Origin of the sequence: Sphingopyxis sp. NFH-91 (assembly GCF_021401285.1) — a bacterium.
GTDB classification, from domain to species: Bacteria; Pseudomonadota; Alphaproteobacteria; order Sphingomonadales; family Sphingomonadaceae; genus Sphingopyxis; species Sphingopyxis terrae_A.
On sequence record NZ_JACBGA010000005.1, the window covers coordinates 114,937 to 171,205 of the forward strand.

Here is a 56,269-nt window from a genome sequence, read left to right on the forward strand (position 1 = left end):
CCTCGGACTGTTTGTCCCGAATTTTGCGGTTTTGGAACTCGCGGAAATTGAAATACCGATGCTTGATCATGGAACGATCGCGTTCGGACCGGCATTCGTTTCTAGCGAAGTACCATGCATCACCAGCGACGGGAGCCCGAATCTTTTGGCTCGGCTGTCAGAGCCATCGGACATCGCATTGCTGGTGATTTTTGACACTTGGATCCGGAACCTCGATCGTTGTCCACCCCCAGATTATCTTGATCCTGAACCACGCCGCGACAACCTCTGTTTCACGCGGGACGGAGCAAAATTGAAGCTTATGGTGATTGACCACAGTCATTGCTTTGTGGAGGGAGCCATTGAAGATGAGATAGGGAGCCCACATTTTGTGGATGACGCGCGCATATATGGACGCTTCCCAGAGTTCGAAGCGTATCTTAAGGAAGCCCCGCTAAGGCGAGCCGTCGCCAAGATGACATCGATTGACGCGGCGACGATTGCAGAGATAGTGAATTCGATTCCCAGTGCGTGGGGACCTTCGCAGCAGACTCGGGATATGTGGATTGCGCAATTAATGGCTCGCCAGCTGCATATTGCAACGTCGGCGATCGACACGTTGGTGCCACAAGGGCAAATGGATGTTTAGGAGCAACGCGATGGAACGGAAAGCAGGCAAATACGCGCTGGTGCAATTCTGTCCGGTGCCCGAGCGTATGGAATTCCTGAATATCGGGATTGTCTTGATCGTACCGGAGCTAGATTTCGTCGGGGTGAAGCTGTCCCGAAGCAACGCTCGGATCGATCGGGTATTCGGTCGGCAGCCGAAATCCTATCTGGACGCGCTGAAGGAATCGTTTGAATATCGGCTCAGGTCGGAATTCTCAGGTCAGTTTGATGAGGAGCACATCGCATCATTTGCGCGCAAGCGTGCGAATGACATCCGTATTTCCGCCATCCAGCCTGTGATGGTGGATGATCCTGACGCAGTTTTGGAAGCCTTGTTTTTGGAGCTCGTGGGTAGGGAGGCTGAAGTGTCTCGCGAACCCCGAATTAGACGCAAGCTCAAAGAGGCTTTCGCGAGGCACGGGGTCGAACACTATCTTGAGAAGCCTGATGAAATCGAACTTCCCGAATATGGCCTCAAGATCAATGCGCCGTATGGCTATCAAAACGGTTGTTATAACCTTGTAGATGGTATGCGGATTTCTGAAAGCGTTGCCGATGGCCTGCGAGAAGTGGGTAAAAAGGCGATCGAAGGCAATCTTTTGTGGAAGCATTTCGAAGGCAACCAATCAGACTGCAAGCGCCTAATCGTCGTGGGCGATTTTTCGCAGCAGTCGAACGCGTTTTATCATGCGGTGGACGAGCAATTTCGCGACGCGAATATGAAACTATTTCGTCTAGATGACCTCCTTCCGCTCGTGCATGACATCGAGAGCAACGCGGCGCTCCACTCATAGATGGAGTGACGCCGAGGGCTTTGACAGGACGGCTGCTTTCGCGTGACTGGCGGTGGTGGAATTGGCGGCCGGCGGCATGATCGCTGTTTGAACAATCCCAGCCCGCTCGGATATCGCCGCCGCGAGTTTGCCGCGATCGTTCGTCAGCACGGTTGCGCTCATCTTTGCACGGGAAATCCCGACATAGAAGGATTTCTGGTCGATCAGATTTGAAGCGCGGCTGTCGGCGTGGATAATCACATGGTCGGCTGTCCGGCCTTGGGCAGCGAAGGCTGTTTCGACATAGGCGTGGGCGATGTGCCGGTCGCGGGCTGCATCAAAATGGAGGGTCTCGATCTTACCCCGCGCGCTGCGAACGGTGGCGGTGCGAGATCGCTCATCAATCGCGGTTACTATCGCACGCGCGCCGTTGATCCGGCCCTTTGCGCGATCGTTGCGCGTAAACCGTATGCGGTCGCCGGTTCTGAGTTCGATCGACTGTGGTGAAAATGCCTGAACCTTGCCTGCGCCCCATTGGCGAAGTCGCCAATCGACCTCGCGCCCGTCCTCTGATTTCAGGGCGATGGCGGATTTGGCGCGGTCGATGTTTTCGACGCGATAGGCGTCGCCGCGCGTCACACCCTTGTCGACATAGTCGCGAGTAAAGCGGACGACATCACCCTCATCGTAGCTCATGGGATCGCGTGCCTCGGCGCGGCTGAGACCCTTGTTGGCAAGTGCCGTCACGGTGGCGGCGGGACCGGTAAGCGCGCCCGATCTGGCGAGCGCCGCGCGAATATCGGCTGTCAGGGCGTCGCGACCTTCGCGCGATGGCTCGATGACGAGCGTGCGAGCGCGTTCAGCGGGGTCCAGCCCCGCATAGTGTTCGGCAATCGCCGCAAAGCGATCGGCGCGATCGGCTTGTTCGATAATCGCGCCACCGCCTCCGTCGAGCGCCGCGAGCGCCTTCTTGGCATCGCCCTCGATCGACGCCAGCACCGCTTCCTTGGTCGCGACATTGGTTTGCCGCACGATCTCGCCAAGCTTTGCGGTTTCCATTCCCGTATCCTGCAACTGCGCGAAAGCCGCGCCCGCCTCGACCGATCCTAGCTGCTTTATATCGCCGACGAAGATGACGCGGGCATTATGCTTCTCCGCCAGGTCGCACAGGCGCGCGGTGTCCCGGGCTGAAAGCAAGGACGCCTCGTCCACAATCCAAGCGGCGGGTTGGCCATGTGCCGAACGCTCGGGAGACAATAAATGCCGCGCGACCGTATCGCCCCGCACGTCCAGCGCTTCCCCCAACGCCATCGCGGCTGACGCGGTCGGTGCTAGCGCGACGACAGGCACGCCGCGCGCGTCGGCTTCGCGGGCGAATGTCGCAAGGACGGTGGTGGTTTTGGCTGTGCCGGCATAGCCTTGCACCGCTGTGATGCGGTTACGGCTGGTCAGAAGTTGTTGTGTGGCTGCTCTCTGATCTGCGTTCCATGAAAAGCCGGACTGCTCGGATTGCGCGGCGGCGCGTGCGACCGCCTTCGCGGCAACCATTGGCGAGGCAATAGGAGCCATTGCGCCGCGCCCGCGTCCCTCGATCCCGAGCAGCGTCCTTTCAGCTTCGACATTCTGGGGGGTTGTGAAACCTGCAAACGCAGCGCCACGGCGATCCAGAAATGAGCGGTCGATCAGTTCGCCCTGTTTTGTCACCGCGTCCACGGCTGCCGCAAGCTGCGCATAGCTGGCCTTACCCAATGCAAAGCGCCCGGCTTCTTCCTGCAAGGCGGCGGCAGAAAACACCGACTGCCGTTCGCCTAGCTTGTCGGCGGCGAAGGCGACGGCGCGATCGGCGATGACCGCTTGTGATGATGGTTCCGAAAGCGCAGCGCGGCTGGTCGCGACGGATTGGGCTTCCTTGACCATCGCAATGCGGGCTTCCGGCCCGAAGCCAGCACGATCGGCAGTTTCGCGCCAATCGGCAACGAGCGAAGCTTGATCGACGGCAACCTTCGCCTGCCGCGTATCGAGTGCTGCGACCTGCTTCTCGGTGGAGCTGGCCGCATCACGCGATGTTCCGCGCTCCTCTAGCGCGGCCTCGATCTCAGCGCTGCGGGTGCTGAACGCCTTCATCACGTCGGCGGAAACGCCTCTGATCTCGAACATCGACTCCTTGCCAGTGTCGATCTCGTAACCGAGCTCTCGCACCTTCAGGGCAAGTTCCTGCCGGTAGATCGCGCCAATCTGTTTCTGAAGCTGGTATATCGCGCGCGGCTCAAGGCTGCGCCATGTGTCATCCTCGCCCCGCGTGGCGTTCATGATGACATTATGGGTATGAAGCTGCGGGTCTTGCGCGCGGCTGGTGCCGTGCTGAAAGCTGGCGACAATAAGATTGCCGGTCGCTTCGCGGGCCACGGTGCCGCCATGCCGAACTCGGGTCGCGGCCATATGTGTTTCGACATGGGCGAGCGCGGTCTTTACCGCCTGCCCATGCGCCTCGATCAACCGCCGGTCTCCCGCCACCTCCGCCATGATCGACACCGATTTCGGCGCGCTCAGGGTCACGTCCCATCCCGGTCGATGTTCAAGCTGGCCCTCACGGATCGTGCCGAGTTGCTGGTCGCCGACTCGGCCGTCCAGCAAGTTGCGAAAGGCATCGCGGTCCACTTCACCCGACAGGCCAAGCTCCTCGGCACCTTTGCCTTGCCAATTGGACGGCGATAGGCCGCCCTCGGCATAATAATCGTCGGCTTCGTAATAGCTGCTGGCCTGTGCTGAGCTGGTCAGTGCCGATACCGACGCGACCATCAAACCGGTCCCTGACGCTTGCGGCGACGAGCGGGCGGTGAAGGCGTGGGCTTGAGCGCATCATCGGCCTGCGGAGACGGCTTCGCCTGCTCCCACAGACTGTTGTTCGGATCGCCCGCGATAAATCCCGGCTGGCCTGCCATGCCGCGGTGCGCGAGATGATCGGCGGCGAGAGCAATCGGCGCGACCGGCAGGCCATCGGGGAACAAGAGAAAGCCCTTATATTTGGGCAGGCGGAATTCGCTTTCCAAAATGGCGGGACGCCTTGTGCGGGTCTTGCTCAAGGTCGTTCGCGGTTTGTCGTCACCTGCGGCTAATGCGTCGGTCATCGTGTGGATTTCGACCTCGCACTCGCCGACCGTCTGACTCGCCCAGCGCCGGGTTTCGCCGTCGCCAAGCTGGAGGAACAGCTTGGTGTTGCAACAGCCGAGCATGGATTCGGCGAGTTGCGACCCGTAGCGATGCTGCATCTGGCCGAGCGCCTGAAAGGTCAGGACGACGGCGGCGCCGAACTTACGCCCTTCGGGAAGCAATCGCGCCAGATTGTCGACGCGCGGCAAATCGGCCAGCTCATCAAGGACGAACCAGATGCGCCGGTCGGAGGATGGGGACAGTCCGAGCACCGCGCTCGCCGCGCATTCGAGCCAACACGCGAGCAAGGGTTTCGACGCATCGAAATAGTCCTCCTTGCGCGGCACGAATATCCATGGTTTCCGATCCTCGCAGGCGTCCAGTTTCTGGATGAAATCGCGGAACGCAAAGGGAGTCTGGTCGCCACCGTCCGTCCGCAGGAACTGGATGAGGTTTGCTGCCTTGGCGAGCATGAACAAGACGCTGCCGGTCGCCCGGTCGGCGTCCTCGGCAAAGGTTCGGGCCGACGAGCTGTTGCCGAGCCATGACTTGAGGTCATCCTTCTCCCGCGTTTGCAGCGCGTGAAGGAGGTCGGGCAGCGTGCCTTTGCCCTCGCGCCACAACGCGCGGATCATGTTGGCGACAAGGATGCGGCTGGTTTCCAGCCAAACATCGCGGTCGTGCTGGCCGGTCTCGGTAATCAACTGGTTCGCAATGCGGTCGGCGTCGGCCGGATGCGCTATCTCGGCAAAGGGCGACCAATAGGCGCAGCGGGCATCGAACGGATTGAGGATGATGTCGCCGCGCTCGGGCTGGTAATAATGGGCGATGAATTCGCCGCTGGTGTCATAGACCAAGGCGGCTTCGCCGCGCGCCTCGATGCCGTCGAGCATCTGTCGTAGCGCGGTGGTCTTGCCGCTACCTGTCGTGCCGATCATCGCCATGTGCCGGGTTTCCAGTCGCGCCGGTATTGGGACCGTGCCGATCGCGAGCGCGTTGGTCCCGGCTTCTGCGCGGGTCAGTTTGGCGAGCTTCTTTTCGGTTGTGACTTGTGTACCGGCGATGACGCGATCCCTGAGGGCGCGTTCCCGGCGCTGCGCCCTAACGCCTCTCAGTAAGATCAGCCCGGACAGCCATCCGGCAAAACCGAGCAAGGCTCCGCTGCGCAGTTGGCTCAGCAAGTTCGAAACGGCACCGCTATAATGTGGACTCGCGACGACATTGCGGGCGGGCACCGCATATTTCGATCCCTTGTAGGTCACGGTGATTTCTGGTTCGGCCTCAGTGCCCGAGGCGATCCAAACCGCGCCTCGGGCATAGGCGTAAACGCCGACCGCCCACCGCTCGTCTTCGGTCTGCATCATGTAGGGCATTGAGAGGGCACCCAGGCCGACCATCGCCATCATAATGGCAACCTGTAGTTTGAAGCGTGCTGCACGATTGATCCGATTGTGACGACGCAAGGCATCGGCGTGAATGCGGCGATCGGGGCGTTCGGTCATCACCGATCCTCCTGCGCGCGCCGTCGCTGTCGATCGTAAGCCGCGTTAATGTCGGCGGTGATGTCCTCGTCGGATTCTTCTGATCCGAGCGCCGCGCTGCGTGCATAGCAATATGCGGCACAGGCGGTGAACAGCGCCCGGTCGAGTAGCCGTTCGACACCGATCATGCGGGTGCTGACCGATGCCAGTTCGGAGACGATCTCGCCGAACTCCACGTCCCTCGCTGGCGGGTTCGCTTGCGCCGTGATCCCGGCTTTTACGCAGCGCTGAAGCGTCGCGTAGGCGCTGATCCCCTCCCGTTCGGCGAGCGTTCGGAGGCTCTTGTCGAGCGCGGCGGGCAGGCGGATGTTATAGCGGGCGAGAGTCATAGTCCGTCTCTCCGGCGATGCCGATCCGCTGCCTCCGAAAGAACCGGAAATGCGCTCTTTGCGGGCCGTCCAAACTGCGCGCCGCCGGAACGCTGCCGCCAGAAATGGCGGAAAAGCTGGATGCACCCGTGCGTGAGGTGTGTATCCAAATTGTCGGCTCGATGCGTAGCATCGCAGCCCCTCCGCCGGTGATGGCGGGCGCTCTCATCGCGAAGCATGAAGGGCCTCGATCTGGCTATTACGGCGGACCCAGGCTTCCATCGACGCGATGGCTTCCGCGTCATCTTTGGCGCGATCGACTGATGGACGTTGGAAGTCGGGAACGTCGGTCAACGCATGTTTGAATAGCCAGCGATTGATGGTGACATCGATCTCGGCCCGAAGGTCGAACAGAAGCTCTTTGGTCTCCACCGGTCCAAGCCGACGCCAGCCGCAAATTCCGCTGATCACTCCGCCCATCGGAAAGCGGTGCTGACCGGCGATCATCTCCGGGCCTTCGACTTGAAGCGCCACGCGGCGACCGGCGAAGGTCTCGATGACCGGACGCTCCGACCAAAGCCAATGACGGATGGCTGAGCGATAAGCACGGCCGTCGGCATCGTCGGCAACAAGGCCCGCGACCAGCGGGCGCATTTCGTCGGCGATATTTTCGGGGGCAGAGAATGTGAGATTGGGGCGAGAGAAAACGCGCATGATTCCTCCTTGCGGCGAAGTGCCTTTGTGAATTGTCGGGTAGGTCAGTAGCGGCGGGGCTGGAGGCTGCTCAGCCAGTCCTCAACGTCGCCCGAGCGCCAGCGAATTTTGCCCGCGCCGATATGGCAGGGGCAGGGGAAGCGACCGTTTCGGGCGCGGCGATAGAGTGTGGTGCGGGACTTGAAGCCGGTAATTTTGAGCACCTCAGCGACGGTGAGGAGCTGGTCTCGATCGGGAGGCATTTGGGCGTCCTTTCATTCGTGGGAATGCAGGACGTGGCGGTGAGGGGCGTTGGAAGCTATTCAGTTCCACATTCACGGAAATTCATGCATCGGCAGGGTGCGCAGGAAGTTGTTGAATGCGGGATATATCCCGGCATGTATTTTCTCGATGCGGCTCTCGCCGAAGCCCTCGCCGCTGAGCAGTTCCTTCTTCCTTTCGAATGTCAGCCCGTCGAACTCGGGACGTCGCAACGCGACGATAATCTGAACCGCCTCACAAAACGAACGGGCTCGGGGAGTGGGTTGCTGGGCGTGCGAGAGCAGCCAGTCGATGCGTCGGTCGAACAGCTCCCGGTCGGGCGTGTCCAGCAAAACGCGGGACGTGACCAAGGCGGGGGCAACCCGTCCGCCCATGCGAACCCATAAGGAACTCATCGGGATCGGTCGGCGCGGGATGCATTGCCAGAGGGTTTGGTCACGGCTCAAGATGAGGAGCGTGCCGTGGTCGGCGGCAAAGGCGCTAAGAGCCGTTGGCGCGACGGGTTTGATGGTGCCATCGGGCAATCGCTCCACGCACGGAATGTCGCCGCTGGCGATCAGATTGCGGAAATCGTCGAGAGCACGCAAATTGCGTTCAAGGGTCGCGTCCGGCTCAGCAACGACTTCGTCGATCTCCGGTTCGTCCCGTATTTTGGACCGGTTGTGCGCTCCGATAAATCCCAGACCACCGATCAGCAACAAGCCGATGCCGATGATCATGGGGTTCACTGCCACACTGACAATCGCGCCAACCGAGGCGACGATGGCCGAAGCGATCCGTAAGACATTGAGCAACCTGCGGCGCTTGCGGCCTCGGCGGGCTGCATCTGTCATCGCCACCAATGCGTGGGGCGGGATCACCGCCTCGATTGCGGTTCCGGCAGGCTGCTTCAGGAACGCGATATAGCCGTCCCAAACTCTGACCAGATCGGACGGGCGGAGAGGCAATTGCTGCTGCATGCCAACCGAATCTTAGGTGTGCGGACGCGCCTCTGCAATTCGGAATGACGCCTCCTCTACGTTCAAAATGGATGCGTTCTGTCGCTTTTGTTCCCAGAAGGTTCTGGCTTGCTTGCACCACCAGTGCACCACCAGATGGCAAAAAGGAGCTCGGCCCCCTATCGACCGGTCCGCAGGTGCCTCGTAAGTATCTGAAAATACTTGGTAAATTGGTCGGGACGAGAGGATTCGAACCTCCGACCCCCACACCCCCAGTGTGATGCGCTACCAGGCTGCGCTACGTCCCGACCGGCCCTTTCGGGCAGGCGAGGCCCCTAGCGCGGCTTTGCTGGCGATGCAAGCGGCGATGGGCATTTGCCGGTGTTTCTTTCGGCGGGCTTGATCGCGCCGTCGTCGACCCCATCTGGCGGGGAGCTTGCCGTGGGGGAGGGGCGCAGCGACGGTTGCGCGGGACGCCCCTGCGTGATAGGCGCCGCGCTTATTTTTGCGCGGTCCTTCCATGGGGAAAGGCCGCGCCACGGTAACGGAAAGTCTTTCATTCATGTCGACCCAATTGCTTCTGACCCAGGCGGCCGGATCGGGGGGCGGGGCAGCCGGCTTCATCATGCTGGTGCCCTATCTTTTGATCTTCGTCGTATTCTGGTTCTTCCTCATCCGTCCGCAACAGGTGCGCATGAAGGAGCATCGCGCCAAGATCGCATCGGTGAAGCCGCGCGATCAGGTCGTCACCGGCGGCGGGATTGTCGGCAAGGTGACGCGCGTCGACGATGATTTCGCCGATGTCGAAATCGCCCAGGGCGTGAAGATCAAGATCGTGAAGTCGACGATCTCCGACGTCCTCCAGCCGGGCGCCAAGCCCGCCAACGACTGACGCGCCGGCGTCGGGGAACCGGCGCCGCTCAGACCATCGGAACCCCGTCATGCTCGATTTCCCGCGCTGGAAAGTCATTGGCATCAGCGTCATCCTGGCGCTTGGTGTCATCTTTTCCATTCCCAGCTTCCTTCCCCAAAAGCAGTTCGAAAGCCTGCCGTCCTTCGCGCAGATGAAGGTCAATCTTGGCCTCGACCTTGCAGGGGGCAGCCACTTGCTGCTCGAGGCCGATCTTGGCGATCTCCAGAAGACGCAGCTTGCCAATATGGAAAAGACCGTGCGCACCGCGATGCGCGGCGAGCGGGGACCCGATGACGATATCGCAATCGGCGAATTGTCGACCGCGGGCGGCAAGATCAGCTTTCTGGTCCGCGATCAGGCGCAGCTCGACGAAGCGCGCGAGCGGCTATTCCGCGAGACGCAGGGTGCGGGGCTGACCGGCCAGCGCGACTGGACGATCGATGTCGTCGATACGACGCGCATCGTGATGACGCCGACCAAGGCGGGTCAGGCGCAGGCCATCAGCCGTGCGATGGATACCGCCCGCGACATTATCGACAAGCGCGTCAACGCGCTCGGCACGCGCGAGCCGACGATCATCCGTCAGGGCGACGACCGGATCGTCGTGCAGGTGCCGGGCCTTCAGGACCCGCAGCAATTGAAGGATCTGATCGGCAAGACCGCGCGGCTCGAATTCCGCATGGTCGATGCCAATGCCGATCCCAACGAAGTCGCCGCGGGGCGCGTCCCGGTCGGCAGCGAGGTCGTTCCCTATTCGCCTGACGCCGGCAATGGCGTGCCGTTCGAAGTATTGCGCCGCCAGGTCATGATCAGCGGCGACCAGCTTATCGACGCCAAGCAGAGCTATGATCCGCAGAGCGGCCTGCCGGTCGTCACCATCCGCTTCGATTCGGGCGGGTCGGCGACCTTCGCCAAGGTGACGGCGCAGAATGTGGGCAAGCGCTTTGCCATGGTGCTCGACGGCCGGGTGCTGTCGGCGCCGTCGATCAACGAGCCGATCCTGGGCGGTAGCGCGCAGATTTCGGGCAATTTCACCGTCGCAAGCGCAAATGCGCTGGCGATTTCGCTGCGATCGGGAGCACTGCCCGTCAAGATGGCCGTCGTCGAAGAGCGGACGGTGACGCCCGAACTCGGCGCCGATTCGATCCGCAAGGGCGCGATCGCCGGGATCATCGCGACGGTCGCGGTGCTGGCGTTCATGATCGTCGTCTATGGCCGCTTCGGCATCTACGCGAACGTCGCGCTCTTCTTTAACATCTTCCTGATCGTCGCGATCATGGCCGCCTTCAACGCGACGCTGACGTTGCCCGGTATCGCGGGTTTCGTACTCACGATCGGCGCCGCGGTCGATGCCAACGTGCTGATCAACGAACGTATCCGCGAAGAATTGAAACGCGGGCGACGCGTTTTTCAGGCGGTCGAGCTGGGCTACAAGGAGGCCAGTCGCGCGATTTTCGACGCCAATATCACCAACGTCATTGCCGCCGCGCTGATGTTCTGGTTCGGCACCGGGCCGATCAAGGGCTTCGCGGTTGTGCTGACCATCGGCATCGTGACCAGCGTTTTCACCGCAGTTACCGTGACCCGCATGTTCGCCGCGCACTGGGTGCACAAGACGCGTCCGGCGTCGCTGAATATTTGATAGAGGGACCGATCCCATGCGTCTGCTGAAACTCGTCCCCGAAGACACCAACATCCATTTCCTCAAGTGGCGCAACATCGCCATGGGGATCAGCTTCCTGATGATCGTCGCATCGATCGCGCTCGTCGCGGTGCGCGGGCTGAACCTTGGCGTCGATTTCGTCGGCGGCCAGTCGGTGCGCGTCGAATTTTCGGGCACCATGCCCAAGATCGACGAGATCCGCGAAAAAGTTAACGACATAGGCCTCGGCGAAGCCACGATTCAGCAATTCGGATCCGATCAGGCGGTGGCGATCCGTACCGCGCTGCCCGAAGGCGACAAGGCGGCCGCCGACCGGGCCGGCAAGCAGCTTGTTGACGGAATTCACAAGGCCTTCCCGACCGCCAAGACCGGATCGGTCGAAACGGTGTCGGGCAAGGTTTCGGGCGAGCTGCTGCGTACCGGCGTGCTCAGTCTCGCGCTCGCGATGATCGCGATTTCGATCTATATCTGGATCCGCTTCGAATGGCAGTTCGGGGTGGGCGCGCTGTTCGCGCTGTTCCACGACGTCATGCTGACCTTCGGTTTCTTCGCGCTGACGCAGATGCAGTTCGACCTCAACATCGTGGCCGCGCTGCTGACGATCATCGGCTATTCGCTCAACGATACGATCGTGGTCTATGACCGCATCCGCGAAAATCTGAAGAAATATCGCAAGATGGAGATCATCCCGCTGCTCGACCTCAGCATCAACGAGACGCTGGCGCGCACGGTGATGACGAGCTTCACGATGCTGATCGCGCTCGCGGTGCTGCTGTGGGTCGGGCCGGACGTGATCTTCGGCTTTACCGCTGCAATGCTGCTCGGCATTTTCGTCGGCACCTATTCGTCGATCTACATGTCGGCGCCGATTCTGGTGTGGCTGAAGGTCGGTCCCGACAGTTTCGTCCCGCGGACCAGCGCCGCGACGCAGGGCGCCGAACGCGTGACCAGCAAAGAGGACGACGACGGCGCGGTCGTCTGATCGCTCAGCGGCCCGCGCAGCGACGGAGATGCTCCGCGAGCTCGCGGCCGTTGCGGTCCCAGTTGAAGCGGTCAGCAAGGCTCGCCGCGACCGCATCCGGCGCGGCGGGCGCCGCCAATAGCGTGCGCACCGCATCGGCGATCGCCGCTGGTGTGCGCTCGACGATTCGCCCTGCCGCTGGCGAGGTCACGAGTTCGGCCGCGCCGCCGGCATCGCTGATGACGATCGGGGTGCCGCAGGCGAGCGCCTCGACCCACGCATTGGCAAGCCCCTCGCTGACCGACGGCATCACCACGGCATCGACCGCGCGATAGAGCTGCGGCAAGTCGGCGTTGGCGACGGGCCCCATCAGGTGAACCCGGTCGGCGACGCCGATCCGCTGCGCCAGTGCGCGATATCGCGCTTCCTCCTCGCCCGCACCCGCCAGCCAGTAATGGACGCCCGGCAGGGCAGGCAGCGCTTCGATGACGAGCGCCTGGCCCTTGCGGGGGATCAGCGCGCCGACGGTCGCGATGGCGGGCGCGTCCCCCATGCCGAGCGCCGCCCGGGCGGCAGGGCGGTCGCCGGGGTGAAAGCGCATGGTGTCGATGCCCGTATAGTGGACTATCGTCTTGCCCGCATCGATGCCGATCGCCGCCATGTCACCGCGCATCGCCTCCGACACGGCAAGCAATCCGGCGGCGCGTTCGGCGGCGGCGAGCAGTTGCGGGCGGGTCGCCGGATCGTGGCCGAAATGGCTGATGTCGGCGCCGCGTGCCTTTACCGAAAAGGGAATACCGAGGGCGTCCGCGATATTCATTGCGGCGGGACCGTCGGGATAGAAGAATTGGGCATCGACGACGTCGAAGCTGCCTTGCTGCGCAATCGGCAGCACGGCGCGCGCGATCGCCGCCGGATTGCGCGCTGCGCCGAATTTCGGAATCAGCGTGAAGCGCGGCCGATGGACGATGAGGCCCCGCCACGCCTCGCGCTGTGGCAATCCGCGCAGCGCCCGATATCGTGGATGGAGCGAAAGCGGGAAGGGCGGAAGGCCGATGGGGGCGACGATGGTCAGCATGACGCCCGGCTGCGCGGCGAGCGCAAGCAGGCTCTTTTCGACGAAAAGGCCGAAATTGGGGCGCGCCGCATCTGGAAAGAGCGTGGCGACCGACAGAATGCGGAGGGGCTTCATGTCCGCCTCATCGCGCCATCAAAGCGTCCGGATGAGGCGGACCGCGACCGCGGCCCATGGCGGGTTGCTTACCACCTGCTGGCGCTGACCGGCTCCAAGCGGCAGCAGGTGCAGCTTTTCGCGATCGACGTTGAGCAGCCGCGCAAAAATGTAACGCCCCGCGGGGCGCGGCACGAGCAGGTCGCGGTTGAGCGCGCTGGTCCAGTCGCCCTCGACCTTGCGGCACCATATCTCGTCGCCCGCGCGATAGTCGCCGATCGATGAGGTGACGCGCATCGCGATCATGTCCTCGGTCGGACGCGCGGTCAGCGCCTGTTCGACGCGCGTCGGCGCGTGGGCGCCATCGGCGCCGAGCAGCGCGGTAATCGCAAGCTGGGTATCCTGCGGCAGCTGGACGAGATCGGCAGCATCGACGCCGAGCGCCTTGGCGATGCGGTTCATCCAGCCGAGCGACAGGGTGCGCGTTCCCGTTTCGAGGCGCCCGATCGTCTGGGCGGTCGTCGGCGGGTCGCAGCGCTGCGCAACCTCTTCGAGCGTTAGTCCCTTGGCGCGGCGCACGGCGCGGATGCTGTTGATCAAGACGAACCTCCGATAACCAAATCGGTTTTTTCTTTCCTGCAAAATATTCCAATGTCAAGCCGGCACTCCCAGCCAGGAGAATCGCATGACGACGCGCCATTTCGTAACCCGCCTGCATCCCGATCGGGTTGATCCCGGCAAGGCGGGGCCGCAGGTGATGCGGCATGTCACCGTCAATGTCGCGGAAAGTCCGCTGACATGGCTCGCGGCGCGCGGGATGGTCTCGGACGCGCAGTATCGCGCCCGCGAGCGGCTGCGGACCGGTTATGAGCGGGCAGGACTGGCGGGACGGGGGACGATGCGCTGGGACGCCGCGCCGCCGTCGAAAAGCCGCGGTGGTGCCCGGGCCACCGATGCCTCGCTGCCGCGCATCGACGCGCATCGGCGCTTCCACGCCGCGGTGGAGCATGTCGGGCCGGGGTTGGCCGACATCTGCTGAGGCGTGATTTGTGCGGGCGAGGGGATCGGCGGCGCCGAAAAGGCGCTGGGGTGGCCATCGCGATCGGGAAAGCTGGTTTTGACGCTGGCGCTCGACCGGCTGGTGCGCTTCTATGGAACCGGCTGAGCGGGGCGGCGCAACTTCTCGCTGGACCCTCGCGCACCGCACCGCCTATAGGCTTCGCCGATGTTTTCGCCCGAACGGGCAGGGGAAGGACAAGAGCATGAGCGTAACGACGGTTCCATTGCGCCCGGTGAGCAAGGGCGGGCTGTGGCTGCTGTGGATCGGCCTGATCGCGCTGCTGGGCATCGGCGTCGCGTTCGCCCTGACGCACACGCCGCGGATCGGCTTCGAGGTCGTCAAGGAAGGCAGCGGCCCGAGCCCGACCAAGGCCGACATCGTCCTCATCAAATATGAAGGCAAGCTCGACGACGGCACCGTGTTCGATTCGAACGAACAGGCGCCGCTCCAGGTATCGCAGGTCGTCCCCGGCTTTGCCGATGCGCTGACCCGCATGAAAAAGGGCGGCAAGTACAAGGTCGTGATTCCGCCGGCGCTGGGCTATGGCGACCGCGCCGCCGGGCCGATCCCCGCGAACAGCACCTTGCACTTCGACATCGAGCTGATCGACTTCCGCAGCGAAGCCGAAGTGCGCGCGATGCAGCAGATGATGCAGCAGCAACAGATGATGCAGGGCGCCCCCGGCGGCGCACCCGGAGCGTCGGGCGCCGCGCCGCAGCCCTGATCGGGATTTTCCGTTTTTAAGACGCGGCGGTGAGCTAGGCGCTCGCCGCCGCGTTTTTCTTGGGGGCGGCTTTCTTGGGGGCGGCGCTCGCGTTCCGCTCGGCCTCGCGCTCCAGTGCGACCTTGATCATCGCGACGATCGGGTCGGCGAGGAACAGCCCCATGATACCGAGCAAGGTGCCGAGCAGGATCTGCGCGCCGAGGACGAGCGCCGGGGCGAGGTCGACGGTCTGCTTCGCGACCATCGGGACGATGAGATAGCCGTCGACGGTCTGCACGAAGAAATAGATGCCGATCGCCCAAAGGCCGGTGTCGGTGCCCGCCGAAAAGCCCACGAGGACGAGCAGCACCCCCGACACGATCGCACCGATGTTGGGGATGAAGGCAAGCAGGCCGGTGAGCAGCCCCATGAGCGCCGCCATCGGTATCCCCACCGCCATGCAAGCAAGCCAGGTGCCGACACCCTCGACCGCCATGCCGAGCAGCCGTCCCGCCATCAGGCGGCGCAGCGTGAAGGCCATGCGCGCGGTCGTCACGTAGAAATCGTCGCGGTTCTTCATCGGCAGCAGCCAGGCGATGCCGCGTTCATAGAGTCGCGGTTCGATCGCAATGAAGATGCCGAGTACGACGACCATGACGAGGCTGGTGAGTGCGCCGAGCACCGACCCGACCGCTGCGGTAACGCGCCCGACGGTGCCTGCGAGATTCTCGGTGATCGTCTTGGTGTCGATGTCGATCGTGCCCATGCCATGCTCGCTCGCCCAATTGGCGGCGCGCTCGACCTGGCTCATGATCACCTTTTGCAGTGTCGCCGCCTGATCGGCGATCTGCGAGCCTGCGAACATCGCGGTCCAGGCAAGAAATGCAACGAGCGACAGGCAGATGATCAGCAGGCGCCAGCCGCGTCCTATCGGCAGCACGCGGCCAAGGAGGCGGGTGCCGCCATCGAGCATCGCCGCCATCACGATCCCGGCAAAGATAAGCAGAATGGGCTGGATCAGGATGACGCAGACGCCGACGAGCAGCGCGACGCCGAGCCAAACGCCGGCCTTGAGCAGTTCGGTACGAACGAGCTGGCTGCGGATCTCGGTCGGGCCGGGGGCTTCGATCCGCGTTTCCTTGTCGGCCATCGCTTCGCTTCCCCGCTATTGCGCCTCAGTTCTCGCTGGCCTGACGCTCCGGCCGGAGATTGGTTCCGGCGCGGCCGGGGCGCAGCGCCTCGAACCAGCTCAGCGGGTTATACCATTCGGCGGTACCGTCGGTCGAAAAGCTGATGATCTCGGCCCGGCCGGCAATCGCGTCGAAAGGCACCGGGCCGCCAAGCCCCTTGCGGTCGACCGGCACGCGGCTGTCGGCACTGCCGTCGCGATTGTCGCCCATCAGGAACAGGTGGTCGGCGGGCACCGTGATCGGCCCGTAATCATCGGTCAGATAGCCCGGCCCCATGTCGATCGTGTCGAAGGTCGCTCCGCCGGGCAGCGTCTCGCGCACGATCGGCAATTCGAGCACCGCCTTGCCGGCCGCGTCGCGGGTGACGAAGCGGCCGAGGCTGCTGTCCGAACCCGGCATATTGGCATCGACAGGCACCGACAGCATCGGCCGCACCTCGCGCTTGATCGGCTTGCCGTTGATGATCAGCGCGCCGCCACGCAGTTCGATCGTGTCGCCGGGCAGGCCGATGACGCGCTTGATATAATCGACGCGCGTCACGGGATGTTCGAGCACGACGATGTCGCCGCGTTCGGGCAGCTTGCCGAACCAGCGCCCCGGCTTCTTGGGTGCGAGGTGAAAGCTGACCGAGGCGTAGGACCAGCCATAGGGATATTTGCTGACGATCAGCCGGTCGCCGTTGCGCAGGATCGGCATCATCGAATCGGACGGGATGTAAAAGGGCTTGGCAACGCAGCTATGGATGCCGAGCACCAGGATCAGGATCACGACGATGTCGCGCAGCAGTTTGAGCATGCTGCCTTCGTCCGCGGCCTTGTTCTTTGCCGTCTTGTTCTTTGCCATGGTCAATCCTTGATGGCTTCGATGATTACGAAGGCCTGCGCCCAGGGATGGTCATCGGTGAGCGTGAGGTGGATGCGCGCGCTATGGCCGTCGGGCAGCATCGCGGCGAGCCGCTCCGCGGCGCCGCCGGTGAGGGCCAGTGTCGGTGCGCCCGAAGGGGCATTGACGACGCCGATGTCCTTCATGAACACGCCGCGTTTGAAGCCGGTGCCGACGGCCTTGGAGAAAGCCTCCTTAGCGGCGAAGCGCTTCGCATAGGTGCCGGCGCGGGTGAAGGGCCGCCGGGCCGCCTTGGCCCGCTCGACTTCGGTGAAAACGCGCAGTTCGAAACGCTCGCCGAAACGGTCGAGCGAAGCCTGAATGCGTTCGATGCTGCAGAGATCGGAGCCCAGGCCGATGATCATGACGACCCCAAAAGGCCGTCATTGCGTGGAGCCGAAGGCGACGCCGCAATCTCGAGCCATCGGCCTCGCGCAAGGCGGAGGGCTGGAGATTGCTTCGCTTCGCTCGCAATGACGAAATTCTTCATCCGCGCGCCTCGTCCATCAGGTCGCGCATGCGGCGCACCGCGGGTTCGAGCCCGGTGAAGATAGCCTCGCCGATCAGATAATGGCCGATGTTGAGCTCGGCGAGTTGCGGGATGGCAGCGACAGGGACGACATTGTCATAAGTCAGGCCATGGCCGGCGTGCGGCTCGATCCCGTTCTTCCACGCCAGTGCGGCGGCGTCGGCGAGGCGGCGGAGTTCGGCGGCGCGTTCCTCGCCGTCCACATGCGCATAGCGGCCGGTGTGGAATTCGACGACGGGGGCCTTCAGCCGCATCGCCGCCTCGATCTGGCGCGCGTCGGGTTCGATGAACAGGCTGACGCGGATTCCCGCGTCGGACAGGCGCGCCACGATCGGGGCAAGATGGTTGTGCTGGCCGGCGGCGTCGAGCCCGCCCTCGGTCGTGCGCTCCTCGCGCTTTTCGGGTACGATGCAGGCGGCGTGCGGCGCATGGCGCAGCGCAATCGCCAGCATCTCGTCGGTCGCCGCCATTTCGAGGTTGAGCGGCAGGTCGGTCGCGGCCTGGATGCGGGCGAGGTCGTCATCGCGGATGTGGCGGCGGTCTTCGCGCAGATGCGCGGTGATGCCGTCGCCGCCGACCGACGCGACGATTTCGGCCGCGCGCACCGGATCGGGATGGTCGCCGCCGCGCGCGTTGCGGATCGTCGCGACATGGTCGATGTTGACGCCCAGGCGTAGCCGCCGAGGGGAGGACGCGCTCAATTCGCGCGGCTCCCCGGCTTCACTGCGGGAGTCGCAGCGAGTTCGGGCGGCAGTTCGTCTTCGGCATAGGTCGGAAAATTGATCGCGACGAGCGGGTAGAAGGGAACGCCGAGGTCGACGCTGCCTGCCGAACGATCGACGAGGGCGGCTTCGGCGATCACGTCGCCACCCGCAGCACGGACCGCCTCCATCGCTTCGCGCGACGACAGGCCGGTGGTTACGACATCCTCGACCATCAGGATTTTGGCGCCGGCCGGGATCGCGAAGCCGCGGCGCAATTCGAAGGTGCCGGTCGGCCGTTCGACGAAGATCGCGGGCTTGCCGAGCGCGCGGCCCATTTCATGGCCGATGATGACGCCGCCCATTGCGGGCGAAACGACCATGTCGATCGCCGCGCGCAGGTCGCGCGGCAGCTTGGCGGCGAGCGCGATCGCCAGCCGTCCGGCGCGTTCGGTGTCCATCAACACCCGTGCGCATTGCAGATAATATTCGCTGTGGCGCCCCGAAGAGAGCAGGAAATGCCCCTGCAGCAGCGCGTCTGCGGCACGGAACTCGGCCAGAATTTCGTCGTCGGTCATGGGAGGTTCGGTCTTTTGTCCATCAAGTCGCCCGCGTCGGATGAGCGGGTTTCGGGCACGAAGATTATCGTGCTGCAAAATAGTGTTAGAGATGCTTGAGGCAAGCGGCAAGCGGGTCTATAGCCCCGGCGAGTTTCAGCCTGTTCGCGGGCTGTCCGGGCCTGTGCCCGGCTGCCGAGACGGAGAGGTTGGGGGATCGAGAACAGCAACAGGCAACGGGCGGCACTATCCTTATGAAGAGCTTGAAAACCCTTGTAATTGCGGCGGCTTTGTCGCTCGGCACCGTGGGCGCGGTGCAGGCGCAGGCCCCGGCGGCAGCTCCCGCTGCGGCGCCGGCCGCGACGACGAACGCGACTCCGGCCGCGGCGACCAGCGATGCGGCGGCTCCCGCCGGCAACAAGGCTGCGGTACCGGCCGGCGATGCGACCTATGTGCCGATGAAGCCGACCGCAGGCATCGGTCAGCCGGTCGAGGGCGGATGGAACTTCCAGGAACAGGAAAGCCCGATCGGCAAGCGCGCTTACTGGTTCAACCATTATATGCTGCTGCCCGTCATCACCTTCATCTCGCTGCTGGTGCTCGGTCTGCTGCTGTGGGTCGTCGTGCGCTACCGCGCGTCGGCCAATCCGGTGCCGTCGAAGACGACGCACAACACGTTCATAGAAATCATCTGGACCGCGATCCCGGTCCTTATCCTTGCGGTGATCGCGGTTCCGTCGATCCGCCTGCTCGCGGCGCAATATGAGCCGCCGAAGAAGGATGCGCTGACGATCAAGGTCACCGGCTATCAATGGTATTGGGGCTATGCCTATCCCGACCAGGGTATCGGCGAATATGTCTCGAAGATGCTGCCCGAAGACAAGGCCGTCGCCGCCGGCGAGCCTTATCACCTCGCGGTGGACAATCGCATGGTCGTCCCCGTCGGCAAGCAGGTGAAGCTGATCATCACCGGCGCGGACGTGATCCACAGCTTCGCGGTTCCCGCGCTGTGGACCAAGATGGACGCGGTTCCGGGCCGCGCCAACGAAACGACGTTCACCGTCGACAAGCCCGGCGTCTATTACGGCCAGTGTTCGGAACTGTGCGGTGTTGACCACGGCTTCATGCCGATCGCGGTCGAAGCGCTGCCGATGGACAAGTGGAAGGCGTGGGTCCGCTCGAAGGGCGGCAATCCCGACGGCGCCCAGGCCGCCGCTGCGGCAGCGCCCGCTGCCGCCGCTCCGGCCCCGACCGGCCCGATTCCGGCGACGACTGTCCCCGCCGCCGACACGACCACAGCGGCTCCGGCTGCGGCGTCCGCCGCCGCACCGGCCGCCAAGAATTAATCAGGGGGTCCGACAGATGACCGATATCGCAGCGACTGCACCGGCGCATGGCCACGACCACGCGCACGACCACGACCATGACACGCCCAGCTTCTTTGTCCGCTGGTTCATGTCGACGAACCACAAGGACATCGGCACGCTCTACCTGATCTTCGCGATCATCGCCGGCATCGTCGGCGGTGCGCTTTCGGGGATGATGCGTCTCGAACTCGCCGAACCCGGCATCCAGTATCTTCCGGGCTGGGCGCATATGCTCGGCGGCGCGGCGGACGCGACCGCGGGCAAGCATTTCTGGAACGTCATGATCACCGCGCACGGCCTGATCATGGTCTTCTTCATGGTCATGCCCGCGATGATCGGCGGCTTCGGCAACTGGTTCGTGCCATTGATGATCGGTGCGCCGGACATGGCCTTCCCGCGCATGAACAACGTGTCCTTCTGGCTGACGGCGGTTGCGTTCGTCATGCTGTGCGGCTCGATGTTCGTTCCCGGCGGCAGCGGCCTCGGCGCTGGCACCGGCTGGACCGTCTATGCCCCGCTGTCGACCAGCGGGTCGGTCGGCCCGGCGGTCGACATGGCGATCTTCTCGCTCCATCTTGCGGGTGCGGCATCGATCCTCGGTGCGATCAACTTCATCACCACGATCTTCAACATGCGTGCACCGGGCATGACCCTGCACAAGATGCCGTTGTTCGTCTGGTCGGTGCTCGTCACCGCCTTCCTGCTGTTGCTCGCGCTTCCGGTCCTCGCCGCCGCGATCACCATGCTGCTGACCGACCGTAACTTCGGCACCACCTTCTATGACGCCACGGGCGGCGGCGATCCGCTGCTCTATCAGCACCTCTTCTGGTTCTTCGGCCACCCCGAAGTATACATTATGATCCTCCCGGGCTTCGGCATCGTCAGCCAGATCATCTCGACCTTCAGCCGCAAGCCGGTGTTCGGCTATCTTGGCATGGCCTACGCCATGGTCGCGATCGGTGTCGTCGGCTTCATCGTGTGGGCGCACCATATGTTCACCGTCGGCATGAGCGTGAACCTGAAGATGTACTTCACCGCCGCGACGATGGTCATCGCGGTCCCGACCGGCATCAAGATCTTTTCGTGGATCGCGACGATGTGGGGCGGTTCGATCAGCTTCAAGACCCCGATGGTCTGGGCGATCGGCTTCATCTTCATGTTCACCGTGGGCGGCGTGACCGGCGTCGTGCTCGCCAATGGCGGCGTCGACACCAACCTGCACGACACCTATTATGTCGTCGCGCACTTCCACTATGTGTTGTCGCTCGGCGCGGTCTTCTCGCTGTTCGCGGGCTTCTATTACTGGTTCCCGAAGATGTCGGGCCGGATGTACAACGAGTTCCTCGGACAGTTGCACTTCTGGATCTTCTTCATCGGCGTGAACGTCCTGTTCTTCCCCCAGCACTTCCTGGGCCAGCAGGGCATGCCGCGCCGCTATCCCGACTATGCGGAAGCCTTCGCCTATTGGCACTATATCTCGTCGTTCGGCTATGTGATCATGGCCGTGGGCATGATCTTCTTCTTCGTGAACATCGCCTGGTCGCTGTTCGCGGGCAAGAAGGCCGCCGACAACCCGTGGGGCGAAGGTGCGACGACGCTGGAATGGACGCTGTCGAGCCCGCCGCCGTTCCACCAGTTCAACGAACTGCCGCGTATCGCCTGATTGCGCTGCGCCCCCTGCTAAGAGCCTTGGCAGGGGGCGCCCCGCTTTCCGGCCTGGAGTTAGCATGGCGCAGAGCCTGACCCACGGCGAGATGTCGCTTCCCGCAGATTGGCGCGACCTGTTCGCGCTGACCAAGCCGCGCGTGATGTCGCTCGTCGTCTTTACCGCGCTGTGCGGTTTGCTCGCGGCACCGGGCAGCGTTCATCCGGTACTTGCCTTTTCGTCGATCCTCGCGATCGCGCTCGGGGCAGGCGCATCGGGGGCGCTCAACCAATGGTATGAAGCGACGATCGACGCGAAAATGAAGCGGACGGCGAACCGCCCGCTGCCCGCCGGTCGTCTCGACCGCCAGACGGCGTTGCAGTTTGGCGTCGGACTCGCTGCCTTTTCGGTCTTCCTCATGCTGTTCGCCGCCAATTGGCAGGCGGCGGTACTGCTGACCGTCTCGATCCTATTCTACGTCTTCATCTACACAATGTGGCTCAAGCCGCGGACGCCGCAGAATATCGTGATTGGCGGCGCGGCGGGGGCATTCCCGCCGCTGATCGGCTGGGTCGCGGCGACGGGCAGCGTCGCACCACTGCCGATCGCGCTGTTCCTGCTGATCTTCCTCTGGACCCCGCCGCATTTCTGGGCGCTCGCGCTGTTCGTGCGCTCGGACTATGCCGCAGCGGGAATTCCGATGATGCCGGTGGTCGCAGGCGAGCGCGCGACGCGCCGCCAGATTCTGTTCTATGCCATCGTGATGGCAGCGGCGGCGATCGCGCCGTGGCCGCTCGGCTACACGGGCGCGCTCTATGGCTGGACGGCGACGATCCTGTCGGCGCTGTTCGTGCTGCTGTCGGCGCAGGTCGGCTTGCGCAGTGCGGGCGCGGACGACCGGATGCAGCCCGAAAAGCGCCTCTTCGCCTTTTCCATCGCCTATCTCTTCATCCTCTTCGGCGCGGTGGTCGCCGATCACTGGTTGCCGCTATGACCGACGAAAATCCGCAACAGCCGTTCGACGAAGCCGAATATCGCCGCCGCCAGCGCGTGCGCGCCAACCTGATGGGCTGGATCCTCGGCGGGCTCGCTTTCCTCTTTTTCTTCATTACGATGGCGCGCATGGTGGTGCCGACATGACGGACGAAGCGACACGCCGGAAAAATGGCCGCACCGCGGCGCTCGCGGCCTTGCTCGCGGCAGCGATGGTCGGGCTGGGTTTCGCGGCGGTGCCGCTCTACAATCTTTTCTGCCGCGTCACCGGCTTTGGCGGCACGACGCAGCGTTACGACCCGGTCGCCGCGGCCGAGACGCCGAAGGTGCTGAGCGACACCGTCTCGGTGCGCTTCGATGCCAATGTATCGCCCAAGCTGCCGTGGAAATTCTATCCCGAACATCCCACCGATACGGTCAGCATCGGCGCGCGCGACATGGCGATCTTCATCGCGCAGAATAATTCGCCGCACCCGATCACCGGCACCGCGACCTTCAACGTGACGCCCGACCAGGCGGGGAAATATTTTACCAAGATCCAGTGCTTCTGCTTCACCCAGCAGACGCTGAAGCCGGGCGAACAGATCCGCATGCCGGTGCTGTTCTTCGTCGATCCCAAGATCAAGGACGATCCCGACGCGCGCGACATTCAGGAAATCACCCTCAGCTACACCTTCTACCCAGTGGACGAGGGCAAAAAGGCGAGCTAAGGCCGCAACCAATAGAGTCTTACCAAGGACCGGCAGATGATGGGGATCATCGCGCTGGGGCAAAAAACGGGAACTGTGACATGGCCGGTGCCAAACATCATGATTATCACCTCGTAAATCCCAGCGTCTGGCCGCTTTTCGGCTCGGTCGCCGCGCTGGTGATGTTCTTCGGCCTCGTCATGGCGATGCACGCCGACCATTTCGGCGGTGCCGGCAAATGGGTGCTGGGTCTCGGTTTCATGGGTGTGATCGCCACTTTCTTCAGCTGGTGGGGCGAGGTTATCAAGGAAGCGCATGCCGGCGATCATACGCCGGTCGTTCAGCTGCACCTGCGCTATGGCATGATCCTGTTCATCGCATCGGAAGTCATGTTCTTCGTCGGTTGGTTCTGGGCCTGGTTCGATTTCTCGCTGTTCCCGGCGCCGGTCGAGATCGTCGACGGTGCGGTGACCTCGCTGTTCGGGCAGGAAGGCGCCGTTGCCGCGTCGATCTGGCCGCCGAAGGGCATCCATGTCATCGACGCCTTCTCGCTGCCGCTGCTCAACACGCTGATCCTGCTCTGCTCGGGCACGACGATCACCTGGGCGCACCATGCGCTGATCCACGGCGATCGCGAAGGGCTCAAGAAGGGTCTGTGGCTGACCATCATCCTCGGCCTGACCTTCAGCTGCATTCAGGCTTATGAATATGCCGAAGCGCCGTTCCCCTTCGGCACGATCAACTATACCTCGGCCTTTTTCATGGCGACCGGCTTCCACGGTTTCCACGTTCTGGTCGGCACGATCTTCCTGATCGTGAACCTCGTCCGCGTCTACAAGGGCCATTTCACGCCGACGCAGCACTTCGGTTTCGAAGCCGCTGCCTGGTATTGGCACTTCGTCGACGTGGTGTGGCTGTTCCTCTTCATCATCGTCTATGTCTGGGGTGGCTGGGGCGCACCGGTCGCCGCGCACTAAATTGCCGGACAGCGAACAGCATCAAAAGGGGCAGCCGCCGGTCTGGCGCGCTGCCCTTTTCGGTCTCTGCCCCGAATGCGGCGCGCCGACGCTGTTCGACGGGCCGACCAAATTCGCGCCGCGCTGCCGCGCCTGCGGACTGGACTATTCGACCTATAATGTCGGCGACGGGCCGGCGGCGTTTCTGACCATGATCATCGGTGCGCTGATCGTTGCCGCGGCGATCGCCGTCGATTTCGCATTCGAGCCGCCGCTGTGGGTGCATGTGCTGTTGTGGGTGCCGATAACGGCCGCCGCAGTCATCTACGGCCTGCGGGTTGGCAAGGCCGCGCTGCTCGCGAGCGAGCATCAGCGCAAGGCGGCGGAAGGGCGCCTGGTGGACCGGCATGACGACGACGCCTGACGCTCCTTCGCCCGGCGAAGCCGCCGCGCCGCCGCCGCGCGGCTGGCCGGTGATTCCGACGATCCTGGTTCTGGCCGCCGTGGCGACGATGATCGCGCTCGGCATCTGGCAGTTGCAGCGCAAGGGAGAGAAGGAAGCGCTGATCGCGCTTTACGAGCGCAACGGGGCGATGTCGGCGACGGTGACTTATCCGAAGCTGCCGCCGGTTCCCGACGCGATGCTCTATCGCAAAAGCAGCGTTATCTGTCTCGAACCGGTGCGCTGGGATCCGCGCAGCGGCACCGATCGCGAGGGCGGAGGCGGTATTCGCATGATTGCGGATTGTCGCACCGGCGCCGAGGGGCCGGGGGTGCTGGTCGACATCGGTATCGCCGACGATTTCACGCCGCCCAAATGGGCGGGCGGCGCGGTTCAGGGCACGATCGTACCGGGGCCCGAGCAGCCGAGCCTGATCGAGCGGCTGACCGGCCGTGCGGTGCCGGCGCGCGCGATGCTGGTCGCCGACCAGCCCGCCGTGGGACTACGGCCCAGTGCGGTGCCATCGGCGGCGGACGTGCCCAACAACCATCTCGCTTACGCCGTGCAATGGTTCCTGTTCGCGGCGATCGCGCTAATTATCTATATCATCGCGGTGCGCCGCCGCTTGCAGCGGTGACGGTGCGCCGCTAGGCGCTTTTCCGTCATGGACTATATCAGCACCCGCGGCTCCGCGCCGACCCTCGACTTCCGTGCCGCTACCCTCGCCGGCCTTGCGAGCGACGGGGGACTCTACGTCCCCGCCGCCTGGCCGCAGATGTCGGCGCAGGATATTCGCGCGCTCGCGGGGCTCGACTATGCCGAAACCGCGGTGCGCGTGATGATGCCTTTCGTCGCCGGCGTGCTCGACGAGGCCGAACTGCGCGAATTGTGCCAGGCCGCCTACGGCCGCTTCAGTCATGATGCGGTGACGCCGCTCGTCCAGCTTGACCATCGCCACTGGCTGCTCGAGCTGTTTCACGGTCCGACCCTGGCTTTCAAGGATGTCGCGCTGCAACTGCTCGGTCAGCTGTTCGAAAAATTCCTGAGCGGCGGCGATACCGATCTGACCATCGTCGGCGCAACGTCGGGCGATACGGGATCGGCGGCGATCGAGGCGGTCGCGGGGCGCGAGCATATCCGTATCTTCATGCTCCACCCCGAAGGGCGGGTCAGCGACGTGCAGCGCCGCCAGATGACGACCGTGCTGGCGCCCAACGTCCACAACATCGCGATCGACGGCAGCTTCGACGACGCGCAGGCGATGGTGAAGCGGCTGTTCGGCGATGCCGAGGCGCGCAGCGCGCTGACGCTGTCGGCGGTTAACAGCATCAACTGGGCACGGCTGATGGCACAGGTGGTCTATTATTTCTATGCCGCGGTCCGCCTCGGCGCCCCCGACCGCGCGATCGCGTTCAGCGTGCCGACGGGCAATTTCGGTGACGTGTTCGCAGGCTATGTCGCGGCGCGCATGGGGCTGCCGGTGGCGCAGCTGGTCGTCGCTACCAACGTCAACGACATCTTGCACCGCGCCCTGTCGAGTGGCGATTACAGCGCGGGCAGCGTGACCGCGACCGCGACGCCGTCGATGGACATTCAGGTGAGCAGCAATTTCGAGCGGCTGCTCTTCGACCTCGCGGGTCGCGACGGGGCTGCGATCGATGCGATGATGGCCGAATTTGACCGCAGCCGAGCGATGACGATTCCCGAGGATATGCTTGCCGGCGCCCGCGACCTGTTTTCGAGCGCGCGCATCGATGCCGATGGCATGACGCTGGCGCTGCGCTGGGCGCAGGAACATGGGGGGCAGATCATTGATCCGCATAGCGCCGTCGGGCTGGCCGCGGCGCGCGCGCTCGATATCGATGCCGACGTTCCGGTGGTGACGCTCGCGACTGCGCATCCCGCCAAGTTCCGCGATGCGGTCGAACGCGCGACAGGCGTTCGTCCGGCGCTGCCGACCCGCCTCGGCAATCTGTTCGACCGCGAGGAGCGCTATGAAAAGTTGCCCGGCGACTATGACGCGGTAAAGGCCCATATCCTGCGCGAGGCGGCCCGTGGCTGATCTGCTGCCGCTCGCGACGCTCGTCGGCGAGGGGTGGGACGATTACGGGCTGCTCGACAGCGGCGGCGGGCGCAAGCTTGAACGCTACGGCTCCTATCGTTTCATCCGTCCCGAACCGCAGGCGATGTGGCAACCTGCGTTGGCCGAAAGCGAGTGGGATGCCGCCGACGGCGAATTCATCCCCGCATCCGACGAAGATGGCGGCGGCCGCTGGTATTTCCATCGCCCCGTGCCGGCCGAAGGGTGGCCGCTGGCTTGGCGCGAAGCGCGCTTCACCGCGTCCTGCACCCCGTTCCGCCATCTCGGCTTTTTCCCGGACATGGCGCCGGTGTGGGACTGGCTGCGCGGCTGCGTCGCCGACAAGGCCGATCCCGCGTTCCTGAATCTGTTCGGCTATACCGGTGTCGGCAGCCAGGCGCTCGCCGCGGCGGGCGCGGCGGTCACGCATGTCGATGCGTCGAAGAAATCGGTGGCGCAGGCGCGCGACAATGCCGCACTCGCGGGCATGAGCGACCGGCCGATCCGCTGGATCGTCGACGATGCCGGCAAGTTCACCGCGCGCGAGGTGCGGCGCGAGCGGCGCTACGATGCGATCCTGCTCGATCCGCCGAAGTTCGGACGCGGTCCCGGCGGCGAACGCTGGCAGATCGAGGAAGGACTGGCGCCCTTGCTCGCCGATTGCCGCCAGCTCCTCGATGCCGACAGCCGCGCCCTGTTCCTCACCGTTTATGCGGTGCGCATGTCGGCGCTGGCGATCGGCGAACTGCTGGCGCAGATTTTTGCCGATTTGCCGGGCAAGGTCGAATGCGGCGAGCTTGCGGTGCGCGAAGTGGCGCGGGGGCTGCTGCTGCCCACCGCGATTTTCGCGCGCTGGAGTCGCTGACTCTCGATTGGTGATCGATGGGCAGGGGGCCTCAGATCCCCGCCAGCTCGATCCGGTTGCGGCCGCTTTCCTTGGCGCGGTAGAGCGCGTCGTCGGCGGCTTTCAGCGCGTCGCGCGCATTATTGTAACCGAAAACGTCGGCGACCCCGCCCGAGAAGGTGATCTGGCCGAAGGGCTCGTCGGTCTTGCGGTTGATAAGGCGGCGGCCCGCGAGTTGTTCGCGTGCCTCGTCGAGACGTGCGGCGGCTTCGCTGGGCGGCAGGCCGCGGAACAGCATGACGAATTCCTCGCCGCCGTGGCGTGCGACGTGGCAATGGTCGTTCGAGATATGCGCCAGCGTATCGGCGATCAGCTTTATGACGCGGTCGCCCGCCTCATGGCCGTGGGTGTCGTTGACCAGCTTGAAATTGTCGATGTCGCAAAAGGCAACACTCAGCGGCTCGCAGCTCGCGCGCGCTTCTTCATAATGGCGCTCGAGCAGCACCTCGAAGGCGCGGCGGTTCGGCAGGCCGGTCAGATAATCGACCTCGGCGTCGCGCTTGGCGCGGGCGAGGCTGCGGCGCAGCGATTTCGCTTCATCCTCGCTGCGGCGCATTTCTTCTTCGGCATGGCGCGTGCGGTCGAGCATGGCCTTGGCGAGATCGGCGAGATGGGTGACGAGTTCGCCGGTGACCTGCACTTGCTGAAGGTCGGTCACATGCTTTTCGAGTTTGACGCCATAATCGCTCGTCGCGTTGCGCGCCGCCTTGGTGTTCGTCTGGAAAGTATCGAGATTGGTTTCGAGGCGGGTGACGAGGCGATCGAGTTCGGCGCGGTCGGGCTGGATCGGTTCCTGCTGCGCCAGTTCGTCGAGCCATTGCTGGGTGATGCCGTCGGCGGTCTGCGATCGCGTCGCGATCTGCCGCGCAAGCCTTGGATTGATCCCCGAAAAGGCACTGTGCGCGATCAGGAGGTTGGCCGCCGATACATCGAGATCATGGTCGAGCAGGAAGGAAGCGATCGCGCCGACGAGTTGCTGACGGGCTTCGGTCACCATGTCGCGCGGGGTACGCCCCCCGGGCGACGCGGCGTCTCCTGCCTGGGCGCCGGTTTTTCCGTGGCGGAGCCCCAGCCAACCAAGGAGCCGCCCTACCGGCTCGTTCGATGATGTAGCATGTGTGGTCATACCCGCTTTAACGGGCGCTCGCTTCGGCCTTTAAGGTGGCGCGGCGCGTCTTTTGTACCGGTACGGACAAAAAATTTCAGGGGATCACGCGGCCATCGTCGCGGCGGGGCATCGGGGCGATAAGCGGGAGCAAAAGACCGGTGGCGGTCAGCCATCCGGCAGCGGTGAAAAGTGCCGTCGGCAGGTCGGTGAGATCGGCGAGCGTCCCGAGCAGCCAGGCGCCGAGCGCCATCGCGCCGAAGGTTACCGCCTGATAGATCGACAGGCAGCGTCCCAAAATCTCTTCGGGCGAGCGGAGCTGCATGGCGACGTTGAGCGTGGTCAGCGTCGAAACCCAGGCCGCGCCGGCGACGAAGGCGGTCGCCAGCAGCGGCGGCAGCGTCAGCGCCGTGGCGGCGGGTATCATCGCGGCGGCAAAGACCAATGACGCAATGCTGACGACGCGGTCGCTGCCCCAGCGTTTCCGCGCTTCGCCGACCCAGAGCGCCGCGAAGATCGATCCTGCGCCGAACGCGGCAAGGCAGAGGCCGTAGATGATCTCGGTTCCGTGCAGCCGATCGCGAACGAGCGAGGGCAGCAGCGCCGAAAAGGCAGCGCCGGCGATGCCGAAGGCAAAGCCGCGCGTCAGCACGCGGCGCAGCGGGCTCGAGCGGGCGCAATAGCCGATGCCGATCGCGATCGCGCCCAATATGGGGGTGCGCCGCGGCGGCGTGACTTCGGGGTGCCAGCGCAGCAGGACGACGATCAGCGCCAGATAACTTAGCGCATTGATCCCGAAGGCCGTGGCGGGGCCGGTCAGCGAGATGAGCAAGCCGCCAAGCGCCGGGCCGGCGCTGCGCGCGAGGTTGAAGGCGACGCTGTTTAGCGTGATCGCCTGCGGCAGATCCTTGGGGCCGACCTGCAATCGCACCGATGCCTGCCACGCGGGGCCGTTGAGTGCGGTACCGCACCCGACCGCGAGCGTGAAGCCGAGCAGCAGCAGCGGCGTCAGCGCCCCCATCCAGGCCGTGACGGTCAGCGCCGCCGACACGATCAGCATTGCGCTTTGCGCCGCCAGCATGATCCGACGGCGATCGAAATTGTCCGCGATTGCCCCGGCAAAGACGCCGAGCAACATGATCGGGATCGTCGCGCTCGCCTGCACGAGCGCGATGAGCAGATGCGAGCCGGTGAGCTCGGTCATCAGCCAGGCGGCGCCGACCGACTGGATCATCGACCCGATATTGGACGCCAGATTGGCGATCCAGATCGCGCGAAACGCGGGATAGCGAAAAGGCGCGAAGGGAGAGGATACCCGGGGTGTCGGTGGCGCGTTCACCCCTCCGCGCTAGCTTTTGCGGCCGCGAGACGCAATATGGAGGCGATGCGGATGTTCGATTCCGACCTGCGCCGCCGCGTTGGCGTCTTTCTGGCGTGGCTGGCGCTCGTTGCGCTCGGCGCGGGCGGCCTCGTGCGTGATGCCTCGGCGCCGGCGCGGCTGGTCGATCAAACCGCCGCCGCCATCGCGGGAGCGCCCTATGATGGCGGGCATCCTTTCGTCCGTGCCGGCGGCCTTACGCTCAGCGCGCATTATCGCGCCGGCGAGGACGACCGGCATCCGGCAGGCGGCGATCTCGCCAAGCTGTCAGCCGCGCCGCCGGCATTGCCCGCCGTCGGACTATTCCGGCCCGACTTCGGCCGGGTCGCCGCCGGCTGGACGCGCAGTGCTGCTGCTACGCCCTATTCGGCGCGCGCACCGCCGATGATTGCCATCTGATCGACGGGCCGTGCGCCGCCGTGCGCCGGCCGATCCTTGCCCCCTGTGCGGAGGGCGATCATCGATGGAATTTGAACATGACCGAACCAATTGCCGCCGGGCCTCCGCTCGGCGCCGACGCGCTGCGCGCCGAGGACATATTTCGCCGTTATCCCGATGTGTCCGAAGAGGAAGTCGCGCACGCGCTCGCCTTTCTCAAGACGGGACGTCATCTTGAGGTCGGACGCGTCACCGGAACCCCCGATCTGCGCGCCAATGTCGCGGCCTTTCGCGCCCGGCACGGTGCGAAGCTCACATTGGGCGTTGCCGACTATCTGAAGTTCGCGGTCGGCGTGACGCTGTTTATCGGCGGGCTCTTCCTCGTGCTCGGGCGCTGGTAGGGGCAGGGCGGCGGGAGTGCGGACAGTTGGCCGCAAACCCGCCGCCCTTTCGCGCCGCGAACCGGCGCAAATATTCCTGCGCCGCCCACTGGCGCGCCGGGAATTGACTGGTTACATGGGCCGCCACCGAACGAATCGCGTGTGCCGCCCGCCGCCGCGGGGTCAGGCGACGCCCGCACCAGAAAGTGGCACCCATGGAAATCTTCACCGGCCTGACCTTCGACGATGTGCTGCTGGTGCCGGGCCCCTCGGACATTCTGCCCTCCGACGCCAATCTGTCGACCCGGCTGACCAGCGAGATCAGCCTCAACATTCCGATCCTGTCGTCGGCGATGGACACGGTTACCGAGGCCGACATGGCCATCCTGATGGCGCAGATCGGCGGGATCGGCGTGCTCCACCGCAATCTCACCATCGAGGAACAGGCCGCGGCGGTGCGCCAGGTGAAGCGCTTTGAAAGCGGGATGATCGTCAATCCCATCACTATCACGCCCGACGCGCCGCTGTCCTACGCCACCGCGCTGATGGCGCAGCACCGCATTTCGGGGATTCCGGTGGTCGAGACCGGCGGGAAGCTGGTCGGCATCCTCACCCACCGCGACGTGCGCTTTGCCGATAATCCGGGCCAGCCGGTGCGCGAATTGATGACCGCGGAGAATCTGGCGACGGTCCGCGCGGGCGTCAGCCAGGAAGAGGCGCGCAAGCTGCTCCACCAGCGCCGCATCGAAAAGCTGCTCGTGGTCGATGAAGATTATCGCTGCATTGGCCTGATCACCGTCAAGGATATGGAAAAGGCGGTCAACTTTCCCGACGCGACGAAGGACGAGAGCGGCCGGCTGCGCGTTGCCGCCGCGACTAACACCGGCGACACCGGGGTCGAACGGGCCGAGGCGCTACTTGACGCCGAATGCGATCTGATCGTCGTCGATACCGCGCATGGTCACAGCAAGATGGTTGGCGCGACGGTCGAGAAGATCAAGAAGCTGTCGAACCGGGTCCAGGTGCTGGCGGGCAATGTCGCGACCGGCGAAGCGACGCGGGCGCTGATCGACGCCGGCGCCGACGGGGTGAAGGTCGGCATTGGACCGGGATCGATCTGCACGACGCGGATCGTCGCCGGGGTCGGCGTCCCGCAGCTCACCGCGATCCTCGACAGCGTCGAAGTTGCGGCCAAGCATGGCGTTCCGGTCATCGCCGATGGCGGTCTGCGTACCTCGGGCGACATCGCCAAGGCGCTGGCGGCCGGGGCGTCGAGCGTCATGGTCGGATCGCTGCTCGCCGGGACGGCCGAGGCGCCGGGCGAAACCTTCCTTTACCAAGGACGCACCTACAAGAGCTACCGCGGCATGGGCAGCGTCGGGGCGATGGCACGCGGCAGCGCCGATCGCTATTTCCAGCAGGACATCAAGGACCAGATGAAGCTGGTTCCCGAAGGCATCGAAGGCCAGGTACCGTTCAAGGGCGCGGCGAAAGATGTCATCCACCAGCTCGTCGGCGGCGTGAAGGCGGCGATGGGGTATACGGGCAGCCGCACGCTGCCCGATTTCCGCGAGCGCGCCAAATTCGTGCGCATCACCAATGCGGGCCTGCGCGAAAGCCATGTTCATGATGTGTCGATCACGCGCGAGGCACCGAATTATCCGGCGGGCTGAGGCCATCGCATGACCCCCGCCGCCCGCGTCCAGACCGCAATCGAGATTCTCGATACCATCGCCGCTGCGGCGCGCGAGGGCGGGGCGCCCGCCGACGCTTTGTTCGCCGAGGCGATGCGGGCACGGCGCTACGCGGGATCGAAGGACCGGCGCGCGATCCGCGGCCACGTCTATGACGCGATCCGCGCGGTGCGGTCGGTGCCGGCGTCGGGGCGCGCGGCAATGCTCGCGCTCGCCGACCATGATCCGGCGCTCGCAGCGCTGTTCGACGGATCGCCTTACGGGCCCGCGCCGATAGGCAGCGACGAGCCGCGCGCCGAAACCGGCGTCTCCGCGTCGGCGCTCGCCGAATTGTTCGATCCGCTGATCGAGAGCGCCGAAGAGGGGGCGATGCTCGAGCGCGCACCGCTCGACTTGCGCGCCAACCGCCTGAAGGCGTCGCGCGACGGGCTTGCCGAACTTTTCCCCGAGGGGCGCGCGATCGAGGGTGCGCCCGACGGCTGGCGCCTGCCGCCTGAAACCGCGGCGATCCAGCATCCCGCCCATGAAAACGGCGCGTTCGAGGTGCAGGATGCCGCGAGCCAATATGCCGCCGCAGCGCTGGGTGCCGCTGCGGGCGCGCGCATCGTCGATCTGTGCGCCGGGGCCGGCGGCAAGACGCTCGCCATCGCCTCGCTGACCGGCGATGCCGCCGACATATTGGCGTGCGACGTCAATCGCGCGCGGCTCCAGCAATTGCCGCCCCGTGCGGAGCGGGCGGGGGCAATGCGCATCGAGACGCGCCTGCTCGATCCGGGGAAGGAATCGGCGATGCTCGCCGACTGGCGCGGCAAGGCGACGCATGTTTTCGTCGACGCGCCCTGTTCGGGCAGCGGCACCTGGCGGCGCAGTCCCGAACTGCGCTGGCGGCTGACGCCGGCGCGGCTCGAGCGTCATCTGGCCGATCAGGCGAACCTGCTCGCCATCGGTGCCGATATGGTGGCGCCGGGCGGTAAACTCCTTTATGCTGTGTGCTCAATCATCGCGCGCGAGGGGCGGGCACAGGTGCAAGCGTTTCTGGACCTACGTCGGGGCTGGACCGCCGACAGCGGCTATTTGCCGGATGGTATCGCGCGCGCCGCGGGCGCGGGCTATCTGTTCACCCCGGCGCACGACCGATGCGACGGCTTTTTCCTCGCACGGCTGACCGCGCCATGTTAGCGTCGCCGCAAATGAAGCGATGGGAGAATGCGATGCGCATCAGTTTACTGGCCCTTGGCGCCGGTCTCGTTCTGGCCAGCCTGCCTGTAGCCTCCGATGCGCAGCGTGCCGACAATGATATCCTGCCCCAGTCCGTCGCGCTGATGAACCAGGGCCAGGCGGCGCAGGCGAAGGGCGATCTCGACGCCGCAATCGACGCCTATGAATCGGCGCTCGCCGCCGACCCGCGCAACCGTTCGGCGATTGTCGCGCTGGCGCAGGTCGCGCGCGCTCAGGGCCTGCCGGGCAAGGCCATCGGTCTTTATCGCGAAGCGCTGCTGCTCGAACCCAACGACATCGCCGCGCTGGCGGGGCAGGGCGAAGCGCTCGCCGACAAGGGCGCGATCGAACTGGCGCGCGAAAAGCTCGCCGACGTGCAGCGGCTGTGCAAGGATAAATGCCCGCAGGTCGCGGCGCTCGAAAAGGCAATCGCCAATGGCGACACGAAGCGCGTCGTCGCGGCAGAGGCGATCACGCCCAAACCCGTCGTCGCGACCGTGACTCCCAGCCAAAACTGAGGCAGCCAAAACTGAGGCAGCCAAAACTGAGGCAGCCAGGACTGAAGGCGGCGCGCCGCTTGTGCTGTTCTATTTATAGATGCACGCGTCCAGACCATCGCGTCGGACCTGACCGATGCGCGCGGCGATCATATTGCCGTAACGGCGTGTGAAGCCCGACGGACTGATCGCCTCGCGCTTCTTGGGGAGCGGCAGGATCGCGGCAATGCGCGCGGCCTCGGCCGGGCTGAGGCGGTTCGCACCATGGTTGAAATAACGCCGGGCGCCCGCTTCGACGCCATAAGTGCCGATCCCCGTCTCGGCAACATTCAGATAGACTTCCATGATCCGCCGCTTGCTCCAGAAGGTTTCGATCAGGAAGGTGAACCAAACTTCCGGCACCTTGCGCAGATAACGGGTCCAGCCGCTGCCCTGCCACAGAAAGACGTTCTTTGCCGTCTGCTGGCTGATTGTCGAGCCGCCGCGCAGCCGCTTGCCCTTGGCGTTGCGCTCGATCGCAGCTTCGATGGCTTCGGTATCGAAGCCGTTATGGGTACAGAATTTTCCGTCTTCGGCGGCGATGGCGGCGCGGACCATATTGCGGTCGATCGCCGAAAGGCTCGTCCAGTCCTTGGTGATGCCGTTGCTGTCGGCGAGCATGGTGAAGGTAAGGGGCGGCGGCACCACCGCATAGACAAGCACCCACGCCGCCGTCCCTATGGCGAACCATATCAGCCATTTGAAGGGGCGCAGATACCAGGGGAGCTTGCGCTTTCTTGCGCGGGATCGGGATGCCATGCCGGGCAAATTAACCGCTCGCGCGCCTGAGGCAAGCGCGCGATCGGAACAAGACCTCTAACTGCGCCCCCAACCGGGGCGGGAGCAAGGATTAGCGTTCAGGCGCCGATAAGTCGGCGTTCGCCGGCAAGCTTGAGCATCGCCTTCTGCAGCTTTTCGAAGGCGCGGACCTCGATCTGGCGGACGCGTTCGCGGCTGACGTCATAGACCTGGCTCAGATCCTCGAGCGTTTTCGGGTCGTCGGTCAGACGCCGTTCGGTCAGAATGTGGCGTTCGCGCTCGTTGAGTGTCGCGAGCGCTTCGGTGAGCAGTTCGTGCCGCACGTCGCGTTCTTCGGCCTCGGCCACGCGTTCGTCCTGAAGCGGGCCTTCGTCGCCGAGCAGATCCTGCCACTGGCTGTCGCCATCCTCGCCCATGGGCACGTTGAGCGACGTGTCGCCGCCCATCGCCATGCGGCGGTTCATGCTGACCACCTCGTCCTCGGTGACGCCCAGATCCTTTGCGATCTTGGCGACGTTTTCGGGGCTGAGATCGCCGTCCTCGAACGCTTCGAGATTATTCTTCATGCGGCGCAGGTTGAAGAACAGCTTCTTCTGGGCCGCGGTGGTGCCCATCTTCACTAGGCTCCACGAGCGCAGGATGAATTCCTGGATCGAGGCGCGGATCCACCACATCGCATAGGTGGCGAGACGGAAGCCGCGTTCGGGATCGAATTTCTTCACGCCCTGCATCAGGCCGATATTGCCTTCGCTGATCAGTTCGCTAACCGGCAGGCCATAGCCGCGATAGCCCATCGCGATCTTTGCGACGAGACGCAGGTGCGAGGTAACGAGCTGCGCCGCAGCTTCACTGTCGCCATGCTCCTGAAAGCGCTTGGCGAGCATATATTCCTGCTCGGGCGTCAGAAGCGGAAATTTACGGATTTCGGCCAGATAGCGGTTCAGGCTCGCCTCACCGCCGAGCGCGGGCACCACTGCCGGAACATTGCTTTTATTAGCCATGGAGAGTGTCTTCCCTAAAACCTGAAAATATCCTGCCGCAATTGCCTTTCGCGGTCAAAATAGATTTTCATTCGAAACCTAAACGCGCAGTTCATCGATCAGTTCCCGCATGTCTGCTGGGAGTTCGCTGTCGAGCGCGATGCTGTTACCGGTCACCGGATGAATAAAGCCCAAATGGGCTGCATGCAACGCCTGACGCGCAAAATGGCGGGCTTTCAGCAGGTCCGAAAGCGGCTTTCGGGCGCGCCCATAGACCGGATCGCCGACGAGCGGGTGGCCGATATGCGCCATATGGACGCGAACCTGATGCGTGCGGCCCGTTTCCAGCCGGCATTCCACCAAGGTTGCGTCCCGCAGCGGCTCGATCGTCCGGTAATGGGTGATCGCATGTTTGCCGCGGCCCGGCTCGACCACCGCCATCTTCTTGCGATTGACGCTCGACCGGCCGAGCGCGGCCTCTACCGTGCCGTTGGCGGGCATCGGGCGGCCGGTCGCGATCGCGAGATAGCGGCGGTCGATGCTGTGCGCCGCAAATTGCTTCGCCAGCCCCTCATGCGCCTTGTCGTGCTTGGCGGCGACGATCAGTCCGCTCGTATCCTTGTCGATACGGTGGACGATGCCGGGGCGCGCGACGCCGCCAATTCCCGACAATTGCCCAGCGCAATGATGGAGCAGCGCGTTGACCATCGTGCCGTCGAGATTGCCGGCGGCAGGGTGAACGACCATTCCCGCGGGCTTGTCGACCACAATCAGATGCTCGTCCTCATAGGCGATGACGAGATTCATGTCCTGCGCCACATTATGCGCGGGGGCGGGGGCGGGCAGGCGCAGTTCGAGCTTCGCCGGTGCGGATGCCTTGGCGGCGGGATCCCACAGGATGCGCCCGCCTTCATCGGTGACGCGGCCGCCCTTGATCAGCGTCTTGACGCGCTCGCGCGACAGGCTGGGCAAAGCCTCTGCCAACGCCCGGTCGAGCCGCAACCCGGCCGCGCTGTCGCCCAACGCCACGGTCAGAATGTCGTCGTCCCCCTTCATTGGTCGTCATGTGGCCCCGTCCGGGCAATATTCAAGGGGATGGCGCTTGCCCTGAAGGGGGCGGCTGCCCTAGGAGCAGCGGTGCCGGAAACTGCCGAGCTTGGGGAGCCAATGCATCCATGACCGACGATCGCGTCGATTTCGCCTCGATGATGGCCTCGCGCCTGTGTCACGACCTGCTGAGCCCCGTCGGAGCCTTTGCCAACGGCCTCGAGCTGCTGGCCGATGAAAAAGACCCTGAGATGCGGGCGCGGGTGGTCGACCTGCTCGAACAAAGCGCACGGACATCGGCGGCGAAGCTCAAATTCTTCCGGCTCGCTTTCGGATCGGCGGGCGGCTTCGGCGAAGCGGTGCCGCCGACCGAAGCGAAGGGCGCGATCGAAGGGATCATGGCCGACCGCCCGATCACGCTCAACTGGATGATCGGCGACGACGCTCTGCCCAAGCCGGCGGTCAAGATCATCCTCAACCTCGCGCTGATCCTGGTCGATGCCCTGGTTCGCGGCGGACGGCTCGACATCGGCTGCGAGCGGCAGGGCGAAAACATCGAGATCGCGTTGCATGCCGAGGCCGAGCGCATCCTTGTCGATGCCGACGTCGAACGCATCCTTGCGGAAGGCGAGGCGGCCGCCGCAATGACCTCACGAACCGCTCCCGCGGTGCTCGTCCAGGCGGTGGCGGCGCAGAATAACGGCACCGTGATGCTGGCGCGCGAAACGCCGACGTCGTTGCTCGTCGGCGCGGTGCTGCGGCCCGCCGGGTAAAGCGCTCCTTAACCATTGTCGGTCATGGTTGCGCCTTGATTTTGGGGCGCAGCGGAACCGCGATGGACGATCTTCTGAACGATTTTCTGGCTGAAACGTCGGAAATCCTTGCCGATGCCGGCGGGGCGCTGGTCGTGTGGGAGGCCGATCCGGCCGACCGGGCGCAGCTCGATTCTATCTTTCGGATGATGCACACGATCAAGGGAAGCTCGGGCTTTCTGGCGTTGCCACGCGTGACCGCGCTTTCGCATGCCGCCGAAGAGGCGCTCGACCAGGTTCGCCGCGGTCATCGCGCGCCCGACGCCGCGCTCGTCACCGGCGTGCTCGCCATCGTCGATCGACTGTCGATGCTGTGCGAGCGGTTGGCGAGCGAAGGCGCCGAGCCGGCGGGTGAGGATGGCGACGTGATCGCCGCCCTGTCAGCCGATGCGTCTGATCCGGTGCAGGCGGACGCGGCGCCCGCGGTTCCGGAGGCGATCCGGATGCGGCGCGAAGATGATATCATCACCGAATTGCAGGGCTGGCGGTCGATCCGCGTGCCGCTGCCGCTGCTCGACAGCGTGATGACGGGGGTTACCGACATCGTGCTCGCGCGCAACGAGTTCGCGCGGATGCTGCGCGAATCCGGGGCCGATGCGGCGCTGATTGGCGCGTTCGACCGTTTGTCCGATTCGATCGCGGGAATGCGCCAATCGGTGAGCCAGATGCGGATGCAGCGCATCGACAAGCTGTTTGCGCCGTTGCCGCGCATTGTGCGCGATCTGGCGCAGGAACTCGGCAAGAAGATCCATTTCGACACGAGCGGCGGCGAGGTCGAACTCGACCGCGAGATGATGGAGAATATCCGCGATCCGTTGATCCACATCGTCCGCAACGCCATCGATCACGGGATCGAGGGGCTCGACGAGCGGGTCGCGGCGGGGAAGGATATTACCGCCACCATAAGGGTTTCGGCGCGCCAGTCGGGCAATCAGATCGAAATCGAGGTGAGCGACGACGGGCGCGGCCTTTCGCCCGACGCGCTGGTTGCCAAGGCGATCGCCAACCGGCTGCTCTCGGCGGCCGACGCACGGACGCTGACGCCGGCTGAAAAGCTGGAGCTGATCTTTCGTCCGGGCTTTTCGACCGCGGCGCAGATTACGGAAATTTCCGGCCGCGGCGTCGGCATGGACATCGTCAAGGCCAATGTCGAAAAGATCGGCGGCCTCGTCGAACTGCGCAATGAAGAGGGACGCGGCCTGTCGGTGTTGCTGCGCGTTCCGATGACGCTGACGATCATTTCGGGGCTGATGGTGCGCGCTGCAGGGCAATATTTTGCCATTCCGCGCGGATCGGTCCGCGAAATTCTGCTCGAGACGAACGACAGCGTTCGTATCGAGCGGCTCGGTGGCGGCGAAATCGCAACGGTGCGCGGCGAGCAATTCCCCTTGCTGCGGCTCGAGGATGTGCTGGCGCGTCAGCGCGGCGACGACGACGATGTGGACGACCGCGCTCTCGTCATCATCCGGCCTGGGCAGGGGCAGAGCTATGCGCTCAGCGTCGCGGCGATCCATGACCATGAGGAACTGGTCATCAAGCCCGCCGCACCGATGATCATGGCGACCGGCCTTTATGCGGGCACCACGCTGCCCGACAACGGGCGGCCGGTGCTGCTGCTCGATGTTCAGGGGCTGCTCGCGGCGTCGGGCGTCGATGCCGGTGAGGCTGGCCGCAGTCAGGACCGCGCCGACGAACGCGAGGCGCAGGCCGAACGGGCGCGCAACGCGACGCAATTGCTGCTGTTCCGCGAGGCCGACGGCCGCACGCGCGGTGTTCGCCTGTCGGTGATCGAACGGGTCGAAGAAGTGCCGCAATCGGCACTGTTTGAAAGCGGCGGCGCCGTTCGGGTGCAGGTTGGCGACGAGATATTCCCGGTCCATGCGGCAACGGTGCCTGCCGGCGAGGCGGCGGTGAAGCTGCTTCGGCTGTACGACGGCGATACGGTGATCTGTTACCCGATCGCGGCGGTGATCGACATCGTGCGCCTGCCCGACGTGGTCGAACCCGCGTCGGCACCGGGCCTGATCGCGGGCGTGGTGCTGGTCGGTGGCGAGCCCGTCGAACTCATCGATCCTTTCTGGATCATGGAGTGTCACGCCGGCGGCCGCACCGCCGTCGCGGGCCGCGCGCCGCTGTGCCGGCTCGCAGGCGATGCTGACGGGTGGGGCGAGAATTTTCTGGCGCCGCTGCTACGCGGCGCGGGCTACCGCGTTGCCACGGCCGCCGACGCGGGCGAGGGGGCCGATGTGATGCTGTGCCTGACCGAAAGCGGGCAGGGCTGCGCCCATGATGCGGGCGAGCTTCCCGTCATCTGCCTGCGATCGGCAGCGGTTTCGGCAAGCCCCGAGGATGCGAGCGTCTATCGCTACGATCGGGCGGGCTTGCTCGCGGCGCTGCGCCGTAAGGTCGGAGGAGCGCGGTCATGATGGAAAAACTGTATCTGATCGCGCGTATCGCCGACACGCGCGTCGCACTGCGCTCGCGCTCGATCAATTCGGTGGTCGCGGTCGGGGCACCGGTCGAGGTGCCGGGCGCGCCGCCGCACGTCGCAGGCCTGTTCGCGCTGCGCAGCCGCGTCTTCACGCTGATCGACCCGCATGTCGTCGTCGGCCTGCCGCCGGTGGCGGTGGCGAGCGGGCAGCGGGTGATCGTGGTCGATGTTGCGGAACATGGCTACGCGCTGCTCGCCGATGAAATCGAGGATGTGTGCTTCATCGACGCGGCCGAGACGCGCCTGGCCGGCAAGCTGATGCCGGGATGGGCGCGTGTCGCCGAAGCGATGATCGAGCATGAGGGCGCGTCGCTGCTCGTGGTCGATCCATCGCATTTTATCGTACCGCCCGCGCTTAAGGCAGCGTGATGCGGGCCGTATTAACATAGTGGACACCCCTTGGCCGTAACGTGGCGTAAATTCCGGGGGTCGGAGGAATAAATGTCGAAATCCTGTCTGGTCGTCGATGACAGCAAAGTCATTCGCAAGGTCGCGCGACATATTCTTGAAAGCATGTCCTTTTCGGTCGACGAAGCGGCCGACGGGCAGGAGGCGCTGACCTTCTGCCGCGCCAATCGGCCCGACGTGATCCTGCTCGACTGGAATATGCCGGTGATGAGCGGGATGGAATTTCTCGGCGCCTTCAACGATCTCGATTTCGGGATCGAGGAGCGCCCGCGCGTCGTCTTTTGTACGACCGAAAACAGCATCGACCATATCCGCGCCGCGATCGAGGCCGGAGCCGACGAATATGTCATGAAGCCGTTCGATCGCGAGACGCTGGAAGGGAAATTGCAACTCGTCGGCGTTGCCTGAGCCCGGACGTGTCGCTGCCCCTATCTTCGCTGACCGACCCCAGGGTCGAAACCGACATACCGGCGGCGCGCACGGTTCGCGTGATGCTGGTCGACGACAGCCTGGTTGTCCGCAGCATCCTTGAACGTATTGTCGACGGGACACCGGGGCTGACGGTGTGTGCGTCGGTTGCATCGGCGCATGATGCGCTTGCCTTTCTCGCGAGCGAACCTGTCGATGTCGTGGTGCTCGATATTGAAATGCCGGGGATGAGCGGGATCGACGCGCTGCCGCATATCCTGCGCAGCGCCGTGAACGCCCGTGTCCTGATCCTCTCGTCGAACTGTGTCGAAGGCGGCCCGGCCGCGATCGACGCCCTCTCGCTCGGCGCGAGCGATACGCTGGCGAAGCCGGGGCGGGGCAGCTTTTCGGGTCGCTTCGCCGAGATTCTGACCGACCGCATCCTGTCGCTTGGCCAGCGGCAGCCGAACCCGCCCGAGGCGCGGCTCGCCCGCCGCGAAATTCCGCCCCCGGTCCCGGTGGCATTCGATACGGCGGCGCCGCTGGCCTGCATCGCGGTCGCGGCGTCGACCGGCGGCATTCCGGCCTTCACCAACTTCCTCGTCAATCTCGACCCGCGAATTTCGGCGCCGATCCTGCTGACCCAGCATCTGCCTGATGCCTTCATGGAATTTTACGCGCGCCAGATTGCGACGATGACGGTGCGCACCGTCCGCGTCGCGGCGGCGGGCATGCCGGTGTTGCCGAACCATATCTATCTCGCCCCCGGCGACGCCCATCTGATGGTCGTCAACGCAGGGCGGCGGCAGGAGATCGCGCTCGATCGCCGTCCGGTCGACAATGGTTGTTGCCCCTCCGCCGACCCGATGCTGGCTTCGGTCGCCGATGTCTACGGCGCCGGGGGCGTGGCCGTCGTGCTGAGCGGCATGGGCCGTGACGGGGCGACCGGCGCGGCGCGGCTGAAGGATGCAGGCGGGACCGTCCTCGCGCAGGCGCCCGAAAGCTGCGTTATCTGGGGGATGCCCGGTGCCGTTGCCAAGGCGGGCATTGCCGCGGCGACGCTCAACCCCGATGCGATCGCGCTGATGCTCGGCTCCTATCTTGGCGGCAGCAAAAAGTCATGATGGGCGGCGGTGCCAGCGAGTCCGCCTATCGCGTGCTGATGGGCGTGCTCGAATCGCGCACCGGCCAGACGCTGTCGCCGAACCGGATATGGCGGATCGAAATGTCGCTGAAGCCGGTGATGCAGCGTCACGGTATCGCGGATCTCGACGCGCTCGTCGCTGCACTCGTCACCTCGACCAGCCGGCAGCTGCTTGACGACACGGTCGATGCGATGCTCAACAATGAAACTTATTTCTACCGCGAACACAGTGTGTTCGATGACATAGCGAAGACAGCGCTTGAGCATATTCGCGAAACCAATGCGGCCAAGCGGCGCGTGACCATCTGGCATTGCGGCGTGTCGACCGGCCAGGAAGCCTATTCGATGGCGATGCTGCTCGCCGAACAGGGCGAGCAATGGGCGGGGTGGCAGGTCGATGTCGTCGGCACCGACGTCAGCTATCATGCTATCAGCCGCGCGCGCGTCGGGCTGTACAGCCAGTTCGAGATTCAGCGCGGCCTGCCGGTGCAGCGCATGGTGCGATGGTTCGACCAGACCGAAGGCGGTTGGCTTGCCAAGGCCGACCTGAGGCGCCGGATCGACTTTTCCGTGCAGAATATGCTCGTCGACCGCCCGCCGCTTGCCAGCCCGGCCGATCTGATCTTCTGCCGCAACCTGTTGCTCTATTTCTCGCTGCCGATGCGCCAGAAGGCTTTCGCGCGGCTGCGTTCCGTGGCCGCGCCGCAAAGCTTTCTGGTCTTGGGAGCGGGCGAGACGGTGCTCGGCCAGACCGACCAGTTCGTGGCGAGCCGCCGTCTGCGCGGACTTTATGAGCCGGCCGATCAGCAGGTGCGCGCGCCGGTCGCGGCCTGACCTTGCATTTTGCGCTCGACTGGCGCAAGCGAACACAAGGCAGGGCAGGAACGGGCCGCGACACGCATGAGCGACTTTATCGAACGCTGGTCACCCAATTTCGACGAGCGCGCGCTGCCCATCTCGATGATCGTGCTGCATTATACCGGCATGAAGACCGGCGCCGAAGCCCTTGATCGGCTTGCTGATCCCGAGGCGAAGGTGTCGGCGCATTATGTCGTCAGCGAAGACGGCCAGATCACCCATATGGTCCCCGAGGACAAGCGCGCGTGGCACGCGGGCAAGTCGCACTGGCGCGGCATCAGTGACATCAATTCGGCGAGCGTCGGTATCGAAATCGTCAATCCCGGCCATGAATTCGGCTATGTCCCCTTTCCCGACCCGCAAGTCGCCTCGGTCGTGCGGCTCGTGCACCAGATCAAGGACCGCCACGCGATCACGCGCGGCAATGTCGTCGGTCATTCGGACATCGCGCCGACGCGCAAGCAGGATCCGGGCGAGCTTTTTCCGTGGGGTGAGCTGGCGCGCCGGCGCCTGGCGCTGCCGCGGCCGACCAAGAAACTGACCGATCCGCTATGGACCGACGCCGGCTTCCTGCTCGCGCTCGAACGTTTCGGCTATGATGTCACCGACGGCTTTGCCGCGACCGTCGCCTTTCAGCGCCGCTTCCGCCCCGAACTGATCGACGGAACGATCGACGGCGAATGCCGCGCGATCCTGCTCGCACTGCTGCTGCCGCAGCCCGAGGGTGATTGATCGAGCGGGAGTGACCGAAGCGAGACATCGCAGCATCGTCATCCTGAACTTGATTCAGCAGGACGAGCGTTAAAAGGCTGGGATCCACCCATGTCAGTCGTTCGCGCAATCGCTCGCAATCGGCGTTCGTTCGCGTTATAACCGCATGAGGCCAGAGGGTCGGGCGATCGCCGCCGCGCAAGCGGGGGAGGAAAGTCCGGGCTCCACGGAAACCACGGTGCCGGATAACGTCCGGCGGCTTCGGGCAACCGGAGCAAGGGAAAGTGCCACAGAGAGCAGACCGCCAACGGCTTCGGCCCGGCGAAAGGTGAAAGGGTGCGGTAAGAGCGCACCGCGCGGACGGCAACGGACGCGGCACGGCAAACCCCACCGGGAGCAAGGTCGAATAGGGATGGCACGAGGTGACTCAGGGCTGGTTCCGGCCCCGCCGTCCGGGTTGACTGCTTGAGCGTCCGGGCAACCGGCCGCCTAGAGGAATGATCGCCCATCCCCGGCAACGGGGTGGACAGAACCCGGCTTACAGACCCTCTGGCTTCACTCTCCCATCCCCGCGCGCCCCGCGCGCGGGAACCGCGCTGTCCAGCCCCGCGTTGGATGCAGACAGTCTGAAGGGAGACGAACCATGAAAGTCGTCGACGACCATGTCGAAGTGACCGACGAAGAAGCCAGCAGCGGCGTCAAAGGCAACGGCGTGCGCTATGTCCTTGCGATTTCGCTGTTTCTGGCGGTCATCGTGCTGTCGGTGGTCTGGATCATCCCGGCGCTGATGGGGCAGGGGCAATAATTATCTGGCGGCAGCGCCGAACGCATCCTCGCCGCTGGGGGCGTCTTCCATCCAATAGACGCGGATCGGGCGGCGGAAGCGCTTGAGTCCCGTCTTTTGATAGGATGCATTTTCGCGCGACCCGCTTAGCTTGAGCGTCGAGGTGATGACGTCGCCGGTCAGCAGGTTCCAGCTCAGTTCGCTGCCGTCGTGCGCGAAGGTGCGGCTATACATCGTTGCATCAAGGCCGATGAGCTTCATGCGCCCAGTCTCCGGGTCTAGCCGAAAGCGATAGGTTGCCGCCGTCGCGGTCGTTCCCCCGGTCAGATCCTTGACGACCAATACGCCTTTCGCGACGGACATCTCGGCTGCGCCGAGCGGGTAGGCGTCGAGGTCGAGCATGCCCTGCGGCGCGCGGCTGAAACCCTTGCCCTTGTCGGCCAGGCGGACGCGCAATATCCTCTTGACGTCGCCGCGCACGATATAGGCGATGTCATCGACGCCGTCGCCATTCAGGTCGCCCGCGATGCGTGCTTCAATCTCTTCGCCGCGGCCCAGTTCGGCCTTGATCTGCGCGTCGCCCGGCGGCTGCATCGCCTGGCTATCGGTTGCCGCCAGCGACAATGCAACGATGATGATTCCCCGCATCGACCCTCTCCTTGCGTGACGATCGGATGGCTTCGCACGATCTTTCGCGCGTCGCTGTGATCGCGCGCACAGGCGGCACGTGCCGCGATCACGGATAGGCGATGGCGACGATTTCCCATTCCTTGGGCCCCGCGGGCAGTTGGACCGTGCGCAAATCGCCGGTCGCCGCGCCGCGCAGCGCCCGGGCCAGCGGACTGTTCCAGCCGATCCGGCCGGCGCCCGCATCCGCCTCATCGTCGCCGACCAGCGTGACGGTGCGGCGCGCGTCCTCCTCGTCGGCGAGTTCGACCGTGGCGCCGAACCAGATACGGTGCTTGTCGGGCTGTTCCGCGGGATCGACGACCCGCGCGGCCTTCATCCGGCGCGCGAGGAAGGACAGCCGCCGGTCGATCTCGCGCAGCCGTTTGCGGCCGTAGATATAGTCGCCATTCTCGCTGCGGTCGCCATTGCCGGCCGCCCAGCTGATCGTCTCGACGAGCTTGGGGCGTTCGGTTACGAACAGCAGATCATATTCGGCGCGCAGCGCGGCGAAGCCCGACGGGCTGATGATATTGGTCTTGTCCCCCGCCATCGACCGGTCAGCCGGGTGTGCGCTTGCCGAGATAGAAGCTCAGCGGTGCATTGGGCAGCGACCGGTCGCCGTCGCGCAGCGTGTCGTAGACGACCGCATTTTCGAGCACGCGCTGGACATAGTTGCGCGTTTCGAAAATCGGAATCGCCTCGATCCAGTCGATCATGTCAACCGTGCCCGATCGCGGATCGCCATTGGCGCGCAGCCATTTGTTCACATTGCCCGGCCCGGCATTGTAGGCCGCGACCGCGAGCGGATAGCTGCCGCCGAAATAGCTGAGCATCTGCTGAAAATAGGTCGACCCCAATGTCATATTATAATTGGTGTCGCTGGTCAGCGAGCTCGCGTCATAGCCGAGGCCGAGCTTGCTTGCGACTTCGCGCGCGGTTCCCGGCATCAACTGCATCATCCCGCGCGCGCCGGCGTGACTGATCGCCTGGCGGTCGAACTGGCTTTCCTGACGGGTGATCGCGTGGATGAAGGTCCAGTTGTTTTCCTGCCCCGCCGGGACACGCACCGTGGGGAAGCCCGAAACCTCGACCGCGTCGAGGCTGTTCGCCTGTGCGCTGCGGCCGATCATGACGCCGAGGTCGGGACGGCCGATCGACGCGGCGAGCTGGCCCGCCAGAACATGATCGGTCGGCGTCGTCGCGCGCTGCGCCAGCGAACGGAGGAACAGCGACTGTTCACGCCACGCGCCAATCTCGCCCAGCGCGCGCGCGGCGCGCACCAGCCGGTCGTCATCGAATGCCTCGCGCTCCGATGCGCTGACCCGGATCGTCGGGACGGGCACGGGCTTGGGCTGGCGGCGGCCAAGCCGTTCGAGCGAGAGCTGGCCGTAAAACTGGTCATAATGCTCGGCCGCGTCGGCGAAATGCGCATTGGCCGCAGCCGTGTCGCCCGCTGCGAGCGCGGCGCGGGCCGCCCAGTAAAAGCCCTTGGTGCGCGTCTGCGCCGAACGCGCGGCTTCGCCATAAGCGCGGAACAGCCGTACCGCTTCGCCTGGCCGGCCGAGGCTCTTGTAAGCGAGCTGGCCTGCGAGCCATGCCAGCGAGGTATAATCGTCGCGCACGCCGAGCGGCTGTTCCCGCACGACCGTCCCCGACGGCAGCGCGTCATCAAGCTGCCGCGCGATATTATAGGCAGTCACCTTGTCGCCCGCGGCATCGGCCTGGCGCGCGTTGGTGAGCAGGGTTTCGAGCCATTCCTCGGCATCAGTGGGTGCCGAGGCCAGATTGCGCGGCCCAGCGAGCAGCGCGCGCGCTTCGCCGACGCGGCCCGCCTTGCGCAGCCACGTTGCCTTGTCGGCGATATAGCCGGGGTCGGTGCGGGTCAGCGACGGATATTGCGCTTCGATCGCCGACGCCTGCATCGCGGCGTCGACCGTGCCGCTGCGCATTGCGAGCCGCACCGCGAAGATCGGCCGCCGGTCGGGCGAGGTGAAGGCGAGTTGGCGCGAGGCGGGGCCGGTCGCGCCCAGCCACAGCAGCTTGTCCATGCGTGCATCATGATCGGCGAGCGAGATCGCGCCGGGGAAGAGACTCAGCACCCGGCTGACCTCCGCTTCATCGAGCGTGCCGCCGGTCCAGGCCCGGCGCACCGCGGCATAGGCTTCGTCGCGGCGGCCCGACGCGTTAAGCGCTAGCGCCATACGCAGCTCGCCGCTCGCGGTGCGCGGCGGAAAGGCCTGGAAATAGGCGAGCGTGCGCGCGGGATCGAAACTGTCGATCGCGATCGCCTTTTCGGCGCGGACGCGCATCTTGTCGGCATCGGGCCAGTCGCGATTGGCCATCAGGAACCGCGAAAGCCGGTCGAACGACGCAGTCTGGTCCTGCGTCAGCCGCCGCCATTCGAGCACCGCGTCGCCGACGGTGTTGGTCGCGCTCGGCGGCGAGGTCGAGACCGACGCGAGCCCCATCTGAGCGCGATACCACGCCATCTGATCGGGCGTCAGTTCGCTCGCGGTGGCGACCGATGGGACAAGCAGCGCTGCAGCGAGCGCGAGGCGGGAAATTGGGGGCAGCGAAAACATGCCGGCCATGTTAGTGGCAAACTCCTTGCAGGGCGCTGAATAGGCGTTCATGACGCGGCGCGCTGACCGGATTCTATCGGTGAAAGCGGCTTTTTGTAAAGGAGCGGAGCATGTTCTCGGGGTCGATTCCCGCTTTGGTGACGCCATTTCGCGACGGTGCGTTGGATATGCAGGCCTTTGCCCGCCTCGTCGACTGGCAGATCAAAGAGGGGACGAGCGCGCTCGTGCCGTGCGGTACGACCGGCGAGAGCCCGACGCTGAGCTTCGACGAACATTATCGCATCATCGACGCGTGCATCGAGGCGGCGGCAGGACGGGTGCCGGTGATCGCCGGCTGCGGGTCGAACGACACCGCCACCGCGATCCGCCACATGCGGCATGCGCAGGCCGCAGGGGCGAGCGCCGCGCTGATCGTCGCGCCCTATTACAACCGCCCGAGCCAGGAAGGCATGCTCGCCCATTTCAGGGCGCTCGCCGACGCGAGCGATCTGCCGATCGTCGTCTACAACGTCCCCGGCCGTACCGTCGCCGACATCAGCGCCGAAACCATGTGCAAACTCGCCGAAATTCCGACGGTCGTCGCGACCAAGGATGCGAGCGGCGACCTTGCGCGCGTGACGATGCACCGGGCCGGGGCGGGCGCCGATTTCTGCCAGCTCAGCGGCAACGACGACCTGTGGTTGCCGCACGCCGTTCTGGGCGGGGTGGGCTGCATTTCGGTCACCGCCAATGTCGCGCCGCGCCTGTGCGCCGATTTCGCCGCCGCTTGCGCCGCGGGCGACTGGGCGCGCGCGCTGGTCCTGCACGACCGGCTGTTTCCGCTGCACAAGGCGATGTTCACCGACGCGTCACCGGCGCCGGTCAAATATGCGCTGGCGCGGGTGCACGACTGGTTTTCGGCCGATCTGCGCCTACCTATCATTCCGGCGTCCGCTGCATCGCGCGCCGCCGTCGATGCCGCACTGGTTTCGGCGGGCGTTCTCTAGGTTTTCTTCCTCGAGGTTTTCTTCATTCATGGCCCGTCCGCAATCCGCCCCCGAATTCGACAAGAAGAAGGTCGTCGCCGAAAATCGGCGGGCGCGCTTCGACTATGCCATCGACGAGGTTTTCGAGGCGGGGATCGCGCTGCAGGGCACCGAGGTGAAATCGTTGCGCTTCGGCGAGGGGACGATCGCCGAAAGCTATGCCGAAGTCGCCGGCGGCGAGGTGTGGCTGATCAACGCCAACATCCCCGAATTCAGCCATGGCAACCGTTTCAATCATGAACCGCGCCGACCCCGCAAGCTGCTGCTCAACACGCGCGAGATCAATAAATTGCACGCGGCGGTGGCCCGGCAAGGGATGACGCTGGTGCCCTTGAGCGTATATTTCAACGGACGCGGGCGCGCGAAGGTCGAACTCGCGCTCGCCAAGGGCAAGAAGGCGCACGACAAACGCGAGTCGATCAAGGAACGCGACTGGAAGCGCGACAAGCAGCGATTGATGAAGGAACGGGGATGAGCGGGGGGAAGCCGCGCGACAAGGCGGCGGTGATGAACTGGATCAAGCGCCACTCGCCGTCGCGTGAGGAGCTGCTCGAAAGCCGGTTCGTCAAGCCCTTTGCCCATCGCGTCGCGCATAGCCATTTGTGGCGCTTCACCCGCACCTCGGTGCGCCGTGGCACCGCGCTCGGCCTGTTCGTCGGCATCTTTTTCCTGATCCCTGGCGCGCAGATACTGGGCGTGGCAATGCTCGCGCTGCCTTTCCGTGCCAATATTCCGATCGGCGTCGCGATGACTTTCCTGTCCAACCCCGCGACGACGCCGCTGCTGATCGCCGCGGCGGTTTGGCTCGGCAATGATCTGTTCGGGCTGCATGCGAATGTCGCGACCTTCTCGATCATGATCGACAAGGGCGCATCGGTCGGCGAATGGGCGCGGTGGCTGTTGTCCGACGCTGCGCCGGCTCTGATCGCGGGCCTGTTCGTAATCTCGGTCGTCACCGCGGTGGTCGGCTTCCTGCTCGCGGCGGTAATCTGGGACAATTGGATCCGCCTGCGCTGGCGGCGCAAATTGCGCCGCGCGCGCGACCAACGACTTGAGTCATCGACGAGCGACACGGCGGCCGGTTGATCGCAGGCCGCCAGCTTTTATAGCTGTCTCCATCGCAGGATCCGCGCCATTCACGGTGCGGAGAATCATGTCCTGCCCGTCAACCTGGGGATAATCATGACACGTATGACGCATTCTTCGCGCCTGATGGCGACCGCCGCGCTGGGCGCGATGCTGTTCGGCATGGCGCCGGCGGTTTCGGTTTCGGCCAAGGAGCAGACCGCCGCCTCGGCCAAGGCCGACAAGCCCGAAATCGGCGATTTCGGCTTCGACACGACCGGCATGGACAAGAGCGTGCTGCCCGGCAACGACTTCTACGCCTATGCCAATGGCACCTGGGCCAAGAACACCGCGATCCCGGCGGACAAGTCCAACTATGGCATGTTCACCGCGCTTGCCGATCTGTCGCAAAAGCGCACGCAGGAGATTCTCGAAGCGGCGAAGGGCGATCCGGGCAGCATGATCGGACGCGCCTATGCCTCCTATCTCGATTCGGCGTCGGTCGAGGCGAAGGGGCTTGCCCCGATCCAGCCGTGGCTCGCGAAGATCCGCACCGTCGACAAACCGGGCCTTGCCGCGTTGCTCGCCGAAGCCGACCGCAACGGCGTATCGCACTTCTTCGGCGGTTATGTCGGGCAGGACGACAAGAATCCCGACGTCTACATCTACACGATGTTCCAGGGCGGCCTCGGCATGCCCGATCGCGACTTCTACCTGAAGGACAATGAGCGCAACGCCAAGCTGCAGGCGGCTTACCTCAAGCATCTGGAAAATGTCCTGACGCTGGCAGGCGAACAGGACGCCGCGGCGCGGGCGCAGGCAGTCTATGCCTTCGAAAAGCAGATCGCGACGGTCCATTGGGACAAGAATGACAGCAGCGACGCGACCAAGGTTTATAACAAGATGACGCTTGCCGAACTGGAAAAGGCGGCGCCGGGCTTCGACTGGACGACCTTTGTTCGCGGCATCGGCGTCAAGGAAGGCGCGCTGCTCGTGTCGCAGCCGAGCGCCTTCACCGGCGAGGCGAAGCTGATTGCCGACGCGCCGATCGGCGTGCTGCGCGACGCGCTGCTCGTCCGCAGCCTCGACGGCTTTTCGGACGTGCTGCCCGATGCGGTCGCGAAGGAAGCCTTCTCCTTCTATGGCACCGCGCTGTCGGGAACGCCGCAGATGCAGGAGCGCTGGAAGCGCGCGGTCGATTTCACGACCGGCAATCTGGGTGAAGCGGTCGGCAAGGATTATGTCGCGAAATATTTCCCGCCAGAAACCAAGGCGGAAATGGACAAGCTGGTCAAGAATGTCATCGCGGCGCTCGGCCACCGCATCGACAATCTTGCGTGGATGCAGCCCGAAACTAAGGTGAAGGCGAAGAAGAAGCTGGCCAATTTCACGACCAAGATCGGCTATCCCGATCGCTGGAAGGATTATGGATCGCTGGAGATCCGGGTCGACGACCTGTTTGGTAACGCGCTGCGCGCCAACCAGTGGCAGCATGACGACAATATCAGCCGTCTCGGCGGTCCGATCCGGCGCTGGGAATGGGGCATGACCCCGATGACGGTCAATGCCTACGCCAATTTCGGCATGAACGAGATCGTCTTCCCGGCCGCAATCCTGCAGCCGCCCTTCTTCGATCCGAAGGCCGACCCGGCAATCAACTATGGCGGCATCGGCGCGGTGATCGGCCATGAGATCAGCCACCATTTCGACGACCAGGGTTCGAAATATGACGAAACCGGCAAACTCGCCGACTGGTGGACGCCCGAGGATGTGAAGGCGTTCGAAGCGGCGAGCAAGGCGCTCGTCGCGCAATATGACGCCTATGAAGTGCTGCCGGGCGAGCATCTCGACGGCACCTTCACGCTGGGTGAGAATATCGGCGATCTCGCCGGCCTCAACATCGCCTATGACGCTTACAAGGCGTCGCTGGGCGGCAAGGAGGCGCCGGTGATCGACGGGCTGACCGGCGACCAGCGCTTTTTCCTCGGCTGGGCGCAGGTATGGCGGCGCAACTATCGCGAACAGAATCTGTCGCAGCGCATTTCGACCGATCCGCATTCGCCCTCGATCCAGCGGACTTGGGTCTCGCGCAATCTTGACCCTTGGTATAAGGCCTATCAGGTTAAGCCGGGCCAGACGCTCTATCTGGATCCGAAGGATCGTGTTCGCATCTGGTGATGCGCTGACTGGGAAAGTGTGAATTGACCGCGCAGAGCCTGCCTTCCGCTGATACCGATTTCAGCAGGGGGGTGGGCGCTGCCGGTCCGCTTTCCGCAATTCAAGGGCTTTCCCGGATCGACCTTGCGCTGCTCGGCGGCCTCGCGCTGGTGTCGGTCGGGCTGTTGTTCTGGGCCACCGGCGACGCGGTGCTTGCCGCCGGTTTCCTTGCCGGACTCGCGCTCGCGGCGGGCGGCATGATCCTCGCGCGGCGTCTGTTTCCGGCGGCCGCGGTGGGCGAGGCGGCGCCGACCGATTGGTCGATGCTGCGCGCCGCGGTCAATCATGACGATATTGCGATTGCGATCACCGACCGGGCCGGACGCCTCGTCTGTGCGAACGACCTGTTCGCGACATGGATGGGCGGCTTCGTCACGCCGCCGGGCCTGCCGCTCGAAGGGCGCGGCGCCGAGCTGCTCAAAAATGCGGGCCGGACCGCGTGGCGCGAAGGTGAGGGCGGGGTCGATGAAATCGCAGTCGGGCCCTTGCAACTTCGTGCACAAGTGCTGCGATCGGGGCAGGCCGAAGACTATCTCATCTGGCGCTTTTCGGCCCATGAACGGCTCGATCTGGCAGGAGAGATCGTCCGCCACCTCGACGGACCCGCAGGGCGCACGTTGGCTCAGGCGGGGGTGATGGCGGCGCTGGTCAGTGCCGAGGGCCGGTTGCGCGTTGCCAATCAGGCGTTTCTTTTGCGCGCGCTCGGCGAAGAGGATGCGCTGCATTATGCGGGGCGCGATGTCGCCGGTATGTTGCGGCTCGATGATGCCGGTGCGCTCTATTTTGCGCGTGAGGGCGATCGGGCAACGCCGGTGCGGATGCTGCAAATCCCGCTGACGCCGGCCGATACGCACGGGCCGATGCTGCTCGCCATGCTCGACGAGGAGATCGGACCCGCCGATCGCGGCACGGCGCAAAGCTATATCGAAACGCTGCTGTCACTGCTGCCCTTCGGGCTTGCGCTCGTCGATCGCGACGGGCGCTTTCTGTACATGAACCGCGCTTTCATGCGCGCCGCGGGCGTCGCCGATGGCAAGAGGCCGCGCTACCCCGGCGATCTTGTGGTCGGCGAGGACAAGGGACCACTCGCCGACATGATCCGCCGTCACAGCAGCGGGCAGCAGGTCGGCGGCGATCTGTCGATCCGGCTGGCCGGACAAGGCGACGAACCGGTGTCGATGCGCGTCGTCGGCGTGCGCGGGCTGGGCGAGGCGGCGGTTCTGCTTAGCCTCAAGGATTCGAGCGAAGAGTCGCGCCTCAAGCGGCAGGTGGCGCAGGCATCGAAGATGCAGGCGGTCGGCCAGCTTGCGGGCGGCGTCGCGCATGATTTCAACAATATCCTGACCGCGGTGCTCGGAAGCTGCGATCTGATGCTGATGCGGCACACGCCGGGCGACAGCGACTATGACGATATTCAGCAAATCCGCAGCAACGCCAACCGCGCGGCGAGCCTGACGCGGCAGTTGCTCGCCTTTTCGCGCCAGCAGACGTTGCGGCCGCAGATATTGCAGCTTCCCGACGTGATTTCGGAAGTGTCCCATCTGCTCAAGCGGCTGATCGGCGATACGGTGCAATTGTCGGTGCATCATGGCCGCGGGCTGGGTGCGGTGCGCGCCGACCCCGGGCAGCTAGAGCAGGTCATCATCAACCTTGCGGTCAATGCGCGCGACGCGATGTCCGGCGGCGGGACGTTGACGATCGAAACCTATCCCGTTTCCGCCGCTGAAGTGCGCCAGATGGGCAATGAATTCATGCCGCCCGCCGATTACAGCGCGCTGAAGGTCAGCGATACGGGGACCGGCATTCCGGCCGAAGTGCTGCCTAAAATTTTCGAACCCTTTTTCACGACCAAAGATGTCGGCAAGGGGACAGGACTGGGACTGTCGACGGTCTATGGCATCATCAAACAATCGGCGGGCTTTATCTTTGCCGACAGCAAACCGGGCGCGGGGACCAGCTTCACCATTTACCTGCCGGTCCACCGAGCCGAAAGCGGCGTGCCGGCAACGCCGCCGCCGGCTGCGAAGGCGAAGAAAAGCCAGTGGGGCACGGGTACCATCCTTCTCGTCGAGGACGAGGATATGGTGCGGGCCGTCGCCGAACGGGCGCTGACCCGCGCGGGTTATACGGTCGCTACCGCTTCGCAGGGCGAAGAGGGGCTTGAACGCTTCGCCGCGATGGACAAGATTGACCTGGTGATCAGCGACGTTGTGATGCCGACGATGGACGGGCCGACGATGATCCGCGCGATGCGCGCCAAGCGGGCGAACCTGCCGGTGCTGTTCATGTCGGGCTATGCCGAGGAGCAGTTGCGCCAGTCGATCAACATCGATGATGTCGCCTTCCTGCCCAAGCCCTTCTCGGTTGCGCAGCTTGCAGAAGCAGTATCGATGGCGCTCGACGATGCGGCGCATAGGGTGGGTCATGGCTGAAGACAGGTTGATCCTGCTTGTCGAAGACGATGTCCTGATCGGCATGATGCTCGTCGATATGTTCGACGCGCTCGGCTATCCCGAACCGGCGCAGGCGACGACCAACGAGGAAGCGCTCGCGGTAGTCGCGTCGCAGCCGGTGGCGGGCGCACTCGTCGATATCAACCTGGGCGACGAAAAGGGATGGCCTGTCGCCGATGCGCTGGCGGAGCGGGGGATTCCCTTTGCCTTCACGTCGGGCGGCGGCGACGTGATTCCCGCGCCGCATGCGAACCGCAAGCTGGTGACGAAGCCGTTCCGTATCGCCGAAATCGAGGCCGTTCTGAATGGTTTTTTCGGGAAATAGCGCGCGCCTCGCCGATAGCGCAAAAATATTTGTTCTCCACTTGTTCCTATAGAACAAATAGCGTACACAGCTCTGGCGTTGCGGTGGTTCTGCCTTCGCTCTAGAGCTGGAAAGGAACGGTCATGGCCGGACAATTATCACTCGTCGAATCGGGGAAATCAGTGAACAGCACAGACAGGCAGAAGGCGCTCGACGCCGCACTCGCGCAGATCGATCGCGCGTTCGGCAAGGGCTCGGTGATGAAGCTCGGATCGAAGGAAGCGATGCAGGTCGAGGCGGTCTCGACCGGATCGCTCGGGCTCGACATCGCGCTCGGCGTCGGCGGTCTGCCGCGTGGCCGCGTCATCGAAATCTACGGTCCCGAAAGCTCGGGCAAGACCACCCTCGCGCTGCATTGCATCGCCGAAGCGCAGAAGACCGGCGGAACCGCGGCTTTCGTCGATGCCGAACATGCGCTCGATCCCGTCTATGCGAAGAAGCTGGGCGTAAACATTGACGAGCTGATCGTGTCGCAGCCCGATACGGGCGAACAGGCGCTTGAAATTGTCGATACGCTGGTGCGCTCGAATGCGATCGACGTGCTCGTCGTCGACTCGGTCGCCGCACTCGTCCCGCGCGCCGAAATCGAAGGCGAGATGGGCGACAGCCATGTCGGCCTTCAGGCGCGCCTGATGTCGCAGAGCTTGCGCAAACTCACCGGCTCGATCAGCCGCTCGCGCTGCATGGTGATCTTCATCAACCAGCTGCGCATGAAGATCGGCGTGATGTACGGCAATCCCGAGACGACGACGGGCGGCAATGCGCTCAAATTCTACGCCTCGGTCCGCCTCGATATCCGCCGCACCGGCCAGATCAAGGACCGCGACGAAATCGTCGGCAACACCACGCGTGTCAAAGTCGTCAAGAACAAGGTCGCGCCCCCGTTCAAGCAGGTCGAATTCGACATCATGTACGGGCAGGGCATTTCGAAGATCGGCGAAATTCTCGACCTCGGGGTCAAAGCCGGTCTCGTCGAAAAATCGGGCGCCTGGTTCAGCTATGATTCGATCCGCATCGGTCAGGGCCGCGAAAATGCGAAGAATTTCCTGACCGAAAATCCCGAA

General features: G+C 64.6%; 57 protein-coding genes, 1 tRNA gene, 1 other RNA gene and 1 pseudogene (2 of these 60 running past the window's edge). 38 read left to right on the top strand and 22 right to left on the bottom strand.

Translation table 11 applies throughout. The annotated features are described in order from the left end of the window. Positions 1–628, top strand: the 3' portion of a protein-coding gene (locus tag L0963_RS12320; protein WP_234179824.1) for a HipA family kinase. It extends 110 nt beyond the left edge of the window; only the last 628 of its 738 coding nucleotides appear in the window; its start codon lies off the left edge, out of view; its stop codon occupies positions 626–628. Positions 629–638: 10 nt separating this feature from the next. Then, entirely contained in the window at positions 639–1,442 is an 804-nt protein-coding gene (locus tag L0963_RS12325; RefSeq protein ID WP_234179827.1) for a DUF3037 domain-containing protein, read from the top strand. On the opposite strand, the gene mobF is transcribed toward L0963_RS12325, so the two are convergent. From mobF to L0963_RS12360, 7 genes are all read right to left on the bottom strand, one after another. Further along, positions 1,437–4,220, bottom strand: coding sequence for a MobF family relaxase (mobF, locus tag L0963_RS12330; protein WP_234179830.1), 2,784 nt, complete (start codon positions 4,218–4,220; stop codon positions 1,437–1,439). The genes L0963_RS12325 and mobF overlap by 6 nt on opposite strands. Beyond that, positions 4,220–6,073 (bottom strand): type IV secretion system DNA-binding domain-containing protein, encoded by a 1,854-nt coding sequence (locus tag L0963_RS12335; RefSeq protein ID WP_234179832.1) that lies wholly within the window; start codon positions 6,071–6,073, stop codon positions 4,220–4,222. The genes mobF and L0963_RS12335 overlap by 1 nt, the downstream gene beginning before the upstream one ends. Further along, the gene (locus L0963_RS12340) at positions 6,073–6,441 is read right to left on the bottom strand and encodes a hypothetical protein (RefSeq protein WP_234179834.1); all 369 of its coding nucleotides are present in this window, start codon (positions 6,439–6,441) and stop codon (positions 6,073–6,075) included. Before L0963_RS12340 ends, L0963_RS12335 begins: the two co-directional genes overlap by 1 nt. 204 nt (positions 6,442–6,645) lie before the next feature. After that, complete coding sequence (locus tag L0963_RS12345) at positions 6,646–7,134, bottom strand: hypothetical protein (protein ID WP_088474278.1); 489 nt, start codon at positions 7,132–7,134, stop codon at positions 6,646–6,648. 44 nt (positions 7,135–7,178) lie between these two features. Then, positions 7,179–7,376 (bottom strand): helix-turn-helix transcriptional regulator, encoded by a 198-nt coding sequence (locus L0963_RS12350; protein ID WP_234179836.1) that lies wholly within the window; start codon positions 7,374–7,376, stop codon positions 7,179–7,181. 72 nt (positions 7,377–7,448) lie between these two features. Further along, positions 7,449–8,354 carry a hypothetical protein gene (locus tag L0963_RS12355; protein ID WP_234179838.1) on the bottom strand — a complete coding sequence of 302 codons (906 nt, stop codon included), beginning with the start codon at positions 8,352–8,354 and terminating at the stop codon, positions 7,449–7,451. A 210-nt stretch (positions 8,355–8,564) separates the two neighbouring features. Beyond that, positions 8,565–8,641: transfer RNA gene (locus tag L0963_RS12360), tRNA-Pro, on the bottom strand. A gap of 254 nt (positions 8,642–8,895) precedes the next feature. On the opposite strand from L0963_RS12360, the gene yajC reads away from it, so the two are divergent. Genes yajC through secF form a run of 3 tightly spaced genes read left to right on the top strand, consistent with a single transcriptional unit; the run spans position 8,896 to position 11,891 of the window. Further along, positions 8,896–9,225 (top strand): preprotein translocase subunit YajC, encoded by a 330-nt coding sequence (gene yajC / locus L0963_RS12365; RefSeq protein WP_003050198.1) that lies wholly within the window; start codon positions 8,896–8,898, stop codon positions 9,223–9,225. Positions 9,226–9,274: 49 nt separating this feature from the next. After that, positions 9,275–10,888, top strand: a complete 1,614-nt coding sequence (gene secD / locus L0963_RS12370; protein WP_186402382.1) for a protein translocase subunit SecD — start codon at positions 9,275–9,277, stop codon at positions 10,886–10,888. Positions 10,889–10,904: 16 nt separating this feature from the next. Then, positions 10,905–11,891: a protein translocase subunit SecF gene (gene secF, locus L0963_RS12375; RefSeq protein ID WP_186402381.1), complete on the top strand. Its 987-nt coding sequence runs from the start codon at positions 10,905–10,907 to the stop codon at positions 11,889–11,891. A gap of 4 nt (positions 11,892–11,895) precedes the next feature. Here the strand turns inward: secF and L0963_RS12380 are convergent, their stop codons facing one another. Then, positions 11,896–13,062 carry a glycosyltransferase gene (locus L0963_RS12380; protein ID WP_234179840.1) on the bottom strand — a complete coding sequence of 389 codons (1,167 nt, stop codon included), beginning with the start codon at positions 13,060–13,062 and terminating at the stop codon, positions 11,896–11,898. A gap of 18 nt (positions 13,063–13,080) precedes the next feature. Then, a complete protein-coding gene (locus L0963_RS12385) occupies positions 13,081–13,641 on the bottom strand; it encodes a helix-turn-helix domain-containing protein (protein WP_186402379.1) in 561 nt (186 codons plus the stop codon). A gap of 217 nt (positions 13,642–13,858) precedes the next feature. Here L0963_RS12385 and L0963_RS12390 point away from each other — a divergent pair. Together L0963_RS12390 and L0963_RS12395 are read left to right on the top strand one after the other, a co-directional pair. Then, positions 13,859–14,206: pseudogene (locus tag L0963_RS12390) on the top strand (DUF6456 domain-containing protein). Between the two features lie 97 nt (positions 14,207–14,303). After that, complete coding sequence (locus L0963_RS12395; RefSeq protein ID WP_062902837.1) at positions 14,304–14,825, top strand: FKBP-type peptidyl-prolyl cis-trans isomerase; 522 nt, start codon at positions 14,304–14,306, stop codon at positions 14,823–14,825. A 34-nt stretch (positions 14,826–14,859) separates the two neighbouring features. Here the strand turns inward: L0963_RS12395 and L0963_RS12400 are convergent, their stop codons facing one another. From L0963_RS12400 to pyrE, 5 genes are all read right to left on the bottom strand, one after another. After that, positions 14,860–15,954, bottom strand: a complete 1,095-nt coding sequence (locus L0963_RS12400) for an AI-2E family transporter (protein ID WP_234179842.1) — start codon at positions 15,952–15,954, stop codon at positions 14,860–14,862. A gap of 25 nt (positions 15,955–15,979) precedes the next feature. Beyond that, the gene (gene lepB, locus L0963_RS12405) at positions 15,980–16,837 is read right to left on the bottom strand and encodes a signal peptidase I (protein WP_186402377.1); all 858 of its coding nucleotides are present in this window, start codon (positions 16,835–16,837) and stop codon (positions 15,980–15,982) included. A 2-nt stretch (positions 16,838–16,839) separates the two neighbouring features. Beyond that, positions 16,840–17,241, bottom strand: coding sequence for a holo-ACP synthase (gene acpS, locus L0963_RS12410; RefSeq protein WP_003050214.1), 402 nt, complete (start codon positions 17,239–17,241; stop codon positions 16,840–16,842). Between the two features lie 121 nt (positions 17,242–17,362). Further along, entirely contained in the window at positions 17,363–18,106 is a 744-nt protein-coding gene (locus L0963_RS12415) for a pyridoxine 5'-phosphate synthase (protein ID WP_234179844.1), read from the bottom strand. Continuing rightward, positions 18,103–18,684, bottom strand: coding sequence for an orotate phosphoribosyltransferase (pyrE, locus tag L0963_RS12420; RefSeq protein WP_062902833.1), 582 nt, complete (start codon positions 18,682–18,684; stop codon positions 18,103–18,105). Before pyrE ends, L0963_RS12415 begins: the two co-directional genes overlap by 4 nt. Positions 18,685–18,917: 233 nt before the next feature. Here pyrE and coxB point away from each other — a divergent pair, with 233 nt between their 5' ends. The 10 genes from coxB to L0963_RS12470 all read left to right on the top strand — a co-directional run bounded on the left by coxB (position 18,918) and on the right by L0963_RS12470 (position 27,700). After that, positions 18,918–20,009, top strand: coding sequence for a cytochrome c oxidase subunit II (gene coxB, locus L0963_RS12425; protein WP_234179846.1), 1,092 nt, complete (start codon positions 18,918–18,920; stop codon positions 20,007–20,009). Between the two features lie 16 nt (positions 20,010–20,025). Beyond that, positions 20,026–21,693, top strand: coding sequence for a cytochrome c oxidase subunit I (gene ctaD, locus L0963_RS12430; RefSeq protein WP_003050220.1), 1,668 nt, complete (start codon positions 20,026–20,028; stop codon positions 21,691–21,693). 64 nt (positions 21,694–21,757) lie between these two features. Continuing rightward, positions 21,758–22,669 (top strand): heme o synthase, encoded by a 912-nt coding sequence (locus tag L0963_RS12435; protein ID WP_062902831.1) that lies wholly within the window; start codon positions 21,758–21,760, stop codon positions 22,667–22,669. Beyond that, a complete protein-coding gene (locus L0963_RS12440; RefSeq protein ID WP_162928272.1) occupies positions 22,666–22,815 on the top strand; it encodes a hypothetical protein in 150 nt (49 codons plus the stop codon). Before L0963_RS12435 ends, L0963_RS12440 begins: the two co-directional genes overlap by 4 nt. Then, positions 22,812–23,378, top strand: a complete 567-nt coding sequence (locus L0963_RS12445) for a cytochrome c oxidase assembly protein (RefSeq protein WP_003050226.1) — start codon at positions 22,812–22,814, stop codon at positions 23,376–23,378. The genes L0963_RS12440 and L0963_RS12445 overlap by 4 nt, the downstream gene beginning before the upstream one ends. Before the next feature lie 80 nt (positions 23,379–23,458). Continuing rightward, positions 23,459–24,334: a cytochrome c oxidase subunit 3 gene (locus L0963_RS12450; RefSeq protein ID WP_003050228.1), complete on the top strand. Its 876-nt coding sequence runs from the start codon at positions 23,459–23,461 to the stop codon at positions 24,332–24,334. A 1-nt stretch (position 24,335) separates the two neighbouring features. Beyond that, positions 24,336–24,737: a DUF983 domain-containing protein gene (locus tag L0963_RS12455; RefSeq protein WP_217372445.1), complete on the top strand. Its 402-nt coding sequence runs from the start codon at positions 24,336–24,338 to the stop codon at positions 24,735–24,737. Then, positions 24,721–25,392, top strand: a complete 672-nt coding sequence (locus L0963_RS12460; RefSeq protein WP_267960661.1) for an SURF1 family protein — start codon at positions 24,721–24,723, stop codon at positions 25,390–25,392. The genes L0963_RS12455 and L0963_RS12460 overlap by 17 nt, the downstream gene beginning before the upstream one ends. Before the next feature lie 27 nt (positions 25,393–25,419). Next, positions 25,420–26,817: a threonine synthase gene (gene thrC / locus L0963_RS12465; protein ID WP_234179848.1), complete on the top strand. Its 1,398-nt coding sequence runs from the start codon at positions 25,420–25,422 to the stop codon at positions 26,815–26,817. Positions 26,818–26,821: 4 nt separating this feature from the next. Then, positions 26,822–27,700: a class I SAM-dependent methyltransferase gene (locus L0963_RS12470; protein WP_186402546.1), complete on the top strand. Its 879-nt coding sequence runs from the start codon at positions 26,822–26,824 to the stop codon at positions 27,698–27,700. 31 nt (positions 27,701–27,731) lie between these two features. Here the strand turns inward: L0963_RS12470 and L0963_RS12475 are convergent, their stop codons facing one another. Beyond that, positions 27,732–28,736 (bottom strand): GGDEF domain-containing protein, encoded by a 1,005-nt coding sequence (locus tag L0963_RS12475; protein WP_003050239.1) that lies wholly within the window; start codon positions 28,734–28,736, stop codon positions 27,732–27,734. Between the two features lie 205 nt (positions 28,737–28,941). Then, positions 28,942–30,183, bottom strand: coding sequence for an MFS transporter (locus L0963_RS12480; protein ID WP_186402370.1), 1,242 nt, complete (start codon positions 30,181–30,183; stop codon positions 28,942–28,944). Positions 30,184–30,234: 51 nt separating this feature from the next. Between L0963_RS12480 and L0963_RS12485 the strand changes: the two genes are divergently transcribed. From L0963_RS12485 to L0963_RS12505, 5 genes are all read left to right on the top strand, one after another. Beyond that, entirely contained in the window at positions 30,235–30,621 is a 387-nt protein-coding gene (locus L0963_RS12485) for a hypothetical protein (RefSeq protein WP_234179850.1), read from the top strand. 77 nt (positions 30,622–30,698) lie between these two features. After that, complete coding sequence (locus L0963_RS12490; protein ID WP_062902825.1) at positions 30,699–31,001, top strand: hypothetical protein; 303 nt, start codon at positions 30,699–30,701, stop codon at positions 30,999–31,001. 194 nt (positions 31,002–31,195) lie between these two features. Further along, positions 31,196–32,653, top strand: coding sequence for an IMP dehydrogenase (gene guaB, locus L0963_RS12495; RefSeq protein ID WP_186402368.1), 1,458 nt, complete (start codon positions 31,196–31,198; stop codon positions 32,651–32,653). 9 nt (positions 32,654–32,662) lie between these two features. Then, a complete protein-coding gene (locus L0963_RS12500; RefSeq protein ID WP_234179851.1) occupies positions 32,663–33,853 on the top strand; it encodes an RsmB/NOP family class I SAM-dependent RNA methyltransferase in 1,191 nt (396 codons plus the stop codon). Positions 33,854–33,885: 32 nt separating this feature from the next. Continuing rightward, on the top strand, positions 33,886–34,410 hold the full coding sequence (locus L0963_RS12505) for a tetratricopeptide repeat protein (RefSeq protein WP_062903258.1): 525 nt from the start codon (positions 33,886–33,888) through the stop codon (positions 34,408–34,410). Positions 34,411–34,479: 69 nt separating this feature from the next. Here the strand turns inward: L0963_RS12505 and mtgA are convergent, their stop codons facing one another. From mtgA to L0963_RS12520, 3 genes are all read right to left on the bottom strand, one after another. After that, positions 34,480–35,187, bottom strand: a complete 708-nt coding sequence (gene mtgA, locus L0963_RS12510; protein ID WP_186402366.1) for a monofunctional biosynthetic peptidoglycan transglycosylase — start codon at positions 35,185–35,187, stop codon at positions 34,480–34,482. Positions 35,188–35,285: 98 nt separating this feature from the next. Continuing rightward, positions 35,286–36,188, bottom strand: coding sequence for an RNA polymerase sigma factor RpoH (rpoH, locus tag L0963_RS12515; RefSeq protein WP_003050258.1), 903 nt, complete (start codon positions 36,186–36,188; stop codon positions 35,286–35,288). 78 nt (positions 36,189–36,266) lie between these two features. Next, positions 36,267–37,223 carry an RluA family pseudouridine synthase gene (locus L0963_RS12520; RefSeq protein ID WP_186402365.1) on the bottom strand — a complete coding sequence of 319 codons (957 nt, stop codon included), beginning with the start codon at positions 37,221–37,223 and terminating at the stop codon, positions 36,267–36,269. 119 nt (positions 37,224–37,342) lie between these two features. On the opposite strand from L0963_RS12520, the gene L0963_RS12525 reads away from it, so the two are divergent. From L0963_RS12525 to L0963_RS12565, 9 genes are all read left to right on the top strand, one after another. Beyond that, positions 37,343–37,987 (top strand): histidine phosphotransferase family protein, encoded by a 645-nt coding sequence (locus tag L0963_RS12525; protein WP_186402364.1) that lies wholly within the window; start codon positions 37,343–37,345, stop codon positions 37,985–37,987. Positions 37,988–38,049: 62 nt separating this feature from the next. Further along, positions 38,050–40,452 (top strand): chemotaxis protein CheA, encoded by a 2,403-nt coding sequence (locus L0963_RS12530; protein WP_234179853.1) that lies wholly within the window; start codon positions 38,050–38,052, stop codon positions 40,450–40,452. After that, entirely contained in the window at positions 40,449–40,886 is a 438-nt protein-coding gene (locus tag L0963_RS12535) for a chemotaxis protein CheW (protein WP_234179855.1), read from the top strand. The genes L0963_RS12530 and L0963_RS12535 overlap by 4 nt, the downstream gene beginning before the upstream one ends. Before the next feature lie 72 nt (positions 40,887–40,958). Continuing rightward, positions 40,959–41,333, top strand: coding sequence for a response regulator (locus L0963_RS12540; protein WP_003050271.1), 375 nt, complete (start codon positions 40,959–40,961; stop codon positions 41,331–41,333). An 8-nt stretch (positions 41,334–41,341) separates the two neighbouring features. Further along, entirely contained in the window at positions 41,342–42,457 is a 1,116-nt protein-coding gene (gene cheB / locus L0963_RS12545; protein ID WP_234179856.1) for a chemotaxis-specific protein-glutamate methyltransferase CheB, read from the top strand. Continuing rightward, on the top strand, positions 42,454–43,311 hold the full coding sequence (locus tag L0963_RS12550) for a CheR family methyltransferase (RefSeq protein WP_120649319.1): 858 nt from the start codon (positions 42,454–42,456) through the stop codon (positions 43,309–43,311). The genes cheB and L0963_RS12550 overlap by 4 nt, the downstream gene beginning before the upstream one ends. A gap of 66 nt (positions 43,312–43,377) precedes the next feature. After that, positions 43,378–44,067, top strand: a complete 690-nt coding sequence (locus L0963_RS12555; protein WP_062768003.1) for an N-acetylmuramoyl-L-alanine amidase — start codon at positions 43,378–43,380, stop codon at positions 44,065–44,067. Positions 44,068–44,218: 151 nt separating this feature from the next. Next, an RNA gene (gene rnpB / locus L0963_RS12560) (RNase P RNA component class A) lies at positions 44,219–44,603 on the top strand. An 86-nt stretch (positions 44,604–44,689) separates the two neighbouring features. Then, positions 44,690–44,851, top strand: a complete 162-nt coding sequence (locus L0963_RS12565) for a hypothetical protein (protein ID WP_186402361.1) — start codon at positions 44,690–44,692, stop codon at positions 44,849–44,851. Here L0963_RS12565 and L0963_RS12570 read toward each other — a convergent pair whose 3' ends face one another. The 3 genes from L0963_RS12570 to L0963_RS12580 form a co-directional block, all read right to left on the bottom strand. After that, positions 44,852–45,478 carry a hypothetical protein gene (locus tag L0963_RS12570; protein WP_186402360.1) on the bottom strand — a complete coding sequence of 209 codons (627 nt, stop codon included), beginning with the start codon at positions 45,476–45,478 and terminating at the stop codon, positions 44,852–44,854. It lies immediately after the preceding gene. A gap of 88 nt (positions 45,479–45,566) precedes the next feature. Next, complete coding sequence (greB, locus tag L0963_RS12575; RefSeq protein ID WP_186402359.1) at positions 45,567–46,049, bottom strand: transcription elongation factor GreB; 483 nt, start codon at positions 46,047–46,049, stop codon at positions 45,567–45,569. Positions 46,050–46,056: 7 nt separating this feature from the next. Further along, a complete protein-coding gene (locus L0963_RS12580; protein WP_234179858.1) occupies positions 46,057–48,090 on the bottom strand; it encodes a lytic transglycosylase domain-containing protein in 2,034 nt (677 codons plus the stop codon). 101 nt (positions 48,091–48,191) lie between these two features. Here L0963_RS12580 and dapA point away from each other — a divergent pair, with 101 nt between their 5' ends. The 7 genes from dapA to recA form a co-directional block, all read left to right on the top strand. Further along, the gene (dapA, locus tag L0963_RS12585; protein WP_186402357.1) at positions 48,192–49,067 is read left to right on the top strand and encodes a 4-hydroxy-tetrahydrodipicolinate synthase; all 876 of its coding nucleotides are present in this window, start codon (positions 48,192–48,194) and stop codon (positions 49,065–49,067) included. 28 nt (positions 49,068–49,095) lie between these two features. Further along, on the top strand, positions 49,096–49,581 hold the full coding sequence (gene smpB / locus L0963_RS12590; RefSeq protein WP_062902814.1) for an SsrA-binding protein SmpB: 486 nt from the start codon (positions 49,096–49,098) through the stop codon (positions 49,579–49,581). Further along, positions 49,578–50,192: a DUF2062 domain-containing protein gene (locus L0963_RS12595; protein ID WP_186402356.1), complete on the top strand. Its 615-nt coding sequence runs from the start codon at positions 49,578–49,580 to the stop codon at positions 50,190–50,192. Before smpB ends, L0963_RS12595 begins: the two co-directional genes overlap by 4 nt. Before the next feature lie 96 nt (positions 50,193–50,288). Beyond that, entirely contained in the window at positions 50,289–52,349 is a 2,061-nt protein-coding gene (locus L0963_RS12600; protein ID WP_234179860.1) for a M13 family metallopeptidase, read from the top strand. Between the two features lie 71 nt (positions 52,350–52,420). Further along, positions 52,421–54,820 carry a hybrid sensor histidine kinase/response regulator gene (locus L0963_RS12605; protein WP_186402543.1) on the top strand — a complete coding sequence of 800 codons (2,400 nt, stop codon included), beginning with the start codon at positions 52,421–52,423 and terminating at the stop codon, positions 54,818–54,820. After that, the gene (locus L0963_RS12610) at positions 54,813–55,166 is read left to right on the top strand and encodes a response regulator (RefSeq protein WP_186402355.1); all 354 of its coding nucleotides are present in this window, start codon (positions 54,813–54,815) and stop codon (positions 55,164–55,166) included. Before L0963_RS12605 ends, L0963_RS12610 begins: the two co-directional genes overlap by 8 nt. A 122-nt stretch (positions 55,167–55,288) precedes the next feature. Continuing rightward, positions 55,289–56,269, top strand: partial view of a recombinase RecA gene (recA, locus tag L0963_RS12615; RefSeq protein WP_003050311.1) — the 5' portion only. The gene runs 96 nt beyond the window's last position; 981 of the gene's 1,077 nt are visible here — the first part of the coding sequence; the start codon lies at positions 55,289–55,291; its stop codon lies beyond the right edge, outside the window.

Excerpts from the sequence above, each read along its gene's own strand:
- L0963_RS12325 (WP_234179827.1), top strand. The coding sequence starts at position 639 with ATGGAACGGAAAGCAGGCAAATACGCGCTGGTGCAATTCTGTCCGGTG.
- mobF (WP_234179830.1), bottom strand. The coding sequence starts at position 4,220 with ATGGTCGCGTCGGTATCGGCACTGACCAGCTCAGCACAGGCCAGCAGC.
- L0963_RS12335 (WP_234179832.1), bottom strand. The coding sequence starts at position 6,073 with ATGACCGAACGCCCCGATCGCCGCATTCACGCCGATGCCTTGCGTCGT.
- L0963_RS12340 (WP_234179834.1), bottom strand. The coding sequence starts at position 6,441 with ATGACTCTCGCCCGCTATAACATCCGCCTGCCCGCCGCGCTCGACAAG.
- L0963_RS12345 (WP_088474278.1), bottom strand. The coding sequence starts at position 7,134 with ATGCGCGTTTTCTCTCGCCCCAATCTCACATTCTCTGCCCCCGAAAAT.
- L0963_RS12350 (WP_234179836.1), bottom strand. The coding sequence starts at position 7,376 with ATGCCTCCCGATCGAGACCAGCTCCTCACCGTCGCTGAGGTGCTCAAA.
- L0963_RS12355 (WP_234179838.1), bottom strand. The coding sequence starts at position 8,354 with ATGCAGCAGCAATTGCCTCTCCGCCCGTCCGATCTGGTCAGAGTTTGG.
- yajC (WP_003050198.1), top strand. The coding sequence starts at position 8,896 with ATGTCGACCCAATTGCTTCTGACCCAGGCGGCCGGATCGGGGGGCGGG.
- secD (WP_186402382.1), top strand. The coding sequence starts at position 9,275 with ATGCTCGATTTCCCGCGCTGGAAAGTCATTGGCATCAGCGTCATCCTG.
- secF (WP_186402381.1), top strand. The coding sequence starts at position 10,905 with ATGCGTCTGCTGAAACTCGTCCCCGAAGACACCAACATCCATTTCCTC.
- L0963_RS12380 (WP_234179840.1), bottom strand. The coding sequence starts at position 13,062 with ATGAAGCCCCTCCGCATTCTGTCGGTCGCCACGCTCTTTCCAGATGCG.
- L0963_RS12395 (WP_062902837.1), top strand. The coding sequence starts at position 14,304 with ATGAGCGTAACGACGGTTCCATTGCGCCCGGTGAGCAAGGGCGGGCTG.
- L0963_RS12400 (WP_234179842.1), bottom strand. The coding sequence starts at position 15,954 with ATGGCCGACAAGGAAACGCGGATCGAAGCCCCCGGCCCGACCGAGATC.
- lepB (WP_186402377.1), bottom strand. The coding sequence starts at position 16,837 with ATGGCAAAGAACAAGACGGCAAAGAACAAGGCCGCGGACGAAGGCAGC.
- acpS (WP_003050214.1), bottom strand. The coding sequence starts at position 17,241 with ATGATCATCGGCCTGGGCTCCGATCTCTGCAGCATCGAACGCATTCAG.
- pyrE (WP_062902833.1), bottom strand. The coding sequence starts at position 18,684 with ATGACCGACGACGAAATTCTGGCCGAGTTCCGTGCCGCAGACGCGCTG.
- coxB (WP_234179846.1), top strand. The coding sequence starts at position 18,918 with ATGAAGAGCTTGAAAACCCTTGTAATTGCGGCGGCTTTGTCGCTCGGC.
- ctaD (WP_003050220.1), top strand. The coding sequence starts at position 20,026 with ATGACCGATATCGCAGCGACTGCACCGGCGCATGGCCACGACCACGCG.
- L0963_RS12435 (WP_062902831.1), top strand. The coding sequence starts at position 21,758 with ATGGCGCAGAGCCTGACCCACGGCGAGATGTCGCTTCCCGCAGATTGG.
- L0963_RS12440 (WP_162928272.1), top strand. The coding sequence starts at position 22,666 with ATGACCGACGAAAATCCGCAACAGCCGTTCGACGAAGCCGAATATCGC.
- L0963_RS12445 (WP_003050226.1), top strand. The coding sequence starts at position 22,812 with ATGACGGACGAAGCGACACGCCGGAAAAATGGCCGCACCGCGGCGCTC.
- L0963_RS12450 (WP_003050228.1), top strand. The coding sequence starts at position 23,459 with ATGGCCGGTGCCAAACATCATGATTATCACCTCGTAAATCCCAGCGTC.
- L0963_RS12460 (WP_267960661.1), top strand. The coding sequence starts at position 24,721 with ATGACGACGACGCCTGACGCTCCTTCGCCCGGCGAAGCCGCCGCGCCG.
- thrC (WP_234179848.1), top strand. The coding sequence starts at position 25,420 with ATGGACTATATCAGCACCCGCGGCTCCGCGCCGACCCTCGACTTCCGT.
- L0963_RS12475 (WP_003050239.1), bottom strand. The coding sequence starts at position 28,736 with ATGGTGACCGAAGCCCGTCAGCAACTCGTCGGCGCGATCGCTTCCTTC.
- L0963_RS12485 (WP_234179850.1), top strand. The coding sequence starts at position 30,235 with ATGTTCGATTCCGACCTGCGCCGCCGCGTTGGCGTCTTTCTGGCGTGG.
- L0963_RS12490 (WP_062902825.1), top strand. The coding sequence starts at position 30,699 with ATGACCGAACCAATTGCCGCCGGGCCTCCGCTCGGCGCCGACGCGCTG.
- guaB (WP_186402368.1), top strand. The coding sequence starts at position 31,196 with ATGGAAATCTTCACCGGCCTGACCTTCGACGATGTGCTGCTGGTGCCG.
- L0963_RS12500 (WP_234179851.1), top strand. The coding sequence starts at position 32,663 with ATGACCCCCGCCGCCCGCGTCCAGACCGCAATCGAGATTCTCGATACC.
- L0963_RS12505 (WP_062903258.1), top strand. The coding sequence starts at position 33,886 with ATGCGCATCAGTTTACTGGCCCTTGGCGCCGGTCTCGTTCTGGCCAGC.
- mtgA (WP_186402366.1), bottom strand. The coding sequence starts at position 35,187 with ATGGCATCCCGATCCCGCGCAAGAAAGCGCAAGCTCCCCTGGTATCTG.
- rpoH (WP_003050258.1), bottom strand. The coding sequence starts at position 36,188 with ATGGCTAATAAAAGCAATGTTCCGGCAGTGGTGCCCGCGCTCGGCGGT.
- L0963_RS12520 (WP_186402365.1), bottom strand. The coding sequence starts at position 37,223 with ATGAAGGGGGACGACGACATTCTGACCGTGGCGTTGGGCGACAGCGCG.
- L0963_RS12525 (WP_186402364.1), top strand. The coding sequence starts at position 37,343 with ATGACCGACGATCGCGTCGATTTCGCCTCGATGATGGCCTCGCGCCTG.
- L0963_RS12530 (WP_234179853.1), top strand. The coding sequence starts at position 38,050 with ATGGACGATCTTCTGAACGATTTTCTGGCTGAAACGTCGGAAATCCTT.
- L0963_RS12535 (WP_234179855.1), top strand. The coding sequence starts at position 40,449 with ATGATGGAAAAACTGTATCTGATCGCGCGTATCGCCGACACGCGCGTC.
- L0963_RS12540 (WP_003050271.1), top strand. The coding sequence starts at position 40,959 with ATGTCGAAATCCTGTCTGGTCGTCGATGACAGCAAAGTCATTCGCAAG.
- L0963_RS12550 (WP_120649319.1), top strand. The coding sequence starts at position 42,454 with ATGATGGGCGGCGGTGCCAGCGAGTCCGCCTATCGCGTGCTGATGGGC.
- L0963_RS12555 (WP_062768003.1), top strand. The coding sequence starts at position 43,378 with ATGAGCGACTTTATCGAACGCTGGTCACCCAATTTCGACGAGCGCGCG.
- L0963_RS12565 (WP_186402361.1), top strand. The coding sequence starts at position 44,690 with ATGAAAGTCGTCGACGACCATGTCGAAGTGACCGACGAAGAAGCCAGC.
- L0963_RS12570 (WP_186402360.1), bottom strand. The coding sequence starts at position 45,478 with ATGCGGGGAATCATCATCGTTGCATTGTCGCTGGCGGCAACCGATAGC.
- greB (WP_186402359.1), bottom strand. The coding sequence starts at position 46,049 with ATGGCGGGGGACAAGACCAATATCATCAGCCCGTCGGGCTTCGCCGCG.
- L0963_RS12580 (WP_234179858.1), bottom strand. The coding sequence starts at position 48,090 with ATGGCCGGCATGTTTTCGCTGCCCCCAATTTCCCGCCTCGCGCTCGCT.
- dapA (WP_186402357.1), top strand. The coding sequence starts at position 48,192 with ATGTTCTCGGGGTCGATTCCCGCTTTGGTGACGCCATTTCGCGACGGT.
- smpB (WP_062902814.1), top strand. The coding sequence starts at position 49,096 with ATGGCCCGTCCGCAATCCGCCCCCGAATTCGACAAGAAGAAGGTCGTC.
- L0963_RS12595 (WP_186402356.1), top strand. The coding sequence starts at position 49,578 with ATGAGCGGGGGGAAGCCGCGCGACAAGGCGGCGGTGATGAACTGGATC.
- L0963_RS12600 (WP_234179860.1), top strand. The coding sequence starts at position 50,289 with ATGACACGTATGACGCATTCTTCGCGCCTGATGGCGACCGCCGCGCTG.
- L0963_RS12610 (WP_186402355.1), top strand. The coding sequence starts at position 54,813 with ATGGCTGAAGACAGGTTGATCCTGCTTGTCGAAGACGATGTCCTGATC.